Here is a 57,671-nt window from a genome sequence, read left to right as displayed (position 1 = left end):
GAGGAGCATAACATCGCCTGCCCCAGCTGCGGAAAGCATAATTTTACAGATATCCGACAGTTCAACCTGATGTTCAAGACTTTCCAGGGGGTTACCGAGGATGCCAAGAATACGGTTTACCTGCGTCCGGAGACTGCACAGGGAATATTCGTAAACTTTAAGAATGTACAGAGGACTTCCAGGAAGAAGATCCCGTTTGGCATCGGCCAGATCGGAAAATCCTTCCGTAACGAGATTACACCCGGTAACTTTACCTTCCGGACCAGGGAATTCGAACAGATGGAGCTGGAATTTTTCTGTGAGCCGGATACGGATCTGGAATGGTTCGCCTACTGGAAACAGTTCTGCATAGACTGGCTGAAAGCCCTTGGCATGAAGGAAGAAGAGATGCGGGTGCGGGATCACGACAAAGAAGAGTTGTCCTTCTACAGCAAAGCGACCACCGATATCGAGTTCTTATTCCCCTTCGGATGGGGCGAACTGTGGGGGATCGCGGACCGTACTGATTATGATCTAACCCAGCACCAGAACACCTCCGGCGAAGATATGTCCTATTTTGACGATGAAAAGAAAGCCAAATATGTACCCTATGTCATTGAACCTTCCCTGGGAGCGGACCGTGTGGTATTGGCCTTCCTGTGCGGGGCCTACGATGAAGAGGAACTGGAAGGCGGAGATATGCGTACCGTCCTGCATTTCCACCCGGCACTGGCTCCGGTCAAGATCGGCGTACTTCCTCTGTCCAAGAAACTGGGCGAGGGCGCGGAAAAGATATACCAGGAACTGAGCAAATACTATACCTGTGAATACGATGACCGTGGGAATATCGGCAAGCGTTACCGCCGTCAGGATGAGATCGGCACTCCGTTCTGCATCACCTACGATTTCGATTCCGAGACCGACGGTGCAGTAACGGTCCGTGACCGCGATACCATGGCTCAGGAACGGATCCAAATCGAAGACTTAAAACAATACTTTGAGGAAAAACTCAGATTCTAAACAAAAGGGGACATGTCCAATTCAGTTTGGGACATGTCCATTTCGGTCTGGGACATGTCCAAACCGTCTTTGTCCAAATGGTTTGGTTTTAAATCGTCTGCCGGTATCGCTCATTCAATCCTGTTACGATAGGTTTATGAAGCTGTGATTGGGAACCCGCGTGCGAAAGACGGTTTGGGTTATGTCCGTGAACGGTCTGTTTTCATATTATAATGAAATCTGTAATTAATTCATCCAATACTTAACTACCAAATCATACTTATGTTTTTCTCCCGGTAAATTTGCAGAGCAGTATATTTTAAAACTCTGACTTATAAAAGGAGATGATGCGTATGGCTCGAACCGCACGGCCTGTCAGCAGAACAGGGATTTATCATGTGATGATGCGGGGAGTTAATAAGGAAGCAGTCTTTTCAGAAGATTCTGACAAAAAAGTTTTAAGGCAGTTATTATATGCCAAAAAAAGTAAGCTGGGAGTAGTGATCTACAGCTATTGTATTTTGAATAATCATTTCCATATGCTGATACAATGCCCAATGGATGAGCTCTCGGAATTTTTCCATCTCGCAGTCGGCGCTTACGCTGTTTATTACAATAAAACAAAAGGCAGATCCGGTCATGTCTTTGATAACCGGTACAAAAGCGAGTGTGTGGAAGAGGAAAACTATTTCTGGAATTGTCTGCGTTATATCCATAATAATCCCTGCAAAGCCGGTTTGTCGGATTTCCCACATCAATATTTCTATAGCAGCTTTCAAGAATATCTGAATCAAAAGTCTTATATTATACATCCCAAAGCGATACAATTATACAGGCAGCGTTTTTTGTCTGAGAAAGAATTTGGTGAGTTTCATCATTCTAATAGTTTGGATAGTTTTTTAGATACGCAAGAAGATATGTTTCAGCAGCAGACAGAAATAGGATATATTTTATTGCGGAATGTGACGGAGGAAGAAAAGATACCTGCCGGTGAAAATATCTGGATGAACAGCAAGGTAAAAAGAATTCTTCGAGAAAGAATGATCGAAACATTAGGAATCTCGAAAGACAAAGCAAATGTATTGATGAAAAGGATTATATTCGATGAATTTTGTTAAGAATCAGAATGAATAATTAAATGTAGAACTGTCTGAATAGCACGGTTTAGGTTACTAAATTTACTTGCCGGGAATTACAGTATTACAGTATGTAATAGTTTGGATGAACGAAATAGAACCCGAAAAACCGAAATGGACATGTCCCAGACCGAAATGGACATGTCCCAAACTGAAATGGACATGTCCCCAATACGTCCTGCAAAAAATGCAGGCCTGTCCGAAAAAAGTTATTGAATTCTGAAATTATTATGTTACAATGAATATGTGCGCTTATTGAACAGGTGCATAATACTGCCAATATAGAACTTTTTTCAGTTCTATACAAATATACAATATTTTAGGAGGAATTAAGAAAATGGCAAAATGGGTTTATTTATTCAAAGAAGGTAATGCCGACATGAGAAACCTTCTTGGTGGAAAAGGTGCCAACTTAGCTGAGATGACAAATCTCGGTCTGCCGATTCCGCAGGGTTTCACTGTAACGACAGAAGCTTGTACGGAATACTATAACAGCGGCAAGAAGATTACAGACGAGATTCAGAATCAGATCTTTGAGTCCCTTGCATGGCTGGAAGAGCATCAGGGTAAGAAATTCGGTGACACGGAAGATCCGTTACTGGTTTCTGTACGTTCCGGTGCGCGTGCGTCCATGCCTGGTATGATGGATACGATCCTGAACCTGGGCTTAAATGATGTGGCGGTAGAAGGCTTCGCTAAGAAAACCGGCAATGCCAGATTTGCATACGACTCTTACAGAAGGTTTATTCAGATGTTCTCCGACGTAGTTATGGAGATTCCCAAGTCTCATTTCGAGAGAATCTTAGATCAGGAAAAAGAGAAGAAAGGTGCGAAATTCGATACCGATCTGACCGCTGATGATCTGAAAGAAATCATCAATCTGTTCAAGAATATTTACAAAGATGCCATGGGAGAGGAATTCCCTCAGGACCCCAAGGTTCAGTTGATGGAAGCTGTAAAAGCTGTGTTCCGTTCCTGGGACAACCCTCGTGCCATTGTATACAGAAGAATGAATGACATCCCTGGTGACTGGGGAACCGCTGTCAACGTACAGTGCATGGTATTCGGTAACATGGGTAACACCTCCGGTACCGGTGTTGCATTTACCCGTAACCCTTCCACCGGAGCCAGAGGTATCTACGGTGAATACCTGATCAACGCTCAGGGTGAAGACGTAGTTGCCGGTGTTCGTACTCCCCAGCCGATTACCAAGCTGGAGCAGGATATGCCTGAGTGCTACGAGCAGTTCATGGCGATCGCGAACAAACTGGAAGACCACTACAGAGATATGCAGGACATGGAATTTACCATCCAGGAAGGAAAATTATACTTCCTGCAGACCCGTAACGGTAAGAGAACCGCTCCGGCTGCTATCCAGATCGCCTGCGACCTGGTAGACGAAGGGAAAATTACCCCGGAAGAAGCAGTTATCAGAATTGAAGCAAAATCCCTGGATCAGTTGCTGCATCCGACCTTCGATAAAGACGCGTTAAAGGCTGGAAAAGTAATCGGTTCCGCTCTGCCGGCATCTCCTGGCGCTGCAGCAGGTAAAGTATACTTCACCGCTGATGAGGCAAAGGCTGCCCATGAGAAAGGGGAAAGAGTTATCCTGGTTCGTCTGGAGACCTCTCCGGAAGATATCGAGGGTATGCACGCAGCAGAAGGTATCCTGACCGTCCGCGGTGGTATGACCTCTCATGCAGCTGTTGTTGCCCGTGGTATGGGTACCGCTTGTGTATCCGGATGCGGCGAGATCAGTATCAATGAAGAAGCCAAAGTATTCGAATTAGGCGGCGAGACCATCCATGAGGGAGATTACATTTCCTTAGACGGTTCCACCGGAAATATCTACTTAGGCGATATCAAGACCGTAGAAGCTTCCGTAGGCGGAAACTTCGCCAGAATAATGGAGTGGGCTGACCAGTTCAGAACACTGAAGGTTCGTACCAACGCAGATACCCCTGCAGATACCCTGAACGCTGTAAAATTAGGTGCGGAAGGTATCGGCCTTTGCCGTACTGAGCATATGTTCTTTGAGCCGGAAAGAATTCCGAAGATCCGTAAGATGATCCTTTCCGACAGTGTAGAAGCCAGAGAAGAAGCTCTGAATGAGCTGATTCCTTTCCAGAAAGGTGACTTCAAGGCTATGTATGAAGCACTGGAAGGACGGCCGATGACCGTTCGTTACCTGGATCCTCCGCTTCATGAGTTCGTTCCCACCTCTGCCGAGGATATCGCAGCCCTGGCAGCAGATATGGGCCTGACTCCTGAGCAGGTTAAGGCAAAATGCGACGAACTGCATGAGTTCAACCCGATGATGGGCCACAGAGGCTGCCGTCTGGCTGTTACTTATCCGGAAATCGCTAAGATGCAGACCAGAGCCGTAATGGAAGCTGCCATCGAAGTGAAGGCAGAAAAAGGTTATGATATCATTCCTGAAATCATGATCCCTCTGGTAGGCGAGAAGAAAGAGTTAAAATTCGTCAAAGACGTTGTTGTAGAGACAGCAGAAGCTGTTAAGAAGGAAAAAGGTTCCGATATCGAGTACCACATCGGTACCATGATCGAGATCCCCAGAGCCGCTCTGTTAGCGGATGAGATCGCTGAGGAAGCAGAATTCTTCTCCTTCGGAACCAATGACTTAACCCAGATGACCTTCGGCTTCTCCCGTGATGACGCCGGCAAGTTCCTGGATGCTTACTACAAGGCTAAGATCTACGAATCCGATCCTTTCGCAAGACTGGACCAGTCAGGTGTCGGCAAGCTTGTGAAGATGGCGGCTGAAAAAGGACGCGCGACCCGTCCGGAACTGAAGCTGGGAATCTGCGGCGAGCACGGCGGAGATCCTTCTTCCGTAGAGTTCTGCCACAAGATTGGCCTGAACTATGTATCCTGCTCACCTTTCCGTGTACCGATCGCAAGATTGGCAGCGGCGCAGGCAGCACTGAATAATAAATAAGAATAAAAGTCAGAGATAGGGTTCCGGCTGCCAGGCCGGGGCCCTTTTTAAAGTCCGTCTCCTTAACCAAATGGTAATTACAGGAGGATAAGAGCATATCAATATGAAATACGAATACATAAATTCAGCCAAATACAGCTTGGCCACTATAAAAAAAGCATTTGAAAATGAGAGCCGGAGCGATTTTTTCCGGATATGTAAAATTTTGAAATTTACAATACATCCATATCCGGGTCCGCAGAAAAATAAGAAAAAAATAGAGGAACTGGATCGTTGGCTTCAGGATAAACTGACAGATGACGAAAGCAGGATCTGGGATCGGATTCTGCAGGAATCTGGCTATATCAACAGGTTATACAGCGATTTATACACAGATGAAGAATATGCGGAGGCGAATGCGATAGATGGGTCAAGGGAACTTTCCGCTTACCTGCTGTTTGTGGAATATTACCTGAGTTCCCTTTTGAATTCAGAGATGGGAAGAAACGACTTGAATTATCAGCTTGGGATTCAGAGTGATTTAGGAGCGATACCGGATGTTAATGAACGTCTGTTATATTATGGAGAGCTGTTTGATAATGTCTGTATTGAAATCAAAAACGCGTTAGAATATATCGCGGTCTACAAAGGCCACAACCAGATCTGTGATAAAATTGACTCGAAAGATATTCTCAGGGCAAAAGGGCATTTATTATCGGTCATGAAGAAAAAATTAATAGATCAGATCGTAGAAAGCTGGCAATTTGGCGATCCGCATTTCACCATGGTTCAGGAGGTGTTCCAATGTGAAAATGATATTTGGGGCAGGATAATCCGGACATATTGGGAGATGAGAGAGCGCAGCACTTATATTACAAGTATGCTGGCATACGAGCAATATCCGATCGGCCCCAAAAAGGAAGAGCTGTCGGAATTCGACAGGACGAATTTTATTTTACAGAGGCAGTTGTACGCGGATTTATCCGACTGCTGTTGTGAGATCGTGGGCAGAGAGGGAGAACATATAACCGTAAATATACAGGATTTGATCAGGGCCTATGCCCGTTTAAAAACGATATGCAAAAATCATTTAAAAACCAGAAAAATAGAAAATTTAAATGGGGATATGCCAAAAGTCTGTGTGCAGATAAAAAAGAGAGAGTTGATGCAGGATTTTGCAGAGCTGGGGTTAGATGACCCGGAGGGTGTGTTAAGGTTATTGACTTATGGAAAAGCAAAAGATCTGATGGATGCGCCGCTGATTGCCAGTGGTAAATATTATTACATGGTTCCCAGTCTGGTTGCCGAGTTACAGATATCGGAAGTAATCTTATCTATGGCAAATGGATTCTATTTCCGGGGAAAAGCGTTGGAACACCGGCTGTTCCGTTTGTTAAAAGAAGAAAATATCACATGCGGGAAAATAAAAAGACATGAGAGTTCGGATACATACGAATGTGACAGTGTATTTGTTCTGGAAGACTGTCTGTTCATAGTGGAAGCGAAAGCATGGGGGTTTCCGTCGAATATTACACAGTATTATCACATGAATAAGAAAATAATAGAGGCCGGCAGACAGATTAACCGTTTGTATGAATACATCCGCCTTCATTTACCGGAGGTATTGGGTGAACTGGGATTGGGAGAAGATTATCAAATTAGTCATATCTATAGAATTATTCTGAGCAATTTTCAACGAGCGGATGAACAAGAATTAGAAAACACATTTTTATGTGACTACAATAGTTTCCGGGGCATTCTAAAGGGGATTCCCAGCGGTGTTCTGATCAAAGAGCCCCGGAATAAAAAACTAATAAAGATACCAATCGATCCAAACAGAAATTCTAAAATCACGGCAGAAACGTTGGTCCATTATTTACAACGGAATGAATTATTGGAGTTGACCCAAAATATATTATACGAAAAAGAGTACTGTGAGCCGCTCCATAACCTGTGTATAAAGAAAAAATATCTGGAGCGGAAGCTTCCGTTAGCTATGGTATGGCCGCAGCCTATCTCTTCGGCCGGATCAGAATACGGAAGAGAAGATACAAGATAAGACATGCGGACAACCCGAAACCGATCCAGGACAGCCACGGGATGCCCAGAGGGGCAGGCCGTATATTGGTCAGGCACAAGACACAGGCTCCCAGGACCAGCGCAGCCACGAGAATACTAAGCGTCAGATAGCCTGTGGAATTGCGGAAGACCCTCTGCATTTCCAGGGAATCGGTGAGTTCCAGATTGATTTTCGTCTGCCCGTTTTTGGTGATATTCAGCAGATCGGACAGCTGTGCGGGAATCTCCAGGGATTTTCCCATGGACAGGTAGAGCTGCCTTGCATTGCGCCCCAGCTCTTTTTTCAGATCCAGATCCTGAAAGAGAAGGGAGGACATATGGGTTGAGAGGATCTGGAACATATTCACATCCGGGGAACAGGCGCAGAGCAGTCCTTCCATGGTAATGATACTGCGGCCCAGCAGTGTAATATCCGAGGGCATCCCGATCCTGTGGGCCTTCACCAGGTCCAGCAGGCTTTCGATCAGCCGTCCCAGATCCATACTGCCCAGATCCATGGTCAGATACCGGCTGACGATATCGTCGATATCTGTATAAAGCCTGGTGTGGTTGATCCGTTCTTTCGGCTCCCCGAGACTGAGCAGTACATTTTTCAGTTCGTAGATGTCATTTTTTAAAACAGCCAGAATCGCCCGCTTAAACAGCTGTTTATGATTTTCGGAAAGCTGTCCCATCATTCCCAGATCCAGCCATGCGATCTGCCCGCCGTCCACACGCAGATTACCCGGATGGGGGTCCGCGTGGAAAAATCCGTCTTCTAAAATCTGTTTACAATAATTTTCCGCGGTTTTTTCACCAATCTCCCGCATGTCATATCCCAGCCCGGAAAGTTCCGGTATCTGGTCGATCTGTACACCGTCGATATAGCTCATGACCAGCAGGTGCGGGGTCGTCAGCTCATGATTCACCTGCGGACAGGTCACATAGACGATCTCATTCTGGTTCTCCCGGAACCGGTCACAGTTCGAAGCCTCCTTGAGAAAGTCCATCTCTTCCTGGGAGGTTTTCCAAAGTTCATCGATCACCATCCGAAAATCGATCAAATCTCCGGTTCCGATGGTAAATTTCAGCAGGGTGACGGCTTTTCGCATCAGAGCGATATCATTTGCCATGATTTCCCGGATATGTGGACGCTGGACTTTTACCACCACCCGCTCCCCTGATTTTAAGGCGGCGGGGTGCACCTGCGCGATAGAGGCGGAACCAAGCGGCTTTGGGTCGATGGCGGTAAATACCTCCGATACCGGGCAGCCGAGCTCTGTTTCGATGATTCCCCGGATGGTCTCGTAGGGCAGGGGGCGGACCTCTGTGCGAAGCCTGGTCAGCTCCCGGCAGTAGGCTTCCGGGAGGATGTCAGAGCGCATAGACATAATCTGGCCCAGCTTCACATAGGTGGGACCCAGATCTTCTAAGATCTCCCGCAGCTTTACAGGCTGTAATCCGCGGGTGATATGATGTTTTTTTAAAACCCCCAGGATTTCCGTCAGACGGTTTCCGGAAGGCCGCTCGTGTAATGCTGCAGTATCCGACATAGGCAAACTTTTCTCCATACTTCATATCTTTAGCTTAGTATAACACACTCTTGAGAAAAGTCTGTCCGTTCTGCGCAGATTTATAAAAATTTAAGATATCTGAAGCTCAAATGTGAGATAAAGAAAAAATACAAAAACAAAACGAGGACTGGGAACAGGATTCTTGACGGGATATGCTGGAAAGTCTATAATAGAGAAAATCTGTTGCCGGCGGAATAATATTTGACACTGGCAGAGAATGAAACGGAAGAGTTTGTAGATAAGGAGGAGGGAAAATGCTTGGAGTGTATTTCAGCGGGAAAAGCGGTGCCGGGCGGTAACTGTACCATGTGTTACCGCTGTGTCAATCACTGTCCGAACCAGGCACTCACGATATTGGGTGAGGATATCATCGAGCAAAGTATTATTGATAATTATATCTGATCCATTTCATGCGGGTTGGCAGTTAGAATATCAGAAAGTGATACAACAGCCGGGGCTAAGATGCGGTCTCCCACACCTGCTCCACCTGATAGCCGGCCTGCTTCACTAATTGTATCAGAACATCATTTTCAACCGGTTCCTTTAGATAGACGGTGGCCAGATTTTCCTGAAAATTAACGGCTGCGCTGAAACTGCCCGCGCGGTCAAATGCGCATTCCAGCCGCCTTGCGCAGCTTTCGCACCGCATTCCTGAGACAAGCAGCTTTTTGCAGATTAAGGGCCCGGCTGCCGCAGGGGCCGCTTTTTTCGTTTTAATGGCAAAGAGTAAGATAAAAATATGTATGGCCCACACGCAGGTCAGAATAATTCGTCCCACAGGCACGCGGCTCATCATCAGAAATCCAAACGCCATGGTCAGGGTTACTGTGATCATAATACGGATTTTGGCCTTTACGGTCATACCCTGGCCCCGGACAAAGCTCTCCAGATTGTTCTTATAGAGTTTTGTCCCGACGAACCAGCGGTGGAGCCTGGGCGAACTTTTGGCAAAGCAGAACGCGGACAGGAGCAGAAACGGGAAGGCCGGCAGCAGCGGCAGCGCAGCGCCCAGGGCCCCCAGAACGAATCCGATACATCCCAACGTGATATAGAAAATTTTCTTCATGGCTGTCTCTCCAATCTTTTTTTCTTTTTTTTCGTTTCCAGGACATGACATAATGCCGTAAAGGGGTGTTCTGTCTCATTCCATTTTCAATATGACACATCAGCTCATCCTCCCGTTTTCCACGGAATATACTGTATCCACGATCCGCATGGTGGAACGGCGGTGGGATACCAGAACTATGGTTTTACCGGAACGCTCCTCCCCCAGCGACTTTAGAATCACCGCTTCACTTAAGCTGTCCAGATTACTGGTGGGTTCATCCAGCAGCAGAAATGGGGCATCATGAAGGAAGGCGCGGGCCAGTCCGATCCGCTGGCGTTCCCCACCGGAAAGGCTGTTACCCAGTTCTCCGACCGGGGTGTCATACCCTTTTGGAAGATTCTGGATAAACTCGTGCACGGAGGCTTTCCGGCAGGCTTCTTCCAGCTCCTGCTGTGTGGCGTTTGGTTTGGCGATGCGCAGGTTGTTGGCGATGCTGTCGTGAAACAGATGGGTTTCCTGAGTCACGAAGCTCTCCAGATCCCTCAGGTTCGGTGTGTTGATACGGTCAATTTCGCGTCCGGACAGTTTTACTGTTCCATTCTCGGCATTCCAGAAACGCATGAGCAGCTTTAAGAGAGTGGATTTGCCGCTTCCGCTTTTTCCGGTAATGCCAATGACCGAATGCTCAGGAATTTTCAGCGAGACGTCTGACAGAATGGTTTCCTCCCCGTAAGAAAAGGATACATGCTCGGCGGAAGCGCCGGAAAATGTGACTTCGGGTTCTTCGGCTACTTCTTCCACTGCCGGGGTCTCGTCGAGAATATCCAATACGCGGTCACCGGCGGCAAATGTATTCTGCAAGGTACTGCCCAGATTGGCCAGAGCGGTCACCGGGCCAAAGGAACTCATCAGGGCGATCACCGGGATCAGTACACCGTCAAAACCAGTCTGTCCCTTCTGATAGAGCAGGGCGGAGAGGAAAAGCATAGCCATGTCAAACAGCAGGATTACCGTATTCGTACAGCCCATATTCCGGCCGGCGATTCGTTTCATACGAGCTTCATCACCGGAGAGCTGGTCGGTTTTGCGGCTGATCTCATCCAGGCGGCGGTCTCCCATAGCATACTGGATCGTTTCCGGAAGTCCACGCAGGCTGTCCAGCACGAAGCTGCTCAGTTCACCAGAGCGGGTGCGGAACCGCATCCCGTCATCCCGGCTGACCTTCGAGATAAGTACCGGGATCACGGCGCCTACCGTGATATAGGCGGCTGCCGCCAGACAGCCCAGAACCCAATGGTAGCTGCCGATATAGATACACATCACAACAGACATCAAAACGGCAATCACGATAGGGGAGATCGTATGTGCATAAAATACTTCTAAAAGTTCGATGTCCGAGGTGATCACCGATATCAGGTTCCCTTTGTCCCGTCCTTCGAGCTTCGCGGGACAAAGACGCCGCAATGCCTGAAATACCTTATCCCGGATCAGTGCCAGCAGTTTAAATGCAATAAAATGATTGCAGGACTGCTCCCCGTAGCGCAGAACTCCTCGAAGTACGGCGAATATACCGGCACAGACAAATGCCATACCCATAGCAATCGGAACTTGGAATCGCAGCAGGTCCAAAACCGCGTATCCTCCCAATATCGTGATAAAGGCAGCGCAAAGATGTCCCGCAAGCCCCATCAGGACTGCCAGCAGCATAAATCCCGCCAGTGGCTTAACCAGCCCGGTCAATCGTCTGCAGATTATAAGATTACTCCGCTTTTTCATTTTCAACCTCCTGCTTCACATAATGTTCCAGTGCCTGCTGTGTCTCCCAAAGCTTTGCGTATACTCCTCCGGCCGCCAGCAGTTTTTCATGGCTTCCATGTTCCGCTACATTTCCGGCGTCCAGTACGTAGATTGTGTCAGCTCCCACCACATTTGCCAGCCGGTGGGAGATCAGCAGGACCGTTTTGGTGCCGGCCAGTGCATGGATCTGATCCATAATATGGTTTTCGCTCTCCACATCGATATTGGAAGTGGCCTCGTCAAAGATATAGACAGGACTGTCATGGAGCAGCGCTCTGGCCAGTGCCAGCCGCTGGCATTGGCCCCCGGACAGGTTCGCTCCTTTTTCCATGAGCGGTGTATCCAGTCCCTGCTCTTCCCGAAGAAAATCCGCCAGCTTCATCTGTCCGAGTACCTGCCACATTTCCTCATCCGACGCGCCGGGTTTTCCCATCAGCAGATTTTCCCGCACGGTTCCCTTAAACAGATAGCTGTTGTGGCTGATATATGTGACATTTTTCATCAGACTTTCTTCCGCGATGTCCCGCAATTCCACACCGCCCATAGTGACGGAACCGGAATATTTTTTGTTTCTGCCCATCAGGATCGAGGCGGCTGTAGACTTCCCGCAGCCGCTTTCTCCCACCAGAGCGGAAAGGCTTCCCTGTGAGAAATGGAAATCTGCTCCATGCAGAATTTCCCGTTCTTCCCCGTAAGAATAGCTTAACTCCGAACATATAATGTCACAGCGGTTGGGAAGAACAGATGTTCCCTGTTCCGGCTCCGGCAGATCCAGCAGATGGAAGATTTTATCACTGGCAGCCATCCCGTTCATGGCAATGTGAAAGAAACTACCCAACTGCCGCATGGGGATAAAGAAATCCGCGGATAACAGAATAATGGCAAGACAGCCGGCCAGCGATACGTTTCCGGCCCGGTATTGGGTGACTGCCATAATCATCCCCAGTGCAGCACCTCCATAGGCGATCAGATCCATAATCGTGATGGAATTCAATTGCATGGTAAGGACTTTCATGGTAATTTTTCGGAAATGTTCCGCTTCCCGGTTCATTTCATTGTTTTTGAATTCATCTGCCTGGTAGATTTTCAATGTGGTAAGCCCCTGCAGATTTTCCAGGAATGTGTCCCCGAGGGTGGTGTATTGGACCCAATATTTTGCCAGCAGCTTTTTCGCGAAGGTCTGGACAGCTGCGATAGAGACCGGAATCAGAGGGACACAGATTAACAGTACGGCGGCAGCCGGAAGATTCACAAAGCTCAGCACAAAAAACAGGGTCAGCGGAGCCAGCATACTGTAGAAGAACTGCGGCAGATAAGACCCAAAATAAGTCTCCAGCTGATCCACACCCTCTACAGAGACCTGCACCACCTCGGAGGTGCTGACCTGTTCCCGGTAAGAGGCGCCTAACCGGAGCAGTTTACGATAGATCAGTTCCCGGAGCGTTTTTTTAACCGCCCTGGAAGACAGATATCCCATCCTGGCGGCAGCGGCGGTGCAGACGAATCGTATCAGTACAGCGGCGGCAATGATAACGGCAACCAGCATAAAAGACTGTGGTATTACCGTATTCAGGTACAGACCCTGCAGCAGGTTTGTGATCGCGAAGATCATTACAACGTTGGCCAGCAGACTAAACCACTGCACCAGAACATTTCCGGTTATGTATTTTTGACTGTCATCGACGATTCCAATCAGCCGTTTGTTAATCATCATATTGGTTCCCTCTCTTTAAGCTGAATTTCCATAATATGGTTAGATAATGCTAACCATAAGACTTAAAAAATACGCCGTACCAGCGTCTTTTTCCGATATGAATTTTACCACAATTTCATAAAATATGATTTGAAAATTTGTAGCATAAAAGCTACAAACTCCGGGAAAAAAGGAATTATTAACATATAGATAGGAACCTGTATCCGTGCTTGTAAAAAAAGTTGCATATGTGCTACAAAAATATTATTAATTATTTGATTATAGGATCAAGCGCAGAGTCTGCATCCTCCTGTGGGAGCCTCAAATATCAAAGCTAAAGGGAGAAGCGGCAAGTGATTGCAGAATTTTAAAATAAAATTGTAAATATGGCCACGCTTTCCGGCATATGTACCGGTCCGATGGAGACGGACATTTTCAGGCAGACACTACCATGCAGGACCCGTCCCACATCATTGCCAATATTAACGAAATGCAGTACTTCTGCCGGAATATGCCAGAAATCACCGTTCCGCTCCGCATCACAATAATGCTCCCCGTCATAATATTTCAAATTGCCGATCTTCGCCGACTTTTTCAGGCCATCAGCTGCAGAGAAATGCGTAACCGTGAGCGCTTTCAGCCTGATCACCCCCATATTCTTTTGTACCGTCAGGCCGCAGGGATGTTCAAACCCTTCATTAGCCATGGAGATATTATCATGGTTTTTCACATGTTCCCGGTAAAGAATAAACGGGAGGGAATAACAGCCATCCCGCAGGCTGTGGCACAGTACGGCACCGTCAAAACTCTTACGGTTTCTAAGGACATGCTTGACCCGATAGCGTTCTTCCGTCCCCCGGATGACTTCAAAGATCTCATCCGAACAGTACAGGGATAGGACCCTGGCATCCGCCTGGGCAGCCTGGGGTGCCACGCCCTCATAGATCAGGTGGTTCATGGCGATATCCATGCGTTCCGCATATTTTTTAGCAGCAGCCGATCCGGCCGGGGTCAAGGCGGGATGCCTTACATTGCTGCGGTCCAGCAAGCCTTCTTTTTCCAAGGCGATCATGGCCCGGCTGACCGCATATTTCTCCTCCACCAGCGTCTTAGACAGATTGGTAACTGTGCAGTTCTCCTGAGACATTTCCAGGAAACAGGTCAATATTCGCAGCTTTAATACTTCAATTTGATTTGGCATAGTATTACCTTTCAAAGATAAGAAACCGTAAAAACAACGGTCCACCAACGGCAGAGAACATCCGAAACACACCGTACACCATAAAATAAAATGAAATGAAATGAAAAACCATACACCAGAAACGCCCTGCACCCAGCCGGACATACTAAGTCCGGCCGGTGCAGGGTGTTTCTGATATAAACATTACTTATCCATAGTAAACCTGGCTTAATCGAATGTTCTTTGAGCCACAGTATACCGAAAAACCAGCAAAGCGTACCGGAAAACTAAGCGTCGGCACTTTCATCATCAGAGTTTACGCTATTATCCGCTTCATTGTGGTCAGGTTCGCTGCTGGATGTCTCATCCCCGGTGTCCCCGGCACTCTCATCCTGCGTGTCTGCCGCTGCCTGTGCGGCCCGTTTTTCGGCTTCTTCCTTTTCCAAAGCGGCCAGTTTCTCCCTGAGCACGTCCCGTTCTTCCTTAGGCATGTGATCCACTGCGGACATAACATCCTTATATTCCTTGATTATATTCACAGTCACATGATCATTCATTTTTTCTTTAGCGGAGCGCTTCAATTCCTCATTCAACACGCGTCCCTGTTCTACGGTGATCTCACCTTTTTTCACCAGCGTATCCACCAGATCCTTGGCAGCATCTGCGGTTGTGGCGATGGCGCCTACTCCTGCCAAAAATACTTTCTTCAATCCTTCACTGATATCCATCTACATTCATTCCTTTCGTGAAATGTCGTGTCCGTGTATCTATTCCTAAGTATAACACACTATCCCAAAAAGTCCTCCATTTCCGCCCACTTTTATAAAAATTTAATAAACTTGCTTATGTTTTCATCTGGAATTGTGCTTCCCTATTTTAACAAAATCATAAAAACTTTCATATATCGGCGATTATCGGAGCCGATACTCACGACGATACTACATACGACGGCAATACCATACGTCTTTTTGAAACTTGGAAAGAGGCAGGAATTAAAGCAGGGAAGAGAGGGACGGGGCTTGGCCCCGCGAGATATGCCGCCCGATTCCGGAGGCCAAGCCCCGTCCCTCTCTTCCCGGACACCTTCCCGGACACCCTCCCGGACACCTTCCCGGACCACCGCCTGAATTTCCGATTGTAAACAAACCCATTTTTAGGTATAATGATTAAAGTGTGGGATGGAGTGTCCATAATAATTACGAGTAGGAGATGAGTTGTGTGACAAAGCTAAAGGAGCTTTTTCGTAAAATAGATTACGAATTCTATCTGTTTGCTTTTCTTATGCTGGATCTGGTGGCCAGATGCCCGCTGGAAGTGAATCCCTGGATGACACCGAATTACATTTTAAATTTTGATCAGGGGTTCAGCACCCGGCTGTTGATTGGTTCGGTGGTAAAATTCTTTTTTCCTGATTTTGTGACGGGAAAACAATTGTTCCAGTTCGTGTTCGTCGCGTTGACACTGCTGAATCTGCTGGTGGCCGTTCTGTGCGGCAGGGTGCTTCGGCTGTACCGGAACGAGACCCGGGGCGTGATTTATGTCTTGATGGCTTATCTGGCTTCACCGGCGGCGCTTACTTATCTGGTTACACAGGAAAATATGGGTAGGCTTGAGATCTATCTGCTGATCCTGACATTGGTGCAGATCGTGGCTCTGCTGCGGATTAAGAACGTCTATGTTAAATATGCGCTGGTTCTTTTGCTGTCTGCAGCCTGCTGTATGATTCATCAGATCTATATCTTTATGTTTTTCCCTCTTGTGTTTGTCTGCGGCGTCTACAATGTGTTTGAGGCCAAAAATAAGAAGAAGGAAATTATTGTGGGCGGGCTGGTATTTGTGCTGATCGGGGGATTTTTCCTCTATCTGCAGCTGTTTTCGTCGATTAACCTGAATAGTATCAGCGCAGTAAAGGCCTATATTGAGACCAGAACCGACTATGCGTATCTGGATGATAATATTTATTATGAATATTTTGCCCATTTACAGGAACACTGGACTAATTTCTGGATCAGGGATCTGACTTATAATCTGCGGCACACGGTTGTGACTCTTATTTTCCTGCTTCCGATGTTTGGTTTTTTGGTGTCAATATGGAAAAAAGCATACCGCTGCTGCAAGGAAAAAAGGATCAAATGGATGTTCACGCTGATGCAGCTGTCGAATCTGGCTATGCTGCCGGTTTGGCTGATCATGGTGGACTGGGAACGGTATATCGCGGTTCATATCATTCTGGAGTTCGGTATGATTCTGATTCTGCTGTATAAGAGAAATTCTTATATGATCACTGCCGTGAAGCAGACAGCGGCCGGCGTGGAGAAGCATATGTTACTCTATCTGCTGTTCCTGTTGTTTTTATTTACACTGGATAAGCTGGATGCCAGGTGTTATCAGCCTTATATTGTGGATTATCTGGCTAATATTGTGAAAATGTTTTTACCGGGCTGATGGCAGGCGCGGATTACAGCCCGCTTTGTCTGGGAAAGACGAAGCGGGTATATTTTATTTGACAGGAGCACAGGCGGGGATCGCACTACGGCGGAAAGGAAGATGCCGCTTACGCGGCCCGCCGCAGGCGGAGAGCTTCGCAAGCGAGACTCTATTTAAAAGTAGATAAAGGAGGAGCTGAAATGAAGAAAATAGCATTCATTGGTCTGGGTATTATGGGGAAATCCATGGCGAGGAACCTGATGAAAAATGGTTTTGAATTACATATTTATGCCCGGAACAAAGAAAAGGTCGGGGATGTCATAGCGGAAGGGATGCAGTATCATGATTCGATCGCCCAATGTGTGAAAGAATGCGGCGCGGTGATTACCATCGTGGGTTATCCAAGCGATGTGGAGGAGGTCTATTTCGCGGATGGGGGAATCCTGAATTCAGCGGCGCCGGGTACTTATCTGATCGATATGACGACTTCCAGCCCGAAGCTTGCCAAGAGGATCGCCCTGGCGGCGGAAAAACGAGGCATGCATGCCCTGGATGCGCCGGTAACAGGAGGAGACGTGGGCGCGAAGAATGGAACCTTATCGATACTGGTTGGTGGGGAAAAGGCCGGTTATGAAGCCTGTCTTCCGATATTTCAGGCGATGGGAACCAATATCAATTATGAGGGGGAAGCCGGGTTCGGACAGCATACGAAGATGGCGAACCAGATCATGATCGCCGGGACGATATCCGGTGTCAGCGAGGCGCTTAGTTATGCCCGGGCGAAGGGGCTTAATATACAGACTCTGTTAAAATCCGTGGCTACCGGTGCGGCCGGCAGCAGGCAGCTGGATCTGATGGGACTTAAGATGGTAAATGAGGACTACGCGCCGGGCTTTTATATCAAACACTTTATCAAAGATATGAAGCTGGCGGATGAGGAGGCAAAGGACAGCTCTCTGCATCTGGAAATACTGAAACAAGCACTGGCTAATTATGAGGAACTGGAGGCAGAAGGGTTTGGTGATCTGGGGACACAGGCACTGATCCGGCATTATGAAGACCGGAAGGAATGAACATAAAAGAAGTTCATCAGGGATTTACATATGGATAAGTGCGGGATTGCGCATGAATGGAGGACGAAATGAAGCTTGTGATGTTGGGAACCGGTCATGCGGCAGTGACTGAGATCTATAATACCTGTTTCGGGATTACCGATGAGCGTTTGGATGCGGGTCCGTATTTTCTGGTGGACTGCGGCGGCGGAAATGGGATACTGACCCAGTGTAAGCATGCGGGTATCGGTCTCGGACAGATACACGATATCTTTATCACTCATGAACATGCAGACCATCTTCTGGGGGTGGTCTGGATGATCCGGATGATCGGGACGATGATAGAAAAGAATGTATATAAAGGGGATCTGCGGATCTACAGCCACAGCGGCCTGGTACCGGCCATCCGGACCATGGCGGAGCTGACGGTATCTGCTGGCGTCTGCCGGAATATAGGCGGCAGGATCAAACTGGTCCCTTTAGAATCCGGAGATCAGCATCAGATCCTGGGCTGCCCCGTGACTTTTTTTGATATTGAGTCCACCAAAGCGAGGCAATTTGGATTCATGATGGAATTGCCGGATGGACAGAAATTGTCCTGTGCCGGCGATGAGCCTTACAATGAGAAAAATTACGATTATGTGAAAGAAAGCAGCTGGCTGATGCATGAGGCCTTCTGCCTCTACAGCGAGGCGGACAAATATAAGCCCTATGAGAAACATCACAGCACGGTCAGGGAAGCCTGCGAAGTGGCAGAGCGGCTTAAGATCCCCAATCTGATTCTGTACCATACGGAAGAAGATCACGGCGCAAAGCGGAAAAACTGCTATCGCGCGGAGGGAAAGCAGTATTATAAAGGAAATCTGTATGTTCCGGATGATCTGGATGTAATAGAGCTGTAGAAGAGGACTCCTTTTTGATTGAACCGTTATCGGCGATAGACGGTTGAGTCAAAAAGGAGTTTTACATTTGGTAGGTAACGATAGTCCAGAGCTGGTTCTGCTTCATCATAAAACAGTTTACTTTTTTGCGATGTTGATAGCAGAAGAGAAAAAGTCGCTGAATAACCGGATAGTCCAGCAGATAACTATATTTGTGATGAATAACCATAGTTCGATCCTCCTGATTCCATATGTATACGTTACAGCATCCCTTCATGCATGCCCTTCATGCATGCCCTTCGGGCGGGGGCGCAGCATAGCTGCTCCATAAGGTATATTAATATATATGCTTGTACAAGAAAATTATTCCGGTTTTCTGAGAAATATGAAAAAATATGCAAATGAACCGGTCAGATACGATATATCATCCTATTTTATAAAAAACGGTTGACAAAATGGTCTATAAGATATAGACTAAATATAGGACGATAACTTATAGACCAATTGTCCCCAGACACAGGAACAGTATGACAAATCAAAGGATAATGAATAGGGAGGAAAGCAGGAATGAGATGTTATCGTATGACGGACAGTGAGCTTAGATTCGCCCAGCTTGTCTGGAAGGAAGAACCGGTAGCTTCCGGAGACCTGGTTAAATTGTGCGGCCAGAGCTTTGATTGGAAAAAATCTACAACCTATACGGTATTAAAGAAATTATGTGAACAGAAAATTCTGAAGAATGAGCAGGCGGTAGTTACCTCGTTAATCAAAGAGGAACAATACCATCAGCTGCAGGGCCAGGAATTCATCAATGATAATTATGGGGGGTCCCTGCCTAGGTTCCTGGCCGCATTTATGAATCAGAAGAAATTATCGAGGAAACAGGTAGAAGAAATCCGTAAAATGATCGATGAATATGAGGAGGAATAGAAGATGGAAGGGGTATTTCTTTCGGTTTTTCATATGAGTCTTGTTTCCAGTTATATTATAGCCGTGGTTATCGTCATCCGCCTGCTTCTGCGAAAGACACCGAAGCTGTTTTCCTATCTTTTGTGGGGAATCGTTTTTATAAGGCTGATCTGCCCTCTGTCTTTCGAGAGTGTCATAAGTCTGATTCCCGCACGGGTCAATGAGGTGCGGTTTGAACAATTGGTGCAGCAGGAATCCGGGGCTTTTGCGGAGAATACCCAGGTGCATACGGAATCAAAGGAAAATATTTACAATCCCATCTATGACGCAGTGACGGATCAAAGTCCGCACCTTTCGATCAACGGAATACTGTCGGTCCTGTGGATAGGCACAGCCGCAGGGCTGGTGCTGTATAATCTTATTTCCCTGAGAAAGCTTCGCCGCAAGCTGACAGATGCGGATCTGATCGGCAGCAATATCTACATATCCGGGCATATACGCACCCCCTTCGTGATCGGGCTGTTTTGTCCGGCGATCTATCTGCCTGCCGGGCTTACGGATGATGAGGAAGAATATGTCATCCGGCATGAGCAGGTTCATATAAGCAGGAGAGACTATCTGGTAAAGGCCGCCGCATTTTTTATCACCTGTGTCCATTGGTTTAATCCTCTGGTATGGATTGCTTTTATCCTGATGAACCGGGATATGGAAATGGCTTGTGATGAACGTGTCCTGCGTGAGATGGGAAATGGTATTAAAAAAGATTACTCCAGTTCCCTGCTGTCCATGGCGATTCATGAAAATGGGGTTTTGAGCGCTCCGCTGGCCTTTGGGGAAAATGCTGTGAAGAGCAGGGTGAAAAATGTGCTGCGCTACAAAAAGCCGGCGTTAGGGCTGATTCTGTTTGTGGCGGTGATCTGTACAGTCTGTGCCTGCGGTTTGCTGACAGATCCGAAGGGGAATACAAAGACTCCGGATACGCAGGAACTTACAGATATTCAGGATTCACAGTCTATATCTTTGAACCAGCAGTCTGCTGCAGCGATACCGAATACTCCTGAGGCATTGGCTGAAGCATGGGCCAAAGCTTTTACTGACAGGGACGGGGAGCGGATCTCGCAGCTGCTGGCGGACCAACAGCAGTTTGAAGAGCTGGGGGGCGAGATACTGGATGATGGAAGTTATTTCTTCGGTTGGTCCAGCCCATGGCCGTGGGAAGACGACTATCAGATCGTGATGGGCCCGGAGAATTCCATGGTAATTTATTATAATGCGATTGTTTCGGATCCCCATATCACTGTCTGGAGAAATGATATCACATATGAGGAGCGTGACGGAGGATATCTGGTGTCAGATGTCCGGTTTACCCAGTATGACAAAATCAGCTCTGCAGCAGAATTTGATGAAGCCTATTTCAGGCAGGGAGAATATGTGATTCCGGATTATAAGGCAAAAGGGTTTACCGGGGCGTTACAGGATCACTATGATACGAAAATGAATGTCGATTATTATACCCCGCTGACACAGCCGGATTACGCCGCGCAGTGGCAGTTAGACCTGACGGGCGGCACACCGGAAATTATAAGTGAGGGCGATGGGGAAGCGGTAGTGAGCTATCGCTGGACAGATGGAGCCGTTAGGATACAGATGTATCAGCCCGAAAGCCAGGGGAAGGATGGAATCTGGATTGTAGGGAGTGTAGGGAAAGAGTAACGATAGAAATTTTGAACATATAAACCACTGGGATATTACGTAATCGGGAATCCCAGTGTGTTTTTTATTTCATAGGAAAGTGCTCCTATGAAATAAAAAACGCTCCGCGGGGATCGCACTACGGCGGAAAGGAAGATGCCGCTTACGCGGCCCGCCGTAGGCGGAGAGTTTCGCAAGCGAAACTCTTTTTCATTTCATAGAAAAAGTGAGGAAGCGGTGAGGAGATTATTTATGAAAATAATACTGGAGAGCTTTAACGATATAATCGGCAGCACCTTCCCCGTATTTGGTGTCAGTGACTGCTTTGGAAATGTCATTGCGGTAGCTTTGTATGATGATATCCCAGTATCCATCCCCGACGCTTGAGGTCAGCAGCGATTCCTCGGTAAAGGTTACGATTTCATGTACGATATTCTGAATTTCTTCGGAAGCGGCATCCTGATCCATATCGGAAGTCAGGGAAGCGTACAGATCCTGATTCTTCTGTAACAGTTCTTTATTAACTCCGGTAAGAGCCTGCTGCTGTTCTATGATTTCAGAGAAATGTTCCATATTGTACTTCATGGCCTCTGTGTATTTCTCAACACTGCCATACTGTTTTATGGCCAGTTGGGCTATATTAGATTCATCCTCCTTCGCTTTTCGGATAAACAGATCAAAATTATCGATGCTTCCCCAATGCTTGATGATTTCTTCCGTGTTACTGTTTTTGAAGCACTCCAGCGCTTCGATATATCCGGACAGGTCAAATTCTTTGAAACTCATACATGCTTCTCCTTTCTCCAACCGACTAAGGAGCTCAACGAGTCTGTCGATTCGATTGCGTTTTAATAAGAGCAGTTCCTTTTGCTTTTTAAAAGACTTAATCCTGTCAAATTCGGGTTTGCGCAGAATTTCTTTGATTTCCTTCAGTTTGAACCCGAGCTCCTTGAAAAACAGGATCTGCTGCAGCTCCTGCAGGGCATCGTCATTATATAAACGATACCCGGATGCAGTTAATGCGCTGGGCTTTAACAGATTGATTTCATCATAGTATTGCAAAGTCCGTGTGCTGATACCTGTTAATTCTGAAACCTGACTTGTAGTTAACATGCTTTCCTCCCTGCATCGTTTTTAATGCTGATATCATGGTACTATGGGGTATTAGCTGTCTTATTCATTAGGAAAGCAAATCAGAAATTGCCGGCTTATATACTTATTTGTTTCCCTTAGTACAGAATACACTATCACGTAACGTGTAAGTCAATCGTTTTTTTGGATTTCCACCTAAAATGTAATAGTAAATTCTTGATTTACCGTGAAGTCTGCGGATGTTATAATAACTTATAAAAACAATAAAGGAGATTCCTATGAAAACAGCATATGTAAAAGCACCGTTCCAGTTTAAATTTGAGGATATTCCGGTTCCGAAGTGCGGCAGGAATGAGGCATTGATTAAGGTAATGGCCTGCGGAGTCTGTGGTTCGGACATGAATGCAGCCAGAATCGAGGCGGAGGATTGGCAGAGTTTTGGCCATGAGATCACCGGCGTGGTCATGGAAACAGGAGAAAATGTGGATCATGTAAAGGTGGGAGACAGCGTGCTGGTGGAAAGCGGTTCCTACTGCGGGACCTGTGCCCAGTGCAGAAACGGCCGGCCGGATCTGTGTACATCCGGGACAGGCTTGTTCCAATGGAAGATCTGTGGATTTACAGAATATATGACTCTGGACAAGCAGTGCCTGATTCCTTTTGACCCGGAAAAGATCGGTTACGCCCAGGGAACGGTGATCGAACCCATGGGGGTGGCCCTGGATCTGTTCTATACGGCAGATATTAAGTTCCAGGATGATGTGGCGGTAGTGGGTCTGGGCCCGATCGGCCTGATGGCTCTGCGCCTGGCAAAGGCTGCAGGGGCCAGAAATGTATACGGTGTTGTCCGGAATCGCAAAAATACAGCCAGAATTCAACTGGCTAAAGAATTCGGGGCAACGGATATTATCTATACGGATGAGACTTTGCTGGAGGAATATCCTTTCCCAAACGGCGGGGTGGACAAGATCATGGTGACTGCCCCTCCGAACATCATCGCGTCCACGTTCCGGGCAGCCAATCTGGGAGCTGTGATCGCTTATATCGGGATTGATTATGGGGAGAGAGGGACCATAAGTTTTGACGCCAATTATTTTCACTATAAAAAGCTCCAGCTTCGGGCTTCCTATGCGGTTCCGGCCTTATATTTCCCGCGCTGCATGGAGTTGATCCAGGCGGGAGTGATCGATGTGGATAAAATGGTGACCAGCACATTCCCGCTGGAGGACCTGGAGAAAGCAATGTGTACTCTGAGGGATGATAAAGAGAAAGAAATCAAGATGGTGATGGTTCGTCCGGAGCTTCTGGATGAAAAAAGCAGAAATTAAAAAAGGAAGAACCACCGGCCGTGTGACTTCTTTGTGCCGAAAGTCAACGGTAGGAATTGAATTATGGATGTTCCCCCATACCTTATTATCTGAGAGGGATACAAGGAAAAGGAGGCAGCAATGAAGAGCCAGAAAAAACAGCATCCTGCCCGAATGCCGGAAGCTGCAGAACCGCAAAAAAGAAAGCTCCGTACCGACCTGCTGTTCATCGCCGGAGCGGCCCTGTTTTTTATGATCTGGGCCTGGCAGTGGAACCGCTTCGATCTGGGACTGGACGGCCCGGATGAGTGGATGCGGTTTGATATCATCCGCTATCTGACAGAACATTGGGAGCTTCCGCGGGGAGATAATCCTGCGATCATTAATCCGATCTGGGGATTCAGCTATGCATTCCATCCCTATATCCCGCATATCATCAGCGCCCTTTTTATCCGGCTTGTGCGCTTTTTTACCGAAGATATCCATATCCTTGTCTTTACGGCCCGGCTGGCCAGCGTTCTTTTTGGCGCCGGAACCGTATGGATGTCCATAAAAATCGCCGGAAAGCTCTTAAAGGACAGAGCGGACCAATGGATTTTCGTGTTCTTTATTACCTTCCTGCCCCAGATGGTATATCTGAACGCTTATGTAAATTGTGAGTCTATGGCCATATTCTCCACTGCGGTGCTGATCTACGCCTGGCTGCGCGGTATGGAGAGCCGGTGGGACCTGAAAGCCTGCGTGATTTTAGGAACAGGGCTGGCCCTGTGCGCGCTTTCCTATGTGACCGCATATGGTTTCCTGGTATGCAGTTTTCTGTTTTTCTGTTTATCCATCTTGTTGTGTCAGGATAGAAAATGGGACTTTAAAACATTGTTCCAAAAGGGCGGTGTCGTACTGCTTGTCTTTCTGCTGCTGGCAGGCTGGTGGTTTATCCGCAATGCGGTGCTGTATCAGGGGGATTTCCTGGGCATCCGGTCCAGAGACCTGTGCGGGGAGATTCATGCCCAGGATTTCTTTAAACCTTCTCTTCACCCTACCTATAAGAAGGACGGGCTGAGCTTCCTGCAGGGAGTGCGTGCGATGTGCGCCGGACTTGGCTGGCACAGGGATACGTTTAAAAGTTTCATCGGAGCGTTTTATGATACTTCCGTGCGGCTGCCCCAGTTCCTGTACAACGTTTATAAAATATTGTTTGCAGCGGGAATCCTGGGCTGTCTGCTATCCTTCCGCGAGCTTTTTTCAGTGCGAAAAGACGGCAGATGGAGGGAAAGGGGAATCTTTCACTGGACGCTTGTGCTGGCGGTTATCATTCCAAATTTCCTGAACCTGTACGCATCCTACGCGGTTGATTATCAGCCGCAGGGAAGATACAGCATGCCGATGCTGCTTCCCTTTCTGTATTTTATGACGTTCGGAATCACACAGATCATTGACCGGCTGATCAAATATCAAAGGGCCAGGAATATAATAAAAGGAGCCTTGTGTTTCGGACTCCTTTCTATTGCTGTATTCGCCCTGAGATATTACAGCCTTTGGATTCAGTCGCAATAGCATCAGTCAGAAAGCAAAATTTTAAAAGGCTTCCAGATGGTAAGCGATGGGAAGAGTCAGGGTGAGCTGGTAGGAATCGCCGTCCAGATGGGCGTTCAGGGAGCCGTGATGCAGCTCCAGGATCTCCTGGCAGGTGCGGATGCCTACTCCGTAGCTCTCAGGATCGGGATGCTCAGAGACCATGTTTATCCCCTTTATGACCAATTTCGTATCGCACAGGCAGGCCTGATACTGGATCGGGACGGTATTGTCTGCATATTTTAGAAGGTTGCCCTCCAGGTTGTTAAAGACACGAATGATCTGGATCGCATCTACCTTCAGGAAGAATTCATCCTGGATGTCGATGGAGATCTCGACTTCGTAACCCTGGTCGCGCAGAACTTCTTTTAGATTGTTGAGAAGGTAAAGGAGGTAGTCATTCCCGGTGATCCATTCGTAATGAAGCTCATATTCCGTGCTTTTGTTGACGAAATGAGTGAAGAGGTTGTCAGTCAGGTCACGGATCAGAGAGGATTTCTCCCTGATTTTTTCCAGGTACCGGGTCTGGTCTTTGGCAGGAATCGGATTGGGGGAGAGCATCAGGTCCACATAACTGATGATGGAGGTCAATGGGGTACGTATGTCGTGGGAGATGGAGGTCACCAGACTGTAATTTTTCTGCTGCATCAGTTCCTCGCTGCGGCGCTTGGTGTCCAGCTCCTGGCTCATGCGGTTGATGCTGCCGACCAGGTCGGCCAGCTCGTCGTCCCGGTGGATGTCGATCTGATAGGTGAGATCGCCGCTCTCCAGGATGTGAATGCCTTTTTCGATGCGCAGTACGGCTTTTACCAGTTTACCAAATTCACGGAAAATGTAAGAGGAAAAGAGCAGGATGCACAGGACCGCGATCGCGAACTCCAGGCGGTCTTCGATCCGTTTCCGGTACAGGATATTGACGGAGAGGTAAGCGGGACCGTCTGTGAACCGGATAGTGACCGGCGTGTAACCGATGTTGGATATGGATTTGGTGAACAGGTTTTTTGGAAGATTCTGGGACAGGTAGCTCAGGGAATCGTAGATGATCTGGTTATCTTTGATCAGCCAGATATGAATTAATTTTTGACGCCGGTCCCACTGGTAGATCAGGTCAGAGTCCTGGCTGCTCAGCTCATGCTCGGTTACGTAGGCCTGAAAATCTACCGTCGTCTCATCGATGACGGACTGATAGAGTTCCCGGTCGATATCCATGCGGTTCACATAGTAGTCCGCGGCCTCCACTAACAGGACATAGAGGGCGATGCTGAACAGGGCGGCGGCCGCTGCTTTCAGAAAAAAATGAAGGCCCAGTTTAGAGGGCCTGTATCCTTTGTTCCACATAATAGCCTTTCCCCCACATACTCTTGATGTACTCCGGCGTTTTTGGATCTGCTTCTATTTTTTTCCTGAGATTGCTGATATGGACGACGATCGTATTATTTTCCACATAACTGTAGGGCTCATTCCAGACGGATTCGTACAGCTCCTGGGCGCTGAATACTTTGCCGGAGTATTGGATCATCAGTTCCAGGATTCCGTATTCGGTAGGCGTCAACAGAATAGGCTCTTGATTCAGGGAGACGGTCTTGGTGTTGGTGTTAAGGGTCAGGCGGCCCAGTTCATAGACCCCCACCTGGGAACCGCGTCCGGGATGGCGGTAAATATAGCAGCGGCGCAGCAGGGCGTTGACCCGCAGGAGCAATTCCGCGTTGGAAAATGGTTTCGCCAGATAGTCGTCCGCGCCGGCCGAAAAACCGGCGGTTTTATCTGCCTCCTGAGTCTTGGCTGTGAGAAATAAGATGGGGGCCATGGATTTGCTGCGGATCTCCCGGCAGGCGAAAAACCCATCCTTAACCGGCATGGCGATATCCAGAATAAACAAATCGATGTCAGGGGAAGCAAAACGGATCGCTTCCTCTCCGTTTTTGGCAAGTACGACCTGATAACCTTCCCGCTTAAGGACGATATCCAGGATTTCCAGAATATCCGGATCATCGTCGGCCGCTAATATTTTAATCTGCTCCTTATGCATAAGTCAAATCCTTCTTTCTCCTTCGTCCGAACATTCTCAGATGTATCGTAAAACAGATAATAAAGCTGATCAATAAAAACAGGTAAAAACTGATCCCGCGGCTGATGATCATAGCGGTAGCCAGCACAGACTGGGGAAACAATAATCCAAAAGCCCACAAAAAGCCTCCTTCCGCCGCACCTACGGCACCAGGCAGAGGGACCGCGGATACGGAAATGGTCAGTATGGACTGGCAGGTCAGAAAATCCAGAAAGCTGTGACCGGAAAAGCCCAGACCACAGTAGACGAACCAGGGAACCAGATTGAGGGCAGTCATTTGTATCATCGTAACAAATAGTACTTTAAAAAACAAGGATGGATTTTTTTTCACATATCCTGTTTTTTCATGATAGGTCCGGATCGATTCGTGAAGGCGGGTCCGCGCCGCCCCGGGGTCCCGGATCAGATGGAGCCTGCTTCCGATCCGGACCGCCAAATTCACCAGGAACGGGACGGTCCGCCTGGAATACATCAGCAGCAGGATGCCAGCCACCGCGGCAGCGTTCATGATCACTCCGTAGACCAGCAGCAGTCCCAGCTTCCCGGCCATCTGCCCGGCCAGTTCCGGCCGGATCAGATACATCAGCCCTCCCAGCAAAAGCATAGCGATCTGATAGATCAGTACGATAAAGAAGATGGCGACTGAGGAATAGGTGACGGGAATGCGGTCTTTATTCATATAGTACATCTGCATCGGCTGTCCTCCGCTGGAGGACGGCGTGATGGAGCTGAAATAAAAGCCGATAAACGCGTAGCCGGCACAGCGCCGGAAAGGTACCCGCAGGGAAAGTTCATGGAAGATCAGTTTCATGTTCACCGCTTCACAGCAGACGAACAGGAACATCATACCAAGGCCTGCCAGCAGATAGAGCGGATTCGCTTTTCCAAGGGCCTCTAACAGCTGCTGCGGGGAATAGTCCTTTAAGAAAATCCAGACGGTAAGCCCAGTTAACGCCAGCAAAAGCAGTATCCCTCCAACCTGTTTTTTCGGTTTTGAAGTTTCATTCATATGGCTTAAGCTCCTCTACTGTTTTAAAAACGTATTCCCGCTTTAACTCGGGCAGGACCATGCGAAGCGCCTCGATGGTGCGAAGGGGTGCCCCGCAGGAGCCCCCGGTCTTTTCACCGGCGTCATGCAGGCACAGGACGGCGCCGTCAAACACCCGTGCCAGAATCCGCTCACTGGTACGCTGGGCCGTGGCTTTTGCCTGCCAGTCCTGTACCATGACATCCCAGAGCACCAGCCGCAGGCCGTATTGTTTCAGGAAATATCCGGTAAATGGATTGCGGGCCCCCCAGGGCGGGCGATAAGTATCCGGATGGCAGCCAAGACTTCTCAAGATATCATAACTGTATTGAAAATCCTTTTTCATATAGGGATAAGAACTAAACCATGCATGGCGGTGGCTGTAAGAGTGCATTGCCACCTGGTGGTGTTCCTCCAGCATCCGCCGGATCAGATCGGGATTGTTTTTCGCATTGGAGGCCACCACGAAAAAGGTGGCCGGTATATGATGTTCCTTTAACAGATCCAGCAAAGGCCCGGTGTAACGCGGGTCCGGTCCGTCGTCAAAGGTTATAGCCAACTGCTTCATGAAGATAATCCCCCTTCCTGAATGGGTAGAGATCCTGCCAGGATGCGTGATCCAGAGCCTTTTTGGCCACGTCCAGTATGGAATTCTGAGCGTAGTAGGCTTTTAAAGCGTGCATATTTTTACGCAGAGTCTGCATCTTCCGGTCGTCAGACAGAAATGCACAGACGTTTTGGATTCCTTCCACCGTGTTATCATGGATGACAGCGCCGATGTGCATCACCTCCAGAAAATCCCCGTTATAGACCTCCTGGCGCAGTCCGGGATTCCAGGCAAAAATGGGGGTTTCACTGTGAATCGCCTCAAAGGTAGTGATCCCGCCCGGTTTTGTGACTATGGCGTCGGCTTCCTTCATATATGCCGGAATGTCATTTACATAACCCATAACCCTGAGTGAGGGGTAGGCGGCTCGTAAACGGTGCATGAGGCTTTGGTTCCTGCCGGTGATAATCGTGGTTTCCAGGCTGTCCGCCTGGGATTCCAGATATTGATAGAAGCCCGGGGCCGTGGGCAGCATGCCGAGTCCGCCGCCCATGATCAACAGTTTCTTTTTAGGAGTTCCCGTGAAGGAGGAAGCGGTCATATCTTCGGGGGCGAAGAAAGACTCCCTGGGCTCATCAAACCTGGGATTGACCGGGATGCCGGTGACCGTGATCCTGCCGGAAGGAACCCCCTTTTTGATCAGCCCTTGCTTCACAAGCTCAGAGCCCACCATATAGGCGTCGGTTTCCTGGTGGATCCATTCGGAATGGGCGGTGATATCCGTCACGCAGGTAATGAGAGGGACCCGGCTGCCGGTCTTTTCCCGATAATAACATACAGTCTGTGAACATAAGGGGAGTGTGGCGATGATCAGATCCGGCTGTTTTTCCCGCAGGAGATGGCGGAAGCGCCAGAACATCAGGGCCGGAACCTGTGGTTTGAACTCCGTCCGTTTATTTTCCAGGCGGCAGTATCTCTCATTGTAGAAGTTTTGCGCGTGTTGAACCATCCAGCCAAATAACCGGTATCCGGGCAGCGAAAGATGCGGGAATACATATTGGAACCAGTCAATGACCTCGATCGTGGCGTTTGGCCGCGCAAGCTTTAAGTGGTCGGCGATGGCGCTGGCCGCCATATAGTGCCCCATACCGAATTTACCAGTCAGAATTACGATTTTCATGTGCAGATCCCCCTTCTTTTTGGACATGTGATCAGAGGTCCTATGAGGCTATATAGGAAATTCTATCGAACAATTCTTCAGATCTCCTGAATAAATTTATAAAGAAAAAAGAAGGAAAATCTAAAAGATTCTTTACGAATACGACAGAAAAGTCTAAACTGAAGATAATAGAAAAAGGGATAGGGGAGGATGTGCTATGAAAAAGAAGCGGGTATTATTAAAAAGTATCCTGGCGGTTCTGGGGGTATTCATACTAATCGTATTGGGGTATGTGATCTATGTATTTGCCAGTTACCACAGGATAGAGGACCGGCTCGCCGTTGAGCCTGAGAATAATGCGGAAGCTGTGGTACAGACGCTGACTCCCTACAAGATCACCACATTTAACATCGGCTTCGGAGCCTATTCCACGGATTACAGCTTCTTTATGGACGGGGGGACCGAGTCCCGGGCGTTCAGCAAAGAGGCAGTGATTGAGAATACGGACGGGGCCGCAGGATTGATCAGCGATCTGGAACCGGATTTTGCGTTTTTTCAGGAAGTGGACCTGGACGCCACCAGAAGCTATCATGTGAACCAGTATGACATGCTGAAAGGATGGTTTCCGGATCTGGCCGTGGATTTTGCCCTGAATTTTGATTCCGCTTATCTGTTTTATCCGATTCTGGAACCTCATGGAAAATCAATAGCCGGCCTGGCCACATTTTCCAGATACCGGATAGAGAGCGCCATGAGAAGAAGCCTGCCGATCGATACCAGCCCCATGAAATTCGTGGATCTGGACCGGTGTTATGTGGTGAGCAGAATTCCGGTGGAGAACGGCCGGGAATTATGCCTGTATAACATTCACCTGTCTGCTTATACGAAGGACGGAAGTATCCGGGAAGAACAGATCGAGATGCTGTCGGGAGATATGCAGCAGGAATACGAGAAGGGAAATTACGTCGTCTGCGCGGGGGATTTTAACCAGGATCTCTATGGAAACTCGGCCGAGATCTTCCATTCCAGGCAGGAGACTCCCGGTTGGGCGGAGGCCTTTCCCAAAGAAATGCTGGGGGAGGGGTTGCGCCTGCAGCTGCCGGAGGTGGATGAGAATCTGGTCCCCACTTGCCGGAATGCGGACCGTCCCTATGTAAAAGGGGAAAATTTTGTTACGGTACTGGATGGGTTTATATTGTCCGAAAATGTGGAGTGTACGGCGGTGGAGAATATCGACGCCGGATTCCGGTATTCGGATCATAATCCGGTGCTGCTGACTTTTCAGCTGGAGGAATGATTCTCTTTGCTAAGGGCCGGAGCGTGCCGGGAGGGGCCTTTTTTCTGACTTCCTATAGATCGTTGTAAACCTGGGGATACACCGTTTTTGCTATTTCATGCAGGGCCTCGATGATATGCTGATTCGGAAAAAGACAGCGTGTCCGATCGACCGCGTAGACCTCCAGATTCTGAACCGCGGTAGTATTTTCCCAGCCGGAACGGTTCAGGATCTCTGCCACGGCATCGGTATCCCTGCCCGCAGCAGCGGTGAGGATCACATCGGGATCAGCCTCAAGGGCTTGTTCTTCGTCAAGGGTTACCCAGCCGATCTCCCCGGCCAGTGCGTTTTCAGCGCCGATCAGTTCCAGCATTTCATTGAGATAAACACCGGTTCCAAAGCTTTGGATCGAAGGAAGCCCGGAAAACTCCAGCATCACGGTTTTGGGGTCGGAGATGGTCCTGCCGGTGGATGCTATCTTCTGAAGATCAATTTCCATCTCCGCCACAATGGTTTCGCCCTCCATCGTTTTACCGACACAGTCGCAGACAAACTGGATATCATCTTCTATATTGCCGATCGTATGGGAAGGCGGTATCTCCGCTACGCAGATACCGGCTTCCTCAGCGGACTTATATAGACTTGCTCCGGCGGAATCGAGCCGGGTGCCGGTAAAGATGATATCCGGTGAGAGGGTGAAAAGCTTTGGAATGTCAGGTTCCAGCGGATTACAAACGGCAGTATCCGCACTTAAGTCAGCTATGTATTCCAGGGAATCCGGGTCCACACAGATGATCTGGCCGGAAAGGCCCAGATCACAGAGCAGTTCGGTGACCCCTGGGGACAGAGATACGATTTTATGGATTTCTTTGGGTATGGCGATCTCATTTCCGGCCCGGTCAATACCGGGAAGCGTATTGGCCAGGGTCTCCGCCTCTGATTCAAGCGAAGATTTGCCTTCCGACTCCTGGGAACCGGCAGAGGGATTGGCGGGCAGGGGGGTATCCGCCGGATTGTTGGAGGCAGGCGTACTGCCGCAGGCTGCCAGAGCGGACAGCAGACATACCGTGAGAAAGAGAACGAGGAGTTTCTTCATGGTTTAAAGCGCCTCCCAGTCTCCGGATTTGATAATTTCCTTATAATATTGAAGCTCATCGGCGATCAGCTCATCGATCACCTTCATACCCAGAAGCTCCACGGGAGCCTTGTCATCGGTCAGGATCCGGTTCCCGCCCTTTACCGGTGTAAGTCTGCCGCTCACCTGGTCCATCATAGCGGCGAGATCCGGATCGGAGATAGAAGCCCGGCCCTGATCAAAGGCGGCCAGCATATCCGGATTCATAGATGCGAAAAGTTCGATATTGGTGCCCCGCTCCAGAACGGCCGTGTATACCTGGGGAAATACCGAGGCGATGGTATCACAGAGATATTCGTTGATGGAACCCTCCTTCGAGGAGTGCATATTCATATTTACCACCATCACACCCTGCTCATTCAAATGCTCCTTCACCATGGTAAAGAACTCCACGGTAGACATCTGAAACGGAATCGTAATATCCTGATAGGCGTCTACCATAATGACATCATATTTTTTGTCTGTGGACAGATAAGCCCGGCCATCGGTAACGCTGACATCGACGCTTTCGGGCAGATCAAAATAAGTATCCGCCAGTTTGACAATTTTCTCATCGATCTCCACACCTTCAATATTTACATCAGGCAGGTATTGGGTACACATGGAAGCATACGTGCCGGTTCCAAGCCCCAGAATCAGGATATCCGCACCCGGCTGGTTTCCGGTTCCGGCCATATAGGGGGCGGCCATGGCATAATCATAATACATGCCGGTCAGATCCGCATTCTTCATCTTGATGGACTGTACACCGGCCAGAACATTGGTGGAAAGGATGATACTGGAGTCATCCTCCTTCACCTGGAGATAGTTATAGATCGATTCCCCTTCGTAGCTTAAGTCCTTCTCCCAGAATGCGAAGCTGTAGTGTATGGAAGAGAGGCTGAAGATCCCGATCAGCAGGACACTGACCACGCATTTGACCAGCTTCTTTTTCACTGTGAGGAAATAAAGGATGCCCAGCAGCGCCAGAACAGATGAAAATATAATGAAAGTGGCGGCGGTTCCCACGGCGGGTATGGTCACAAAGGTAGGCAAGAAGGTACCGATGATACTCCCGATCGTATTTAAAGCGCCTAATTTTCCAACAATCACGCCGTTATTATCCAGATCCTCCATGGTGTATTTTACCAGAGACGGGGTGACGGTTCCCAGAAGCATCAGCGGAAACACAAAGATCACCAGACAGCAGATCAGGGAAGCCCAGACCAGGAAGTTCTTTTCCACCACCATGGCTACTGCCAGGGAAATTCCGGCGATCACATATTTACCGGCAAAAGGGATCGCGGCGATCCAGATCGCGGCAATTAACAGCCGTCCGAACAGCCGTCCCGGGTCCGGATTCTTATCCGCCATCCGGCCTCCCCAGATATTCCCCAGGGCCATGGCAATCATAATCGTACCGATGATCACGGTCCAGACGATCTGCGAGGAACTGAAATAGGGTGCCAGCAGGCGGCTGGCACCCAACTCAATCGCCATAACCGACATACCGGCGAAAAATTCGGTTGCATACAGAAAATATCTGCTTCTCAATAAATTTCTCTTGTCCATATAATACTCCTTTATCCTGTTGTTAAATTAACATCTTACAGAGTATTATAAAAAATCTTGTGGGCTTTTACAACTAAAAGCTGGACAATGGAGAATTATTTTTGGGACCGGGAAGCCTGAAATCCCATCCAAACCACCCAGACATAGGCGATCGTCTTGGGAATCATGAGGGCTCCAACGGGCGGGATGGTATCGGCGAACAGTACCACAGGAATATACATCAAAAAGCTGATGGTGATAGCCAGCCACATGAAACGGAATTCTTTGTCCTGGTGCCTGCGGGCTTCCTGGTAAAAAAGAACGATGATAATAAGGCCGATCAGTGCGAAGGGGATGTTCCGCCAGATACCCCAGGAGAGGGGAGGAGCGGCTTCAAGCCAGCCATTCTGCGGGAACAAACACAGGAGGACGCGGAGGGCGGCCAGAATGTAGATGACTGAGGTCAGCGCGGTGCGTCCGGTGATCTCGTAGCGTTTCCTCCAGACGTGATAGAGGAGGACGTAGAAGATGGTCATGGTGATGGAGGTGATGAGTTTTCCGATGCCCAGGGCGGCAGCATGGGCGGCCAGACCATCGGTGCAGAGCGCGTAGGCCCGGGGAATCAGATGGAAGGCGTCGCCGCATCCCAGTACCACGGCCATGATACCGAACAGTTTGGTTTGGGTGTTGGAACCGGCACGCCGGATCATCAGGATTCCCAGAGTGATGACGGTGGTTAAATATACGATATCGAATAAAGTTTCCATAATAGCCTGCATAGTTGACATCCTTTCTTTTGGCTTTGCCAGGATCATTGTTTATAAAGTGATGAGTTGAGTGGTAAATGATAGTTTGGCTATGAAAAAACCTGCCAATGTGAACAAAGTTCAATTTAAAACCCAAAAATAAAACTTCTGCTTTCAGGCGTGAGGCTCCTATCCTAAAACATTTCTGTTAACGCTTGGGCTGTATAGGATCAGTCATAAAGCAGCCGGTTCAGCAGTTCAATAAAAAAGGAGCATTCCGTCTGGTCGTTCCGCAGCATACACATCATGTTGGCAAACAGGAAGAGGGAGAATTTCTCCTTTGTGAAAGTTTCATCCCAGATGTCTTCCCGGATCTGTGAATCCCGTTCCAGCAGAGCCAGGAAGCCTTTTTGAATGTGCTGGAAGGTTTCGGCCTCGGCTTTTCGGCCGGCTTCTTTCTCCGCGACCGAGAGAGAGGCGATCTGCTGCAGAAAATTTTGACGGAACTCCTGGAGATATGTATAAAATTTGTGATAGATATCTTCGAAGCTTTCCGTAAACCGTATTTTATCGGACCAGGTACAGATATCCCGGTGAAACAGACCGCACCAGAAGTTTTCGATGACAGCTATGATCAGGGCCGATTTGGTGGGATAGTAGTTATAGATGGAACCAATGGCTATATTGCACCGCTCGGCTACCTTGCGGATACTGATGTTCGCAAGCCCCTCGCTCTTCGCTATTTCCTGTGTAACGGACAGGATATGTTCTTTGGAAGTTACATTTTTGTTCATACGGCATTCATCTCCTCAACTTCAACTTGAACACTGTTCATGATACTCCCCCGGGAAGAAACTGTCAAGAGGGATATACAGTTTTATGAAGTCTTTTATGGAGGGGCGTATTAGGTAAGAAATGAAGGGAAATTGGCACCTCATCCGGGAAGGGAATCTAAAAATGCACGGATATTATAGATAGTAGCCTCATTAATATAATGCTCGATCAATTCCACGGTTTCCAATTCATTATCGGAGTGGTTGATCAGGCAGAACAGCTGGTGAAGGATATTATGGCGTTCAAGGAGGAACCGGCCTTTTCGGACGCCTTTTTCCGTTAACTGGATATAGCCGTAGGGCTGAAAGGACACGTAGCCCATGTCTTTGAGTTTGTTGACCATTTTTGAGGCGGAAGGAGGAGTGACGTGCAGCAGGGAGGCCAGCACGTTAATGCGCATAATGTTCCCTTCCTGAATATGACGGCAGATCATTTCCAGATAGTCTTCCATAGCCGGAGACAGTTCACCCGGGTTTCTAGTCTCATAGCCTTTGCTGGTATAAAATTGGTCATCCTGCATGGGTTCACTTCCTGTTCTGTATGTGATATTGGATTTTCCTTTTTAAGTTTATGTACCTGCATGACAGGATATGCCCCGGAAGCCGGCAAGGACTTTTCAGTGCTGTATGATAAGGCTAAAAGAGAGGACATGCGGCACATTCCCAAAAGTGTACATGAAAAATCAGGAAAAAACCGGCCTGATCGCTGTAACACTTGAAAGGGGGCTGAATATCATATAGCAAGAAACAAAGTTTCCCTGAACTAAATTTTAGAAAAAGGGAAATGTGAATGTTAACAGGAGTTGGTCGTATGGCAAGAGGAAAATCATTGTGTGACCTGAAAGAGGGACAGTCGGCCATAGTTGCCGGAATTATCAATAAGGGAGCAATGCGCCGCAGGCTGTTTGACCTGGGTGTGGTCGCCGGTACGAAAATATTATGCAGACAGAAAAGCCCCAGCGGGGACCCGGCAGCCTATGAGATCCGGGGAGCCGTGATTGCGCTGCGAACGGAGGATTCCTCCGGTATTCTGGTCTGGGAATGCGCAAAGGAGTAGCCTATGGAAGAGAAAAAGGAAGAACGAAATATCGCTTTGGCAGGAAATCCCAATGTAGGAAAAAGTACGGTATTCAACGCACTGACCGGTATGAACCAGCATACCGGAAACTGGCCGGGGAAAACGGTGGCGGTGGCTTATGGCCACTGTACATATGAAGGGGAAACATACAGAATCGTGGATCTGCCCGGTACTTATTCTTTGTCACCCCATTCGGCGGAGGAAGAGCTGGCCGGGGAATACATCTGCTCCGGCGAGGCGGAGGCGGTGATCGTGGTCTGCGATGCCACCTGTCTGGAGCGGAATCTGATTCTGGTATTGCAGACACTTTCCTTTACTGAAAAAGTCGTAGTCTGCGTGAATCTGCTGGATGAGGCCAGAAAGAAAAAGATCAGACTGAACTTACGGCTGCTGGAACAAAGGCTGGGCGTTCCTGTGGTAGGAACCAGCGCCAGAAGCAAAGAGGGACTGACCGAACTGCTTAAGAGTGTGCAGACACTGCCGGAATATCTGACCGGGCACGACCCGTTCCGTCCGAAAATCAATCGGGAAGACCTGCTTCAGAATGACGCGGAGGAGGAGATGACACATTTGGTACAGACAGCGGAACAGCTGTGCCGGGATGTGGTATTGATCGAAAATGTAAAATACAGGGAGCGGGAACGCAGGCTCGATAAAATTCTAACCAGCCGGCTGACCGGAATACCGATTATGCTGTTACTTCTATGCGCCGTGTTCTGGATCACCATCGTGGGGGCCAATGTTCCTTCCGGCCTGCTGGCGGATCTTTTGTTCCGGATACAGGATCAGCTGCTGGCATTTTGTGTATGGGTCCATATGCCGGCGTGGCTGTATGAACCGCTGATCTTTGGCGTGTACCGGGTTCTGGCCTGGGTGGTCTCGGTCATGCTGCCTCCCATGGCGATCTTTTTTCCGCTGTTTACGCTGCTGGAGGATTTCGGATACCTTCCCAGAGTGGCTTTTAATCTGGATCATTGCTTTCACAGGGCCTGCGCCTGCGGAAAACAGGCGCTTACCATGTGTATGGGATTCGGCTGTAATGCGGCCGGTATAACAGGATGCCGTATTATCGATTCTCCCAGGGAACGCCTGATCGCCATCCTGACCAATAATTTTGTTCCCTGTAACGGCAGATTTCCCACGCTGATCGCTATCATCAGCATGTTTTTGATCGGAACCTGGTCCGGCGCTATGACTTCAGCGGCCTCCGCCATCCTGCTGACTTTGGTGATCCTGTTTGGAGTCCTGATGACATTTTTGGTATCTTCCCTGCTGTCCAGGACGGTTTTAAAAGGAGTACCCTCTTCCTTTGCACTGGAACTTCCGCCTTACCGGAAACCGCAGATCGGTAAAGTGATCGTGAGATCGATCTTCGACAGGACCTTATTCGTACTGGGGAGAGCGGTGCTGGTAGCTGCGCCTGCCGGGCTGGTTATCTGGATTATGGCAAATGTTCAGGTGGATGGGAGAAGCCTGCTGGCTTGCACATCCGGATTTCTGGACCCTTTTGCCCGGCTTCTGGGTCTGGACGGGGTGATCCTTCTGGCTTTTATCCTGGGGTTCCCGGCCAATGAAATCGTTGTTCCGATTATAATTATGTCCTATATGGCGACCGGCAGCCTTCTGGAATTAAATGATCTGGGAGAACTGAGAAGATTACTGGTACAGAACGGCTGGACCTGGGTGACTGCCGTATGTACGATGCTGTTCTGTCTGATGCATTGGCCCTGTTCAACAGCCTGCCTGACGATACACAAGGAGACCGGCAGCCTGAAATGGACGGCCGCCGCTTTTCTGATTCCCACGGTATTTGGAATGCTGTTTTGTTTCCTGTTCGCTGCCATTGCCCGAATGGCCGGAGCCGCGTAATCGTATGGGCATATGTATTACCTGCGCCCGACTGTACAAAGCGCAGGCAGGGCATTGGATTCCTGGCGTTCCCTTTCTGGTTTGTGAAAGATTTAATTATAATGTTAAAGTTTTAATCATAATGTTAAGATTTTAATTAAATTGACAGTATTTACCATCCATGATAGCATTATATTGTTAAAACAGTAATAATTCCTATTATTAAATTTTTAACAATCTTTTCAGGTGATGGGAGATCAGAAAGGAAGGGAACGTATGGGTATTTATGTAATTACGGGAGGCACTACCGGAATTGGTGCGGCGACCAGGAAGAAGTTACAGGATCAGGGGCATGAGGTGTACAACATTGACTACAAAGGCGGCGACTATCTGGCGGATTTGACTACAAAGGGAGGCAGGCAGGATGCCATTGAAGCTGTTATACTAAAATATCCGGATGGAATTGACGGATTAATCTGCAATGCGGGGGTAGGTCCCACGGTACCGCCAAAGTCGATTTTTTCGTTGAATTTTTACGCCAGTGTTCAGATCGCGGAGGGCCTGCGGCCGCTCCTCAGAAAAAAGAACGGCTGCTGTGTGGTGACTTCTTCCAACTCAATCACAAATATGACTGTGAGAAGAGACTGGGTCGATATGCTGACGGATGTAATGGATGAAGACCGGACGATGGAATACATTGGTGAGATTCCGGACTCATTGACTCCATCCTGCTACAGTTCCTCCAAACATGCGCTGGCCCGATGGGTACGGCGGGTATCTCCGTCCTGGGCGGTAGACGGACTTCGGATTAACGCAGTAGCGCCTGGGAATACGACTACACCGCTGACTCAGAACATGACGGAAGCCCAGATGGATGCGGCACTTTTGATTCCGATTCCAACCAGATACGGCAGAAGGGAATTCCTGGACGCGGAAGAGATCGCCAACGGTATCGTATTCCTGGCCTCCCCGGAAGCCAGCGGAATTAATGGAGTAATTCTCTTTGTGGACGGTGGAATTGACGCGCTGCTGCGTTCCGAACAGATATAAGAAGGAGGGGTCCGAATGAAAATTTTAGAGCAATATATTGATTGTATGAAAAAAGGAGACTGTGTAGCGCTGGCGGATCTGTTCAATGAACACGGTGTTCTCCATGATTCTTCGGTTAACAAGGCTGGGATGGATACCCTGCATCTGGAAGGGAAAATGGCTATAGAAATGATGTTTCATCATAAATTTGGGCTCAATAAAGGCCCGTTTACGATCCGCAGCGTACGGTACAAGGGAAATGATATCGTCTGGTACTTTATCATTTACCAGGAGCACGTGGTACCGGTTATGGCCTACATATCAGAAGTCGATCAGGAAGGGAAGATTAAGAGACTGAATATCTATCCGCTGTAGCTTTCGATAGCTGCAGCGATACACTACACCGGAGGGAAGATACTTACAATGTCCGTACATGTAATCGATGAAGCAAGACGATGCCTCAACTGCAAGAACCCGGGCTGCATGAAAGGCTGTCCGATACATACGCCTGTCCCTGAGATGATCCGCTGCATCCTGGAAGAAGAGGATGGGCTTACGAAAGCCGGCCGTCTTGTACTGGAAAATAATCCGCTGGCGTTTGTCTGTGCTCTGGTCTGCGGCCAGGAAGCCCGGTGCGAGGAGCACTGCATCTGGAATGACAGGGGCAATCCGATTCAGATCAGCAATATAGAAGAATACATCGCGGATACCATTCTGGATAAATATCAGTTCCAGCAGAGACCATCCAACGGGAAGATGGCGGCAGTGATCGGCAGCGGACCGGCCGGGATCACCATCGCCATCCTGCTGGCCCAATGGGGGTACGAGGTGACCATTTTTGAGTCCAGAGATAAAATCGGCGGCGTTTTAAGATATGGAATTCCCGATTTCCGGCTGCCGAAAACGGTGCTGGACCGGTATGAGAAGAAGCTCGTTAAGCTGGGGATACAGATCAGGCCAAACACCACAATCGGCGGAGGCGCTCTCACTTTAGAAGATCTGTTCCGGGACGGCTACTGTTCCGTATATACGGGCGCGGGAGTCTGGTGGCCTAAAACACTGGGAATTCGCGGGGAAAGCCTTGGGAACGTGCACTATGGCATTGACTATCTGGCCAATCCGGATGTATTCGCGCTGGGGGAGCGCGTAGCGATCATCGGCGCGGGCAACGCGGCGGTGGATGTCGCCAGGACCGCCCTGCGCCACGGAGCCAGAGAAGTGACGCTCTACGAGCTGAAACCGGCGGCGGCCGCTACTGAGACCGAACAGTGCTATGCCAGAATGGACGGAGCCCGTTTCGAGTTCGGAAAGAAGATTGTGGAAATCACAAGAGAAGGCCCTGTTTTTCATAATGTCCGATATGATAATGCGGGGCAGGTCCTGGAAGAGTCAGAAGCTTGTGAGCAGATACCGGCGGATTCTACGATCATAGCGATCAGTCAGACTCCGATCAGCCGGATTACTCCGGCGATGGAAGGGGTGTTCGCATCTGGAGATTCGGTGCAGACTCACCGGACGATCGTGGAAGCGGTGGAGCATTCTAAGCGGGTGGCGGTTGCTATGGATGAGTTTATGAGAGGAAAATGAAGGAGCGCGAGGGACGGAGCGTGCAGGGGCGGCTTCCGGGTGAGGGAAGGTGGCGGTGCGGTTTGGCACGGTCCCCCTCACCCGGAAGCCGCCCCTGCACGCTCCTGCGTTGGTTCTGCGTTGGTCTCTGGCGTTCCTTGTGTTAATCCAGATAGGTGCCGACGTCGTAGGTGTTTAGTTGTTTTTTGATTTTTATGAGGATGGAGCCGTCGCTCTGGGTGTTTTCTTCCAGGATTTTGTATTTGGTGTGGCTGCGCTCCAGCTGTCTTTTGTAATTTTCATATTCGCCTTTTACATGGTTTACTGCGGCGGCATGACCGATATTGTCTTTTAGCTGAAAGTGGATGGTCTGATTTAAGCAGGCCGATTGGATACGTTTCATTTGATTCACCTTTTCTTTTTTTAGATAGTTCGTTTGCTTATTAAGTTTTTAAGCACTTTCTAAGGGCTAATCCATATAATCGCCTACTGGATAGTCATTGTAGGTCCGGATTAGTTTTAGGGATACGGAATGTCCGGGCAGTTCTTGTGTTTCTACTATTTTGTATTTGATGTGTTTCCGGTTTAGGCTGGTTAGGTAGGCTTGATATTCTTCCGGTGATTCGAATTTTTGAGTCTGCTCCAGGCATGCGCTTATGATTCGTTTCATATGTTCACCTCCTTTTGGCTGGTGTCTGCGTCTTGGATCTGCTCCAGGATAAAGGGAAGTACCTGGTTCGGTTTTATGTGGAGTACCAGTGCGATCTCATCAAAGAGCAGTTTTTCAGCTTCCCGGAAAAAACGTTCATCGGTATTGTGAAGTTTCTTTCCTTTGGAAACCTGTTCCTGCTGGTGCAGATACAGGGTACGCAGCATTTTCAGGAGTTCTGTCCGGTTTCCTTCGTCCAGTAGTTCCCGGTATCTTGTCTTGCGCAGATTTTCATTTTCAATCCAATCTTCCTGATGATAGGGCATATCTTGGATCATTTTCCGGATTTCCTGGACGGACAGGATTCTGCGCATTTTACCGGTTAATTTTTCATTATGGACCGGGACGTAGAGCGTGGAGCTTTCGTTGTACACCGGTTTCAGAATATAGTATTCTATGGATTTGCCGGTTAGGTTTTTTTCTCCGATTTCCGCGATTTGGCATACGCCGTGTGTTCCGTAAGAAACTGTGTCATTAACCTGATACATTTGATCAACACCTTTCATTTAATTCCCTGCTGTATCGGAGGGAGTTATAAAAATTAGAATAAAAAATAGTAGCGCTCGAAAAAGCCTCGCTGACTATTTTTCATGCATCGCACGTAAGCGGCTAAAAAACAGCCGCTAAGTGCTTATAGCAATAAAAAATAGTAGCGCTCGAAAAAACCTCGCTGACTATTTTTTATGCATCGCACGTAAGCGGTTATAAGCAATGCCGCCAAGTGCTCTTAGCGATAAAAAAACGTGTGGAATGCCGCAACTGGACTTACGTTGTGCTGAGCAAACTACACGTTGGTTATAATTGGATTATAACATGAATTTTGGAGAAAAACCATAGATGGAAACGCCGCTGTTTTTAAGTTTGTGAAAACTATACGATAGAGAGGGCCGGTATTTTTGGTTACTTTTCACGAGCGGATGGGATTGTGTTTTCGGTTAGTTTTTTGGAATTTCTGAAAAAACTGCGCTGGGAAAGACAGAAAGAATCTGTCTTTTTTTGAATTAAAAAATGGCTTTAAAAAAGCGATTCAATTGTGGCGTAAAAAAGCGATTCAATTAGTTCACAAAGTCCATTCGTATTGTGTTATAATATAATATCGGGGCGGGAGAGGCAGAAAAGGCATATATGAGAATATAGCCTGCATATCTGTTTTCTCTGATAGTCAAATAAATAATTATGAATAATGGGAATGGACATCCTGGCAGCGGTTTTTTGAGTGCTTTATGATTGAGAATAATTACTATATAATACAAAATTAAAATACAAAACAGAAAAGGAGAAGGCATATGGCAAAGTATAAGTGTAGGGTATGTGGGTATATTTACGATGAGGAAGCAATGGGAATTCCTTTTTCTGATTTTAAGCTGTGTCCGGTCTGCCACAGACCGGCATCCACATTCATACAAGTGGAAGAAACACAGGAAATGCAGCCGCAGGAACCGGAAAATCCCCTGTCTTATCCGTCGGAATATGTCAGAATGGATGAAACGGCCCGTCATATGGACGATATCCATGAGATGGCTGTCACCGGCCGGTCTATCATAGAAGCGATGGGAACGAGAAGGCCGATGCCTTCCTGGGATGAGATCCTGATCATGGGAGCCCAGTTGAATCCGTTCCCGTTAGATGAACATGCGCCGGTAACTACCACCACTATCATCGGAAAACACGCGAAAAAACCGATGGTGTTAGAAAGCCCGATTTACATATCCCACATGTCCTTCGGGGCCCTGTCAGCGGAGACCAAAGTCGCGCTGGCCCGTGGCTCCGCTATGGCAAAGACAGCTATGTGCAGCGGTGAGGGCGGTGTCCTTCCGGCGGAGAAAGCATCGGCTTACAAATATATATTCGAATACGTGCCCAACATGTACAGTGTGACCACAGAGAACTTAAGAACCTCCGACGCCATAGAGATTAAGATCGGACAGGGGACGAAACCTGGCATGGGCGGCCATCTGCCCGGAGACAAGGTGACGCAGGAGATCGCCGACATCCGCAATAAACCATTGGGCCAGGACGTAATCAGTCCTTCCAGGTTCGAAATGATCCAGTCAAAAGAAGATCTGAAAAAGCTGGTTGACCAGTTAAGAGAGACTTCAGACGGCCGGCCCATCGGAATCAAGATAGCAGCTGGCCGGATCGAGAAGGATCTGGCATACATCGCATATGCGCAGCCTGATTTCATCACCATCGACGGCAGGGGAGGTGCCACAGGGGCCAGCCCCAAGCTGGTGCGGGACGCTACCAGCGTGCCTACCGTCTATGCGCTGCACCGGGCCAAAAAATACCTGATGGAACACGACCTGGAGATCGATCTGGTGATCACCGGCGGCCTTCGGGTATCCGCCGACGCCGCCAAGGCGCTGGCAATGGGCGCGGACGCGGTAGCTATGGCTTCCGCCGGGCTCATAGCGGCTGCCTGCCAGCAATACCGGATCTGTGGGACCGGAAAATGTCCGGTTGGTGTGGCCACCCAGGACCCGGAACTCCGTTCCAGATTAAAAATCGACGCAGCCGCCCAGCGAGTGGCGAATTTCCTGAATGTCTCCACTGCGGAGCTAAAGACCTTCGCACGTATTACCGGCCACGAAAATGTGCATGATCTAAATATCGAAGATCTGTGTACCATAAGCGACGAGATCGCCAAATATACAAATATTTCCCATGCCTAAACAAAGGAAAGGAAGAAAGAATAGTGACTGAGGAAAAAAGATTTGCCGTTTTGATCGATTCGGACAATGTATCGTCCAAATATATCAAATACATCATGGATGAGATTTCAAACTACGGAATAGTAACCTATAAGCGAATATACGGAGACTGGACGAGCACATCCTCGTCCAGCTGGAAGAATGTATTACTGGAAAATTCTATCACTCCCATACAGCAATACAGCTACACCGTTGGAAAAAACGCGACCGATTCCGCGATGATCATTGACGCGATGGACATTCTGTATTCCTCAAAGGTAGAAGGCTTCTGTATCGTATCCAGTGACAGTGACTTCACCCGTCTGGCGGTCCGCCTGCGGGAATCCGGTATGATGGTGATCGGAATGGGGGAAAAGAAAACCCCCCAGCCCTTCCGGGTCGCCTGCAACATCTTCAAATATCTGGATATCCTGACTGAGGACGCAGAGACTGAAGAGGAAGAAATCACCCTGAATCCCTCGAAATCCAAATCCACCGAGGCAGTCCCTGCGGACAACCGCAGCCAGAAAGACGTAGCCGACATGACTGACCTGGAAACCATAAAACAGGCCATGATCAATATTATCAACGAGAACGGCGATGAGGCCCGGGGCATCGACATGGGAGAGCTGGGCAACCGAATCCTAAAGCGGCACCCCGATTTTGACGTCCGCAACTACGGTTACACCAAATTATCCAAATTCCTAACCACCTTCGACTGCTTCGAGCAATCGGAGATCAAGAAATCCATCTATGTATACTTAAAAGACAACAAAGCCAATATAGACCACGTCCGCAAAGAACTCCTCAAATATATGCAGGAGAAAGGGGAGCCCGAAGTAAACATGAGCCAGCTGAACCAATGGCTGGTCAGCCGATTCCCCCAGTTCAGCGTCAAAAACTACGGCTACAAAAATTTCTCCAAATTCATCGGAGACATAGACGGCCTTAAAATCAAAAGCAGCGGGGCCAACGGGTGCGTGAAAAAAGTTCTTCTGCTTAAGTGATCAGTTACGAGTCAGTTACGAGGTCAGATATGGAGTCAGATATCAGAGCAGCCATAGGGTCAGCATAAGGCCAGATATAGAGTCTCCTACAGGGCCAGCTATAAGACCGGCGCAGGCATAATTGGGAAAGCCGGAAAGTCCGCGTGACTTGTGCCCCCCGCTTGTGCCTGCCCCTTCTCTTTATCTGGCCCATCAGCAGCAGTAACATATTCTTACCAGGGCAGGGGAAAAAGGATCGGGTGGCCGGAGGCCGGGAAAGCGCGGAGGCGCACGGGGCTTGACCAGTTGGGGCCGGGGAAATTCTTACCTGGGGGAAGGCATTGGCCAATCATATTAGTTGCACTTACGCAGAAAGAGAAAAAGCCCCGTTTTCTGTCACACTGTTTGAGCCGTTTTTTGGCGAGTTTGTGACAGAAAATGTAATGGGGGCTTTTTCTCTTTCGGAGTTAGTGCAACTTATATGATTGGCCACAGCCTTCCCCCAGGTAAGAATTTCCCCGGCCCCAACTGGTCAAGCCCCGTGCGCCTCCGCGCTTTCCCGGCCTCCGGCCACCCGATCCTTTTTCCCCGGAACTCCCCCGGAACTATCCCAGACACCAGTACAACCACGGTTCAAGCGCCTCCGCCACGGTCTAAGCAGAGTGAAAAAGAGGAGAAAGCCCAGGAGAGAGCAGATGAGGCCGGGAAGCTTAAAGGGTGCTTGGTAGGTGATGGTTATTTTGTGGAAGCCTTTGGTCAGGGGAAGGCCAACAAAGGCAGTGTTTACTTTTTCGTAGGGCTGCGGGCGGCCGTCGACGGTGACGGTATAGCCGCGGTCATAGGGAAGGGTGGTGGCCAGGTAACTATCGGCGGGCAGATCTATGGTTCCCTGAAGGATGGGTGGGGTACCGGCGGAAGCGTCCGGTGAGGCTGCGGGGGAGCCGGACCGGGTGATATCCGGGATCAGAGGGATAACGGAAGTTACTGCGGCCTGGAAGGCGGCGGTGTCCACGGTGTAGGCCTGGATGGAGGAGAGCGCATAGGTACCGGGACTGAAGGAGAGGTCCAGCTGGGTTATGGGAGTGTCGGAGGAGATGACGTAACGGAACTGATAGTTATGGTTCGGGTAGGAAGCGGTCTTTTTGGAAAGCTTGTTCTGGATATTGTTGACGGTGACGGAGGTATCCAGGGTGGGAGAATTAAGGGTGTCATCGACCTGGAATTCCAGGATAAGTATCTGATCGGTGAGGGGAGTGTCAAGCGGGAGGACGGCGGTGGCATTGCCGGCGGCTTCTATTTTGAGGCTTCCGGAGGATTGGGTGATGCAAAGATTATGGAGCTTTGTGATGGATGGAAGGGTCAGGGGAGTAAGCCAGGATTCGGTGATGGGGGGGACATCCTGGGAAGCATGTTGGGTGATGATTCCTTCGAACAGAGGCTGGAGTGTGTAAGGGAAGCGCAGGTCCTCGTAGCTGCTTTCAGAGTAGAGGCAGCTGGCGGCGTAGGCCAGGGGGCGGGCGTTCTCATTTTCGTACAGCGTGGTGGAGCCTTCCGTATGAAGAGGAAGACAGCCGGCAGGAGCCTGAGTCCCGCAGAGCAGATAGCGGACCCCCAGCAGGGACTGGAGAAAAATGTTGGATGTGGAGGCGCTGATCAGGCTGGTTCTGGAGGGTTTTGCATTTCCCAGACATTCGGATAGGAAGCGGAAGTAATCTTTGTTGGAAGTGGAAGAGTAAATGGAAGTCCGGCGGGCTTTCAGGCCAAAGGTCTGGTTCATGGTCAGGGCGTTATCATCCAGGTCGTCAGTGCGGCAGGGAACTGAGACAGGGAGGGAGGAGAGGAGCTTTTCCTTTTCCGTCAGGCGCAGGGACTCCGTAACGGATTGGCTGGCCCAGGTCTCAGTATGATTTGCGATGAGGGAAGTGATGCAGGAAGTCAGGATCAGGAGATAACACAGGGCGGACGGCCGGCGCAGTCTGCCTTTTAAATACTGCAGCAGATGGAGAGCGGGCAAAAGATAGAGGGGAAGAAAGGGTATCAGGGCTTTTGCGCGCAGGTATAAGGTCCCGTTTAACAGGTATACGAAGAGGGGAATGATCTGCAAAAATATCAGCAGTACGGCGAGAAGACGGAGCGGACGATTTTTGCTGAGGCAGGCGGCAAGCAGCGCTGCCAGGGAAAAACAGGTAAGCCCTGTGCCATATGCACTGTACAGCAGCCAGTCTGCAGAGATTTTCGGGCAAAGAAGGCTTAGGAGGGAGAGAGAACCGGAACCGCTCCGTCCGTTCAGGATTACATAGGCGACCGGCAGCAGAAGAACACCTGCCATCAGGACAGCAGTCAGGATCGCAGGCAGAAGATGGAAGAGGGGGCAAAGTGTCTCTTTGCTGAACTGGCGGGGATTCTGCCCATAGCTTAGGTAGAGGGAATAGATCAGGACAGCGCCGATACAGCCTACGCTGAAAAAATAGCTGATCATGATGCAGAAAAAGACACTGATACAGACCAGAGCCCGTTTCCCGGTTCTGAAGAAACGGTCGGTTCCAATCAAAGCCAGGATCAGAAACGGCATATAGTCCATGAACATAATGTGGCGGTGGGAATGGAACAGCAGCGGTGAAGCGCATAAAAACAGTACGGATACAGTCAGACGGGGCAGCATGGTACCTGCATGACTTCTCAGCCAATAATAAAAGAGACAGACGCTGGCGATTACACAAAGGATCGCCATGGCAGCGATATAGTCCGTCATGGGGACAGAAGGCATGAGGTAGGACGGCAGGAGCAGGGGATTGAGCAGCCCGTAGTAGGCAAAGTAGTAGATATTCTGGCCGCCGCCCAGCTCCGGAGCAAAATCTGGGAATAGATTGCCGGTCTGGTAAAACAATTGTCTGAAATATTCCGGAAAAACGCTGTGCTGGCTTAACCAATCCATTTTAGAGCCATAGTTACTGCGGGCGGGCCAGATGAAAAGGACCAGCGCAAGAGCCAGGACTGTCAGCAGAAGATAAGGGGTCAGTTGTTTTATTCTTGATTTTGTCATGGGATAATCCTCATTACGTTATTAGTTCGGTCATGAAGGTGTTAGCATGCTAGAGCATGTTTGAAAATTCATTCCCGCCATCTGCACGCCCCACTTTGCGGTATATTTGGCCCCAATTCAGTCAGCGCAGCCCACTGCGCCTCCTTCATCGGGGCCAAATCTCCCACAAAGTGTGACGCACAGCTGGCAGAAAGCAATTTTCAAACACGCTCTAGTGCTCCATCCGGCCAGAAACCATAGTATCAGTACTGCCTATTTTGTCAGCTGCCGCGTTGGCGTCAGCCAGCCGGATGGAGCACCAGTAAATCTAGGAAAATTATAGTATTTAATTCTAAAGAATTTTCTTAGAATTTCAGACAGATATTCTAAAGATATTTCTTAGAAATTCAATCAGATATTCTAAAGAGAAAAGAAAGAATAATTACGTAAAAGGCCGGGTCAGAGCCTACATATCGATTGACATGGCGGGAACGAACAGATATAGTTTTATTATACAGATATGGCGGGAACCATATCAAAAGTGAAGGAGGGATATGTGATGAAACAAGAGAAAAACTATTCAACCCCCTATGACCTGGACGGAAAGCTTCCGCTTAAAACGGCGATTCCGCTGGGACTCCAGCATGTGCTGGCGATGTTTGCGGGGAATTTAACGCCGATTCTGCTGATAACGGGAGCCTGCGGCATTGCGGCGGGATCGCCTGACCAGGTGGCGATTCTGCAGAACGCTATGCTGGTGGCAGGGCTGGTTACCCTGGTGCAGTTATTTGCCATCGGACCGGTGGGAGGGAAACTGCCGATTGTTATGGGTACCAGCTCGGGGTTCATTGGCGTATGCCAGAGTGTGGCACAGGTCATGGGCGGCGGCGTGATCGCTTATGGGGCGATTCTTGGGGCCTCTTTGTTAGGCGGCCTGTTTGAGACGGTATTAGGATTCTTTTTAAAACCCCTTCGGAAATTCTTCCCGTCGGTGGTAACCGGTACGGTGGTGCTGGCGATCGGGCTTTCCTTAATCGGTGTGGGAATCGGATCGTTCGGCGGCGGCAGCAGTGCAAAGGATTACGGCTCTTTGGAAAATCTGTTCCTGGGTGCGGTAGTTCTGATCAGCATCGTGATCCTGAAGCATTATGTAAAAGGATTCGCCAGTGTTTCATCGATCCTGATCGGGATAATTATCGGTTATATCGTGGCCGTCATTATGGGATTCGTTCTTCCGAACACTTTTACATATCTGGACCCCGCTACCCAAGAGAGCACGACGCTTGTGAAATCCTGGGTGCTGAACTGGGATAAGGTCAGAGACGCGGCATGGATCGCCGTGCCGAAACTGCTGCCGGTGAAGCTGGTATTTGATGTGCGGGCGATCATTCCGATCGGAATTATGTTTATCGTAACAGCAGTGGAGACAGTGGGCGATATCTCTGGGATCACTGTCGGCGGTATGGGCAGGGAAGCGTCGGACCGTGAGCTCTCCGGCGGTGTGATGTGTGATGGCCTGGGATCTTCTTTCGCCGCGGTATTCGGGGTACTGCCGAATACTTCCTTCAGCCAGAATGTCGGCCTGGTGGGAATGACAAAAATCGTAAACCGCTTCGCTATTGCTACCGGCGGTATCTTCCTGGTAGCCTGCGGGCTGTTTCCAAAACTGGCGGCGGTGGTCTCCATTATGCCCCAGAGTGTGCTGGGAGGCGCGGCGGTTATGATGTTCGCGTCTATCGTGGTCAGCGGTATACAGCTGATTACCAAGGAGGAAGTCACAGCCAGGAGTATTACCATAGTTTCCGTAGCGCTGGGGCTTGGCTATGGCCTGGGCGCCAATGCGGGTGTATTGACTTATCTGCCGGAACCGATCAGACTTATCTTCGGCGGCTCTGGGATTGTCCCTGCGGCCCTGGTTGCTATTTTACTCAATGTTCTGCTGCCCAAAGAGCAGAAAGCTTAACCGAATAAAGATGCATAAAATTACGGCGGTCCCGTAGCTGTGTCTGTCAGGACACAAGCCGGGACCGCCGTTTATTTTTCATAGGAAAGTGCTCCAATGAAATAAAAATTTATATGTTAATCTTCCTGGTGATGCCGCTCATAAACATACCGTGCGGCAAACATAGCCGAGATGCTCAGGCAGCAGAAACTGACCATCATCCGCGACCCAACAGATGTGATAGAACCATTTGCCGCAAACCGGTCTGTGCCGGACAGAATCGAGATGAGCGGGGGAAAGAATCCGATTATTCCGCTCAGGCCCAATACCATAATCATTGCCCCGTAAGAGCGCCGGACTCCGATATAGGCGTCCTTACATATCAGTTCGATGGAACCAACCGTAACCGGCAGCATGATCAGAAGCAAAGCCTGATAAAGCTCGTCGGCCCAGATCACGCCGTTCATGCGTAAGAATGCATTTACCAAAATGAGAAGAGCCATCACAATCAGGGTGTGAAGATACACCGCTCCCCGTATTTTTAATTGACGTTCATCAAAATCTTTGTTTAATATTTTTTTCATTTTTACCTCCAATCATGCGTTTTCCCGCACATAACATATAGGGATGGGTGAACACCTGTTTGTCCGGCCTCCCCTGCATATATGCATGTTCTCACTCATCCCAGAACAATTCGTCTAAAGTTTTGCCAAGAATTTTGCAGATGCGGATACAAAGGTTGATAGTCGGATTATAGTCACCTTTTTCAATGGCATTGATCGTCTGCCTGGTGACACCTACGGCCTCGGCCAGATCCTTCTGAGACAGATCAAGAGCGGCTCTTGCCGATTTAATACGCAGGTTTTTGGGCATGGCATCACATCCTTATTTCTATAATTTCCGAATGGTATCAGCTGATCTTCCGGCCTCACCATTCGGGCCTCACCGTTCGGCATAATCATTCCATACAATGAGGGTAACATATAAATGATTAAATGTCAAATATATTATACATTTATCCAATCCCATTTTATGCTATACTTAAGTATACATAGGAAAGAAAAACAAGGGAGGTAAGCACTATGCAGATCAGCCGGCTGTTTGAAATGGTATATCTGCTTCTGGAAAGGAAGAATATGACAGCCTCAGAGCTGGCCCGGCGTTTCGAGGTCTCCACCAGGACGATATACCGGGATGTGGACACGCTGGCCCAGGCTGGGATTCCCATCTATACCAGCAAGGGCAAAAATGGCGGAATCCGTCTGATGGAAGATTTTGTCCTGAATAAATCGGTGCTGTCCGAGGAGGAACAGAAGCATATCCTCACATCCCTTCAAAGTATGAACGCAATCCAGATCGAGGGTGTACAGCCGGTACTTTCGAGACTGGCCGCTTTGTTTGGAAAAGAACACACCGACTGGGTTCAGATTGATTTTTCCTGGTGGAATCCGGAAAATTCCGTGAGCAGCCGGTTTGAGCAGTTAAAGCAGGCTATATTTTCCGGGCAGGTGGCGGAGTTTGACTATTCAGGTATGAACGGGGAATATGAACGGCGGAACGTGGAGCCTGTGAAGCTGGTCTTTAAGGGAACGGACTGGTACCTTCAGGCCTTTTGCCGTCTGAGACAGGATTTCCGTTTTTTCAAACTGTCACGAATGGAACATTTAGATATCCGAAGCGAAACATTTATCCCGAAGACTCCGCCGGATGTTGGGGAATCCCGGCAGAGGGAAGCTTATGGGGAACGCATTCCGGTGGAGGTGAGAATCGCCCCGGAGATGGCTTACCGGGTTTATGATGAATTCAGCAGTACCCAGCGGAAACGTATGGAGGACGGAAGCTTCCTGGTTTCCTTTGAGATGGTGGAAAATGAATGGATGTATGGATATTTTATGGCCTACGGACCGTATCTGGAGGTATTAACACCCGAGGATGTGCGGCAGGAGTTCTGCCTCAGGCTGAAAAAAATGCTGCGGATTTATAATATATGACAACCAGGTGTCATATTAACCATGCTATACTGGCCTCATAAAAAGAAAGAGAGGAAAGAAAGACATGGAATATGAGATCGTTGTTCTGGAAGAGAAAAAAGTAATCGGATTAGAAGGAAGGACTTCGAATCAGGACCCGCGGATGCAGGAAGTGATCGGAGGACTCTGGCAGCAGCTCTATGGGCAGGGATGTTATGGACAGATTCAGGATAAGAGCAATGACCGGTCCATCGGCCTGTATTCAGACTATGAAAACCAAGCGGCGGGAGCATATTCGATTACGGTCGGCTGTGAGGTAAAGGCGGTTCCGGAGTTGATCACAGAACCGTTTGTATTAAAAACCATCCCGGCGGGCCGGTACGCCAGATTTGAAATATACGGAGACGAAGTGGAAGCGGTCGGGCAGCTCTGGGGTGAGATATGGCAGCTGCCGCTGGAGCGCACCTATACCGGAGATTTTGAAGAATACTATCCGGTAGAAGAAGGTAAGGAACCGAAGATCTGCGTGTATGTAGCGGTCCGGTGACGGGCTGTCGGGCGGATTGAACAGACAGGAGTGAGCGTATGAGTTTCCCTTTACCGGAAGAGATACCGGCCAAGTCGATTTTACAGAGGGCGGCCCCGAAGAATTATGGATGGTTTGGTATCGACTATAACATGAATCTGTATAAAGGATGCTGTCATGGCTGCATCTACTGTGACAGCCGCAGTAGCTGTTACCGGATAGAAGATTTTGACCGGGTCAGAAGGAAGGCGAAGGCTCTTGAAATCCTGGAGATGGAGCTAAAAAGTAAGAGAAAGAAAGGGGTAATCGGGATCGGAGCCATGTCCGACACCTATAACCCTTTCGAGAAGGAGTGCTGTCTCACGAGGGGAGCACTCGAGCTGATCCGGGATTATGGGTTCGGGGTGTCCCTGGATACCAAGAGCAGCCTGGCAGTACGGGACCTGGAACTGTTTGCCCGGATCAGCAGGGAACAGCCGGTCATCGTTAAATTTACCATAACGGCTGCGGATGATGCGGTGGCGGCTGAAATCGAACCGGGCGTCTGCGTCAGTTCAAGCCGGTTTGCGGCGATGGAACAGCTTAGCCGGGCGGGAATCTTTACGGGTGTCTTGATGACACCCTTATTGCCGTTTTTGACAGATACACCGGAAAATGTCAAAAATATAGTGAGACTGGCCGCGGAACATCAGGCCCGGTTTGTGTATGGGATGTTCGGTGTTACCCTGCGGGAAAATCAAAGAGAGTATTACTTCCGGCAGCTGGACCGTCTGTATCCGGGGCTGACTAAAAGATACAGGCAGATATACGCTGACCAATACTTGTGTGAGAGCCAAAACAGCAAAGCCCTGGCGGGAATTTTCAGACAGGAGTGTGAGAAATACGGCTTGCTGTACCGCATGAAGGATATTATTGAAGCGTATCGTAAGATCCCTTCCTATGAACAGATGAAATTGATGTTTTGAGTTCTGCCATATTATGTTATAATATCGATAGACATTATAACTGAGCCGGAGCGCTTACCTTGACGCGGAGTGTGCATATCCCCGGAGGGGTCATGATTGCGTGCGATCATGATATAATGGACAAAAAAGGAAAAGGGACCGGACGGAGAAGGTTCACGGATCTGAAGACAGAAGGGATAACTAAGATGGCGGAAAAAGAAAATCAAACAGTTGGAAATTTCTCAAAATTATTAACGGTTTCCAATCAGGTAGAGGCGGGGATGGTTGAAGAACTGCTGAAAAACGAACAAATCGCCTGTTACCGCAGAGATCGGGAACTGGGGAGTTTTTTACGTGTCTCCATGGGCTATTCCGTATATGGGGAAGATATTTTTGTATCAAAGGATCAGCTGGAGAATGCAAGAGAAGTGTTAAAGGATTCTTTCCTGGCTGTTCAGGAGGACCAGGATGGTCAGGATGAGGAATACGCGGACGGGAAAGAGTCCGATGTGACAGAAAGCTATGATCGCAGGCGTCGTCTGGCCGCCAGAATCGTGGTAATCGTTCTGGCTGCAATTATGATGCTTGTCCTGCTGCTGAGCCTGATCCATTAATGCAGGACCAAGAACAACACAGGAGGGGAACAGACAGGAAAATGGCGACAATTTTTGATGTGGCAAAGGAAGCCGGAGTGTCAAAATCCACGGTTTCCAGGGTAATCAATAAGGACCCCAAAGTAAAAGCACAGACGAGGATCGCGGTGGAACAGGCGATCCGGAAGCTGAACTATTCGCCCAGCTATTTTGCAAAGGGGATACGGACCGGACGGACGAAGACGATCGCCATGCTGGTTCCGGAATACACCAACGTCTTTTATGGGGAAATGTTCCGGGGCGTGGAGGATGTGGCGTTAAAGTACGGATATGTAGTGCTGGTGTGCAATACGGAGCGCCATACCACCACAGAATCCGAATATATAGAAGAGCTGCTGAAACGGAATGTGGACGGTATCATTTACAATACTTATGACATGAATCCGAAGATGGTAGACTATCTGAAAAATGTATCTGAAGAACGCCCGGTAGTATTCATGGACGAGACCGCCCGTGATATTCCGGGTATTTCCTATGTCTTTACGGATGGATTCGCCAGTACGAGAAATGCGGTACACTATCTGTATGAGCTGGGAAAGAAAAAGATCGGCTATGTGCGAAACGCAGTCAGTATCAGTGTCACAGAGTCCAGATACCAGGGGTATCTGCAGGGATTAAGAGACTGCGGCCTGCCATTTTACGAGGAATATGCTTACCGCACCCAGACGGAAGCGGAACAGGATTACATAAAAGCGGGAGCGAAGGCGGCCCACTATTATGCCGGCTTAAAGGATCGGCCGGACAGCGTCATGACGGCCATCGATCTGCTGGGGATCGGCTGTCTGAAGGAATTCAGAAAGCTTAACATACAGGTGCCCCGGGATATTAACATTATAGGATATGATAATATTTCCCTGAGTGAACTGATGGAGCCGTCCATGACCACCATCGCGCAGCCTACGAGGCTGCTTGGACAGCGGGCGGCAGAAATCCTGATCAGGAAACTGGACCAGAGCCCGGTCGAAGACAGGGTGGTTTTCGAGGGGACTTTGATCATAAGAGAGACGACGGATCAACAGGGGGGAGTACGGTAAGATGAAAGCAGTTGTCTATAAAGGGGGCGGCCGGGTGGCGCTGGAACAGCGGCCTTTACCCGTAATACAGAGCGAAAGGGATGCGATCATCAGGGTTACCCTGACGACCATCTGTTCCAGTGATATCCATATTCAGCATGGAGCGGTTCCGAGAGCGGTGGAAAATACCATCCTGGGTCATGAGTTTGTCGGAGAGGTGGTTCAGACAGGGAAGCTGGTCAGAAGGTTTCGGCCGGGAGACCGGGTGGCGGTAAATGTGGAAACCTTCTGCGGGGAGTGCTTTTACTGTAAGCGCGGATATGTGAATAACTGCACGGACCCTGACGGAGGCTGGGCACTGGGCTGCCGGATCGACGGCGGACAGGCGGAATATGTGCGCGTCCCCCATGCGGATCATGGCCTGACCATGATTCCGGAGGGCGTAAGTGATGAACAGGCATTATTTACCGGTGATATCCTCTCGACCGGATACTGGGGCGCTAAACTGGCAGAGATCAGACCGGCCGATACGGTAGCGGTTATCGGTGCCGGGCCTACAGGCCTGTGTACGTTAATGTGTGCCGGATTATACGGACCGTCTGCGGTTATATCCATCGATGTGGATGACAGCCGGCTTGAGCTGGTGCGGCGGGAGGGACTGGCGGACGTGACCCTGAATCCCAGGTATACGGATGTAAGGCAGAGGGTCCTCGAACTGACGGAGGGAAGAGGTGCGGATGCCGTGCTGGAGGCTGCGGGTTCGGAAGAAAGTTTTCAGACAGCCTGGCAGATCGCGCGGCCCAACGCGGTAGTCTGTGTGATCGCCATGTACGAGCAGGCCCAGACACTGCCGCTTCCGGACATGTACGGGAAAAATCTGGTCTTTAAAACAGGAGGAGTGGATGCTTCCGACTGTGAAGAAATTATGCGTCTGATCGCATGCGGGAAGCTGGATACCAGGTGCCTGATTACCCATCGGACGACTCTGGACAATGCAATGGAGGCTTACCGGATATTTGAAAAGAAAGAGGATTCGGTGATAAAATGGGCAATCACGCCCTGAGTTATACTATAAAGAACGATACAAAACCTAAAAAGGAGTTTAGACGATGAAAAAGACGATTCAAATCATGACCGCGTTTCTGTTAATCATGACCATAGTAAGTGGCTGCGGAGCAAAAAAGCAGGAAGAACCGCTTCCGGATACAGTCCGTTGGATGAACGCGACCTACGCCATATTGACGAAGGCGAATAACGGGAATCTAAATGCGATCGGCGGCATGAATAAAGTGGAGGGCAGTAAGAAGCTGCTGCTGGCCTCTCTGGAAGAATGGTGGGATATCACCGACCGGGCGTCTGCGGATGAACAGCTGGACTGGCTGATCGGAGAGGGGCATCGGGCCCAGTTCGCGTCAGATATCGCCTATCTTCAGGAAAACGGCGTGATGGATCTAAGTGAGGAGGAGCAGAAAGCGCTGATCCAAGACAGCTTTGAGGAAGCGGATCAGGCGTATGTGTATTCCATTCTGGAAGCGTACGATACATATGGGGATCACGCAATCGACGCCTGGGATTATTGCAGGGCGAATCAACTGCTGGGACAGTTTTATATCGTAGATTTCTATACGAAAGAAGAAGCTCTGGATAAATCACTGGAAATATCTGAAATCCTCCAGGGCACCTATGATTCCTGGGAGGACATGGCAAAGAGCTACCTGTATGGCTATCAGTACTGGCAGGAGGACGATATGGACGAAGAAGGATCTGCCAGCTACGAGAGGCGCATGGTATACGAAAAACTTCTGGAACAAAAAGATAACCCTTATCAGATTGACTGGAATCTGAAGCTGGAAAAATCCTGGTGAGGCAGGATGATGAAAGTGGATTTAAGATACTGAGGTCCGGGCGGAAGGGAAGCGGCGTGTCTTGGGGAGCCGGGCAGCAAATCTCGCGGGGCCAAATCACTTCGGCCGGACCTAAGAATGGCTAACTCCGAAGACGGGAGAACCTCTTATTGGCAGGGCCCGGAACAAACTCGCC

Annotated in this window: 53 protein-coding genes (1 of these 53 running past the window's edge); 29 read left to right on the top strand and 24 right to left on the bottom strand. The window is 49.0% G+C overall.

Going from position 1 to position 57,671, the window contains the following annotated elements; translation table 11 throughout:
* The 4 genes from ABC831_RS19525 to ABC831_RS19510 form a co-directional block, all read left to right on the top strand.
* Positions 1–999, top strand: partial view of a glycine--tRNA ligase gene (locus ABC831_RS19525; protein ID WP_343249745.1) — the 3' portion only. The gene continues 390 nt to the left of window position 1, outside the view; the window shows 999 of its 1,389 coding nt (coding positions 391–1,389); the start codon falls outside the window, past its left edge; its stop codon occupies positions 997–999.
* Between the two features lie 332 nt (positions 1,000–1,331).
* Positions 1,332–2,096, top strand: a complete 765-nt coding sequence (locus ABC831_RS19520; RefSeq protein ID WP_343249744.1) for a transposase — start codon at positions 1,332–1,334, stop codon at positions 2,094–2,096.
* 355 nt (positions 2,097–2,451) lie between these two features.
* Positions 2,452–5,073 (top strand): pyruvate, phosphate dikinase, encoded by a 2,622-nt coding sequence (gene ppdK, locus ABC831_RS19515; protein WP_343249743.1) that lies wholly within the window; start codon positions 2,452–2,454, stop codon positions 5,071–5,073.
* Positions 5,074–5,278: 205 nt separating this feature from the next.
* Positions 5,279–7,111: a hypothetical protein gene (locus ABC831_RS19510; RefSeq protein WP_343249742.1), complete on the top strand. Its 1,833-nt coding sequence runs from the start codon at positions 5,279–5,281 to the stop codon at positions 7,109–7,111.
* On the opposite strand, the gene ABC831_RS19505 is transcribed toward ABC831_RS19510, so the two are convergent.
* Positions 7,065–8,663 (bottom strand): ABC1 kinase family protein, encoded by a 1,599-nt coding sequence (locus ABC831_RS19505; protein ID WP_343249741.1) that lies wholly within the window; start codon positions 8,661–8,663, stop codon positions 7,065–7,067. The genes ABC831_RS19510 and ABC831_RS19505 overlap by 47 nt on opposite strands.
* 279 nt (positions 8,664–8,942) lie before the next feature.
* On the opposite strand from ABC831_RS19505, the gene ABC831_RS19500 reads away from it, so the two are divergent.
* Complete coding sequence (locus ABC831_RS19500; protein ID WP_343249740.1) at positions 8,943–9,086, top strand: 4Fe-4S binding protein; 144 nt, start codon at positions 8,943–8,945, stop codon at positions 9,084–9,086.
* Between the two features lie 55 nt (positions 9,087–9,141).
* Here the strand turns inward: ABC831_RS19500 and ABC831_RS19495 are convergent, their stop codons facing one another.
* From ABC831_RS19495 to ABC831_RS19475, 5 genes are all read right to left on the bottom strand, one after another.
* A complete protein-coding gene (locus ABC831_RS19495) occupies positions 9,142–9,750 on the bottom strand; it encodes a DUF454 family protein (protein ID WP_343249739.1) in 609 nt (202 codons plus the stop codon).
* Between the two features lie 99 nt (positions 9,751–9,849).
* On the bottom strand, positions 9,850–11,508 hold the full coding sequence (locus ABC831_RS19490) for an amino acid ABC transporter ATP-binding/permease protein (protein WP_343249738.1): 1,659 nt from the start codon (positions 11,506–11,508) through the stop codon (positions 9,850–9,852).
* Positions 11,492–13,240 carry an ABC transporter ATP-binding protein/permease gene (locus ABC831_RS19485; protein ID WP_343249765.1) on the bottom strand — a complete coding sequence of 583 codons (1,749 nt, stop codon included), beginning with the start codon at positions 13,238–13,240 and terminating at the stop codon, positions 11,492–11,494. The genes ABC831_RS19490 and ABC831_RS19485 overlap by 17 nt, the downstream gene beginning before the upstream one ends.
* 349 nt (positions 13,241–13,589) lie before the next feature.
* The gene (locus tag ABC831_RS19480; protein ID WP_343249737.1) at positions 13,590–14,423 is read right to left on the bottom strand and encodes a hypothetical protein; all 834 of its coding nucleotides are present in this window, start codon (positions 14,421–14,423) and stop codon (positions 13,590–13,592) included.
* A gap of 266 nt (positions 14,424–14,689) precedes the next feature.
* On the bottom strand, positions 14,690–15,130 hold the full coding sequence (locus tag ABC831_RS19475; RefSeq protein ID WP_343249735.1) for a phasin family protein: 441 nt from the start codon (positions 15,128–15,130) through the stop codon (positions 14,690–14,692).
* Positions 15,131–15,620: 490 nt separating this feature from the next.
* Here ABC831_RS19475 and ABC831_RS19470 point away from each other — a divergent pair, with 490 nt between their 5' ends.
* From ABC831_RS19470 to ABC831_RS19460, 3 genes are all read left to right on the top strand, one after another.
* Complete coding sequence (locus ABC831_RS19470; RefSeq protein ID WP_343249734.1) at positions 15,621–16,847, top strand: hypothetical protein; 1,227 nt, start codon at positions 15,621–15,623, stop codon at positions 16,845–16,847.
* A gap of 182 nt (positions 16,848–17,029) precedes the next feature.
* Entirely contained in the window at positions 17,030–17,902 is an 873-nt protein-coding gene (locus ABC831_RS19465) for an NAD(P)-dependent oxidoreductase (protein ID WP_343249733.1), read from the top strand.
* Between the two features lie 68 nt (positions 17,903–17,970).
* Complete coding sequence (locus tag ABC831_RS19460; protein WP_343249732.1) at positions 17,971–18,783, top strand: MBL fold metallo-hydrolase; 813 nt, start codon at positions 17,971–17,973, stop codon at positions 18,781–18,783.
* A gap of 61 nt (positions 18,784–18,844) precedes the next feature.
* Here ABC831_RS19460 and ABC831_RS19455 read toward each other — a convergent pair whose 3' ends face one another.
* Positions 18,845–18,991, bottom strand: a complete 147-nt coding sequence (locus ABC831_RS19455; RefSeq protein WP_343249731.1) for a hypothetical protein — start codon at positions 18,989–18,991, stop codon at positions 18,845–18,847.
* Positions 18,992–19,329: 338 nt separating this feature from the next.
* On the opposite strand from ABC831_RS19455, the gene ABC831_RS19450 reads away from it, so the two are divergent.
* Positions 19,330–19,692, top strand: coding sequence for a BlaI/MecI/CopY family transcriptional regulator (locus tag ABC831_RS19450; protein WP_343249730.1), 363 nt, complete (start codon positions 19,330–19,332; stop codon positions 19,690–19,692).
* Positions 19,693–19,695: 3 nt separating this feature from the next.
* A complete protein-coding gene (locus tag ABC831_RS19445; RefSeq protein ID WP_343249729.1) occupies positions 19,696–21,384 on the top strand; it encodes a M56 family metallopeptidase in 1,689 nt (562 codons plus the stop codon).
* Positions 21,385–21,609: 225 nt separating this feature from the next.
* On the opposite strand, the gene ABC831_RS19440 is transcribed toward ABC831_RS19445, so the two are convergent.
* The gene (locus ABC831_RS19440; RefSeq protein ID WP_343249728.1) at positions 21,610–22,476 is read right to left on the bottom strand and encodes a MerR family transcriptional regulator; all 867 of its coding nucleotides are present in this window, start codon (positions 22,474–22,476) and stop codon (positions 21,610–21,612) included.
* A gap of 257 nt (positions 22,477–22,733) precedes the next feature.
* On the opposite strand from ABC831_RS19440, the gene ABC831_RS19435 reads away from it, so the two are divergent.
* A complete protein-coding gene (locus tag ABC831_RS19435; RefSeq protein ID WP_343249727.1) occupies positions 22,734–23,783 on the top strand; it encodes a zinc-dependent alcohol dehydrogenase in 1,050 nt (349 codons plus the stop codon).
* Positions 23,784–23,903: 120 nt separating this feature from the next.
* Positions 23,904–25,316, top strand: coding sequence for a hypothetical protein (locus tag ABC831_RS19430; protein WP_343249726.1), 1,413 nt, complete (start codon positions 23,904–23,906; stop codon positions 25,314–25,316).
* A gap of 21 nt (positions 25,317–25,337) precedes the next feature.
* On the opposite strand, the gene ABC831_RS19425 is transcribed toward ABC831_RS19430, so the two are convergent.
* The 5 genes from ABC831_RS19425 to ABC831_RS19405 are packed head-to-tail and all read right to left on the bottom strand — an operon-like array spanning position 25,338 to position 30,156.
* Positions 25,338–26,672, bottom strand: coding sequence for a HAMP domain-containing sensor histidine kinase (locus tag ABC831_RS19425; protein ID WP_343249725.1), 1,335 nt, complete (start codon positions 26,670–26,672; stop codon positions 25,338–25,340).
* Complete coding sequence (locus tag ABC831_RS19420) at positions 26,644–27,363, bottom strand: response regulator transcription factor (RefSeq protein ID WP_343249724.1); 720 nt, start codon at positions 27,361–27,363, stop codon at positions 26,644–26,646. Before ABC831_RS19420 ends, ABC831_RS19425 begins: the two co-directional genes overlap by 29 nt.
* Positions 27,356–28,411: a lysylphosphatidylglycerol synthase transmembrane domain-containing protein gene (locus tag ABC831_RS19415; protein WP_343249723.1), complete on the bottom strand. Its 1,056-nt coding sequence runs from the start codon at positions 28,409–28,411 to the stop codon at positions 27,356–27,358. Before ABC831_RS19415 ends, ABC831_RS19420 begins: the two co-directional genes overlap by 8 nt.
* Positions 28,404–28,997, bottom strand: a complete 594-nt coding sequence (locus ABC831_RS19410) for a polysaccharide deacetylase family protein (RefSeq protein ID WP_343249722.1) — start codon at positions 28,995–28,997, stop codon at positions 28,404–28,406. Before ABC831_RS19410 ends, ABC831_RS19415 begins: the two co-directional genes overlap by 8 nt.
* Positions 28,972–30,156: an MGDG synthase family glycosyltransferase gene (locus ABC831_RS19405; protein WP_343249721.1), complete on the bottom strand. Its 1,185-nt coding sequence runs from the start codon at positions 30,154–30,156 to the stop codon at positions 28,972–28,974. The genes ABC831_RS19410 and ABC831_RS19405 overlap by 26 nt, the downstream gene beginning before the upstream one ends.
* Before the next feature lie 196 nt (positions 30,157–30,352).
* Here ABC831_RS19405 and ABC831_RS19400 point away from each other — a divergent pair, with 196 nt between their 5' ends.
* Positions 30,353–31,432, top strand: a complete 1,080-nt coding sequence (locus ABC831_RS19400; protein ID WP_343249720.1) for an endonuclease/exonuclease/phosphatase family protein — start codon at positions 30,353–30,355, stop codon at positions 31,430–31,432.
* A 52-nt stretch (positions 31,433–31,484) separates the two neighbouring features.
* Here the strand turns inward: ABC831_RS19400 and ABC831_RS19395 are convergent, their stop codons facing one another.
* The 5 genes from ABC831_RS19395 to ABC831_RS19375 form a co-directional block, all read right to left on the bottom strand.
* Positions 31,485–32,507, bottom strand: coding sequence for an ABC transporter substrate-binding protein (locus tag ABC831_RS19395; protein ID WP_343249719.1), 1,023 nt, complete (start codon positions 32,505–32,507; stop codon positions 31,485–31,487).
* Between the two features lie 3 nt (positions 32,508–32,510).
* Positions 32,511–34,097, bottom strand: coding sequence for a spermidine synthase (locus ABC831_RS19390; protein ID WP_343249718.1), 1,587 nt, complete (start codon positions 34,095–34,097; stop codon positions 32,511–32,513).
* A 95-nt stretch (positions 34,098–34,192) separates the two neighbouring features.
* Positions 34,193–34,855: a hypothetical protein gene (locus tag ABC831_RS19385; RefSeq protein ID WP_343249717.1), complete on the bottom strand. Its 663-nt coding sequence runs from the start codon at positions 34,853–34,855 to the stop codon at positions 34,193–34,195.
* A 197-nt stretch (positions 34,856–35,052) separates the two neighbouring features.
* Complete coding sequence (locus ABC831_RS19380) at positions 35,053–35,616, bottom strand: TetR/AcrR family transcriptional regulator (protein WP_343249716.1); 564 nt, start codon at positions 35,614–35,616, stop codon at positions 35,053–35,055.
* A 140-nt stretch (positions 35,617–35,756) separates the two neighbouring features.
* Positions 35,757–36,176, bottom strand: a complete 420-nt coding sequence (locus ABC831_RS19375) for a metal-dependent transcriptional regulator (protein ID WP_343249715.1) — start codon at positions 36,174–36,176, stop codon at positions 35,757–35,759.
* 290 nt (positions 36,177–36,466) lie between these two features.
* Between ABC831_RS19375 and ABC831_RS19370 the strand changes: the two genes are divergently transcribed.
* The 5 genes from ABC831_RS19370 (at position 36,467) to ABC831_RS19350 (ending at position 41,197) form a co-directional block, all read left to right on the top strand.
* On the top strand, positions 36,467–36,712 hold the full coding sequence (locus ABC831_RS19370; protein ID WP_158352193.1) for a FeoA family protein: 246 nt from the start codon (positions 36,467–36,469) through the stop codon (positions 36,710–36,712).
* Between the two features lie 3 nt (positions 36,713–36,715).
* Positions 36,716–38,602, top strand: a complete 1,887-nt coding sequence (gene feoB, locus ABC831_RS19365) for a ferrous iron transporter B (protein WP_343249714.1) — start codon at positions 36,716–36,718, stop codon at positions 38,600–38,602.
* A 255-nt stretch (positions 38,603–38,857) separates the two neighbouring features.
* Entirely contained in the window at positions 38,858–39,631 is a 774-nt protein-coding gene (locus ABC831_RS19360) for an SDR family oxidoreductase (RefSeq protein ID WP_343249713.1), read from the top strand.
* A gap of 15 nt (positions 39,632–39,646) precedes the next feature.
* A complete protein-coding gene (locus ABC831_RS19355) occupies positions 39,647–39,985 on the top strand; it encodes a hypothetical protein (RefSeq protein ID WP_343249712.1) in 339 nt (112 codons plus the stop codon).
* 48 nt (positions 39,986–40,033) lie between these two features.
* Positions 40,034–41,197 (top strand): FAD-dependent oxidoreductase, encoded by a 1,164-nt coding sequence (locus ABC831_RS19350; RefSeq protein WP_343249711.1) that lies wholly within the window; start codon positions 40,034–40,036, stop codon positions 41,195–41,197.
* Between the two features lie 142 nt (positions 41,198–41,339).
* On the opposite strand, the gene ABC831_RS19345 is transcribed toward ABC831_RS19350, so the two are convergent.
* From ABC831_RS19345 to ABC831_RS19335, 3 genes are all read right to left on the bottom strand, one after another.
* Positions 41,340–41,579, bottom strand: a complete 240-nt coding sequence (locus tag ABC831_RS19345) for a hypothetical protein (RefSeq protein WP_343249710.1) — start codon at positions 41,577–41,579, stop codon at positions 41,340–41,342.
* Between the two features lie 66 nt (positions 41,580–41,645).
* Positions 41,646–41,846: a hypothetical protein gene (locus ABC831_RS19340; RefSeq protein ID WP_343249709.1), complete on the bottom strand. Its 201-nt coding sequence runs from the start codon at positions 41,844–41,846 to the stop codon at positions 41,646–41,648.
* Complete coding sequence (locus tag ABC831_RS19335) at positions 41,843–42,391, bottom strand: CarD family transcriptional regulator (RefSeq protein WP_343249708.1); 549 nt, start codon at positions 42,389–42,391, stop codon at positions 41,843–41,845. The genes ABC831_RS19340 and ABC831_RS19335 overlap by 4 nt, the downstream gene beginning before the upstream one ends.
* A 780-nt stretch (positions 42,392–43,171) precedes the next feature.
* Here ABC831_RS19335 and ABC831_RS19330 point away from each other — a divergent pair.
* Positions 43,172–44,557, top strand: coding sequence for a glutamate synthase-related protein (locus ABC831_RS19330; protein ID WP_343249707.1), 1,386 nt, complete (start codon positions 43,172–43,174; stop codon positions 44,555–44,557).
* A gap of 23 nt (positions 44,558–44,580) precedes the next feature.
* Positions 44,581–45,582 carry an NYN domain-containing protein gene (locus ABC831_RS19325; protein WP_343249706.1) on the top strand — a complete coding sequence of 334 codons (1,002 nt, stop codon included), beginning with the start codon at positions 44,581–44,583 and terminating at the stop codon, positions 45,580–45,582.
* Between the two features lie 511 nt (positions 45,583–46,093).
* Here ABC831_RS19325 and ABC831_RS19320 read toward each other — a convergent pair.
* On the bottom strand, positions 46,094–48,604 hold the full coding sequence (locus ABC831_RS19320) for a YfhO family protein (RefSeq protein WP_343249705.1): 2,511 nt from the start codon (positions 48,602–48,604) through the stop codon (positions 46,094–46,096).
* Between the two features lie 60 nt (positions 48,605–48,664).
* Here ABC831_RS19320 and ABC831_RS19310 point away from each other — a divergent pair, with 60 nt between their 5' ends.
* Positions 48,665–48,844 (top strand): DUF6783 domain-containing protein, encoded by a 180-nt coding sequence (locus tag ABC831_RS19310; RefSeq protein WP_425524608.1) that lies wholly within the window; start codon positions 48,665–48,667, stop codon positions 48,842–48,844.
* A gap of 298 nt (positions 48,845–49,142) precedes the next feature.
* The gene (locus ABC831_RS19305; protein WP_343249704.1) at positions 49,143–50,546 is read left to right on the top strand and encodes a uracil-xanthine permease family protein; all 1,404 of its coding nucleotides are present in this window, start codon (positions 49,143–49,145) and stop codon (positions 50,544–50,546) included.
* Positions 50,547–50,662: 116 nt separating this feature from the next.
* Here the strand turns inward: ABC831_RS19305 and ABC831_RS19300 are convergent, their stop codons facing one another.
* Together ABC831_RS19300 and ABC831_RS19295 are read right to left on the bottom strand one after the other, a co-directional pair.
* Positions 50,663–51,109, bottom strand: a complete 447-nt coding sequence (locus tag ABC831_RS19300; protein WP_343249703.1) for a hypothetical protein — start codon at positions 51,107–51,109, stop codon at positions 50,663–50,665.
* 91 nt (positions 51,110–51,200) lie between these two features.
* On the bottom strand, positions 51,201–51,398 hold the full coding sequence (locus ABC831_RS19295; RefSeq protein WP_343249702.1) for a helix-turn-helix transcriptional regulator: 198 nt from the start codon (positions 51,396–51,398) through the stop codon (positions 51,201–51,203).
* 209 nt (positions 51,399–51,607) lie between these two features.
* On the opposite strand from ABC831_RS19295, the gene ABC831_RS19290 reads away from it, so the two are divergent.
* The 7 genes from ABC831_RS19290 (at position 51,608) to ABC831_RS19260 (ending at position 57,496) form a co-directional block, all read left to right on the top strand.
* Positions 51,608–52,516, top strand: a complete 909-nt coding sequence (locus ABC831_RS19290) for a helix-turn-helix transcriptional regulator (protein ID WP_343249701.1) — start codon at positions 51,608–51,610, stop codon at positions 52,514–52,516.
* A gap of 64 nt (positions 52,517–52,580) precedes the next feature.
* Positions 52,581–53,042: a GyrI-like domain-containing protein gene (locus ABC831_RS19285; protein ID WP_343249700.1), complete on the top strand. Its 462-nt coding sequence runs from the start codon at positions 52,581–52,583 to the stop codon at positions 53,040–53,042.
* Between the two features lie 38 nt (positions 53,043–53,080).
* Positions 53,081–53,986 (top strand): SPL family radical SAM protein, encoded by a 906-nt coding sequence (locus ABC831_RS19280; protein ID WP_343249699.1) that lies wholly within the window; start codon positions 53,081–53,083, stop codon positions 53,984–53,986.
* 116 nt (positions 53,987–54,102) lie between these two features.
* Positions 54,103–54,579 (top strand): putative signal transducing protein, encoded by a 477-nt coding sequence (locus ABC831_RS19275; protein WP_343249698.1) that lies wholly within the window; start codon positions 54,103–54,105, stop codon positions 54,577–54,579.
* Between the two features lie 41 nt (positions 54,580–54,620).
* On the top strand, positions 54,621–55,652 hold the full coding sequence (locus ABC831_RS19270; RefSeq protein WP_343249697.1) for a LacI family DNA-binding transcriptional regulator: 1,032 nt from the start codon (positions 54,621–54,623) through the stop codon (positions 55,650–55,652).
* Position 55,653: 1 nt separating this feature from the next.
* Positions 55,654–56,694, top strand: a complete 1,041-nt coding sequence (locus ABC831_RS19265; RefSeq protein ID WP_343249696.1) for an alcohol dehydrogenase — start codon at positions 55,654–55,656, stop codon at positions 56,692–56,694.
* 46 nt (positions 56,695–56,740) lie between these two features.
* Positions 56,741–57,496: a DUF1266 domain-containing protein gene (locus tag ABC831_RS19260; RefSeq protein ID WP_343249695.1), complete on the top strand. Its 756-nt coding sequence runs from the start codon at positions 56,741–56,743 to the stop codon at positions 57,494–57,496.
* The last annotated feature ends 175 nt before the right edge of the window (positions 57,497–57,671 follow it).

Source organism: Diplocloster hominis (assembly GCF_032380655.1).
Taxonomy (GTDB): Bacteria; Bacillota; Clostridia; order Lachnospirales; family Lachnospiraceae; genus Diplocloster; species Diplocloster hominis.
The sequence above is the reverse complement of the archived record's forward strand: the minus strand, read 5'-3'. Positions and strand labels throughout refer to the sequence as shown.

Excerpts from the sequence above, each read along its gene's own strand:
- ABC831_RS19520 (WP_343249744.1), top strand. The coding sequence starts at position 1,332 with ATGGCTCGAACCGCACGGCCTGTCAGCAGAACAGGGATTTATCATGTG.
- ppdK (WP_343249743.1), top strand. The coding sequence starts at position 2,452 with ATGGCAAAATGGGTTTATTTATTCAAAGAAGGTAATGCCGACATGAGA.
- ABC831_RS19505 (WP_343249741.1), bottom strand. The coding sequence starts at position 8,663 with ATGTCGGATACTGCAGCATTACACGAGCGGCCTTCCGGAAACCGTCTG.
- ABC831_RS19495 (WP_343249739.1), bottom strand. The coding sequence starts at position 9,750 with ATGAAGAAAATTTTCTATATCACGTTGGGATGTATCGGATTCGTTCTG.
- ABC831_RS19490 (WP_343249738.1), bottom strand. The coding sequence starts at position 11,508 with ATGAAAAAGCGGAGTAATCTTATAATCTGCAGACGATTGACCGGGCTG.
- ABC831_RS19485 (WP_343249765.1), bottom strand. The coding sequence starts at position 13,240 with ATGATTAACAAACGGCTGATTGGAATCGTCGATGACAGTCAAAAATAC.
- ABC831_RS19480 (WP_343249737.1), bottom strand. The coding sequence starts at position 14,423 with ATGCCAAATCAAATTGAAGTATTAAAGCTGCGAATATTGACCTGTTTC.
- ABC831_RS19475 (WP_343249735.1), bottom strand. The coding sequence starts at position 15,130 with ATGGATATCAGTGAAGGATTGAAGAAAGTATTTTTGGCAGGAGTAGGC.
- ABC831_RS19465 (WP_343249733.1), top strand. The coding sequence starts at position 17,030 with ATGAAGAAAATAGCATTCATTGGTCTGGGTATTATGGGGAAATCCATG.
- ABC831_RS19460 (WP_343249732.1), top strand. The coding sequence starts at position 17,971 with ATGAAGCTTGTGATGTTGGGAACCGGTCATGCGGCAGTGACTGAGATC.
- ABC831_RS19455 (WP_343249731.1), bottom strand. The coding sequence starts at position 18,991 with ATGGTTATTCATCACAAATATAGTTATCTGCTGGACTATCCGGTTATT.
- ABC831_RS19450 (WP_343249730.1), top strand. The coding sequence starts at position 19,330 with ATGAGATGTTATCGTATGACGGACAGTGAGCTTAGATTCGCCCAGCTT.
- ABC831_RS19445 (WP_343249729.1), top strand. The coding sequence starts at position 19,696 with ATGGAAGGGGTATTTCTTTCGGTTTTTCATATGAGTCTTGTTTCCAGT.
- ABC831_RS19440 (WP_343249728.1), bottom strand. The coding sequence starts at position 22,476 with ATGTTAACTACAAGTCAGGTTTCAGAATTAACAGGTATCAGCACACGG.
- ABC831_RS19435 (WP_343249727.1), top strand. The coding sequence starts at position 22,734 with ATGAAAACAGCATATGTAAAAGCACCGTTCCAGTTTAAATTTGAGGAT.
- ABC831_RS19430 (WP_343249726.1), top strand. The coding sequence starts at position 23,904 with ATGAAGAGCCAGAAAAAACAGCATCCTGCCCGAATGCCGGAAGCTGCA.
- ABC831_RS19425 (WP_343249725.1), bottom strand. The coding sequence starts at position 26,672 with ATGTGGAACAAAGGATACAGGCCCTCTAAACTGGGCCTTCATTTTTTT.
- ABC831_RS19420 (WP_343249724.1), bottom strand. The coding sequence starts at position 27,363 with ATGCATAAGGAGCAGATTAAAATATTAGCGGCCGACGATGATCCGGAT.
- ABC831_RS19415 (WP_343249723.1), bottom strand. The coding sequence starts at position 28,411 with ATGAATGAAACTTCAAAACCGAAAAAACAGGTTGGAGGGATACTGCTT.
- ABC831_RS19410 (WP_343249722.1), bottom strand. The coding sequence starts at position 28,997 with ATGAAGCAGTTGGCTATAACCTTTGACGACGGACCGGACCCGCGTTAC.
- ABC831_RS19405 (WP_343249721.1), bottom strand. The coding sequence starts at position 30,156 with ATGAAAATCGTAATTCTGACTGGTAAATTCGGTATGGGGCACTATATG.
- ABC831_RS19400 (WP_343249720.1), top strand. The coding sequence starts at position 30,353 with ATGAAAAAGAAGCGGGTATTATTAAAAAGTATCCTGGCGGTTCTGGGG.
- ABC831_RS19395 (WP_343249719.1), bottom strand. The coding sequence starts at position 32,507 with ATGAAGAAACTCCTCGTTCTCTTTCTCACGGTATGTCTGCTGTCCGCT.
- ABC831_RS19390 (WP_343249718.1), bottom strand. The coding sequence starts at position 34,097 with ATGGACAAGAGAAATTTATTGAGAAGCAGATATTTTCTGTATGCAACC.
- ABC831_RS19385 (WP_343249717.1), bottom strand. The coding sequence starts at position 34,855 with ATGCAGGCTATTATGGAAACTTTATTCGATATCGTATATTTAACCACC.
- ABC831_RS19380 (WP_343249716.1), bottom strand. The coding sequence starts at position 35,616 with ATGAACAAAAATGTAACTTCCAAAGAACATATCCTGTCCGTTACACAG.
- ABC831_RS19375 (WP_343249715.1), bottom strand. The coding sequence starts at position 36,176 with ATGCAGGATGACCAATTTTATACCAGCAAAGGCTATGAGACTAGAAAC.
- ABC831_RS19370 (WP_158352193.1), top strand. The coding sequence starts at position 36,467 with ATGGCAAGAGGAAAATCATTGTGTGACCTGAAAGAGGGACAGTCGGCC.
- feoB (WP_343249714.1), top strand. The coding sequence starts at position 36,716 with ATGGAAGAGAAAAAGGAAGAACGAAATATCGCTTTGGCAGGAAATCCC.
- ABC831_RS19360 (WP_343249713.1), top strand. The coding sequence starts at position 38,858 with ATGGGTATTTATGTAATTACGGGAGGCACTACCGGAATTGGTGCGGCG.
- ABC831_RS19355 (WP_343249712.1), top strand. The coding sequence starts at position 39,647 with ATGAAAATTTTAGAGCAATATATTGATTGTATGAAAAAAGGAGACTGT.
- ABC831_RS19350 (WP_343249711.1), top strand. The coding sequence starts at position 40,034 with ATGTCCGTACATGTAATCGATGAAGCAAGACGATGCCTCAACTGCAAG.
- ABC831_RS19345 (WP_343249710.1), bottom strand. The coding sequence starts at position 41,579 with ATGAAACGTATCCAATCGGCCTGCTTAAATCAGACCATCCACTTTCAG.
- ABC831_RS19340 (WP_343249709.1), bottom strand. The coding sequence starts at position 41,846 with ATGAAACGAATCATAAGCGCATGCCTGGAGCAGACTCAAAAATTCGAA.
- ABC831_RS19335 (WP_343249708.1), bottom strand. The coding sequence starts at position 42,391 with ATGAAAGGTGTTGATCAAATGTATCAGGTTAATGACACAGTTTCTTAC.
- ABC831_RS19330 (WP_343249707.1), top strand. The coding sequence starts at position 43,172 with ATGGCAAAGTATAAGTGTAGGGTATGTGGGTATATTTACGATGAGGAA.
- ABC831_RS19320 (WP_343249705.1), bottom strand. The coding sequence starts at position 48,604 with ATGACAAAATCAAGAATAAAACAACTGACCCCTTATCTTCTGCTGACA.
- ABC831_RS19305 (WP_343249704.1), top strand. The coding sequence starts at position 49,143 with ATGAAACAAGAGAAAAACTATTCAACCCCCTATGACCTGGACGGAAAG.
- ABC831_RS19300 (WP_343249703.1), bottom strand. The coding sequence starts at position 51,109 with ATGAAAAAAATATTAAACAAAGATTTTGATGAACGTCAATTAAAAATA.
- ABC831_RS19295 (WP_343249702.1), bottom strand. The coding sequence starts at position 51,398 with ATGCCCAAAAACCTGCGTATTAAATCGGCAAGAGCCGCTCTTGATCTG.
- ABC831_RS19290 (WP_343249701.1), top strand. The coding sequence starts at position 51,608 with ATGCAGATCAGCCGGCTGTTTGAAATGGTATATCTGCTTCTGGAAAGG.
- ABC831_RS19285 (WP_343249700.1), top strand. The coding sequence starts at position 52,581 with ATGGAATATGAGATCGTTGTTCTGGAAGAGAAAAAAGTAATCGGATTA.
- ABC831_RS19280 (WP_343249699.1), top strand. The coding sequence starts at position 53,081 with ATGAGTTTCCCTTTACCGGAAGAGATACCGGCCAAGTCGATTTTACAG.
- ABC831_RS19275 (WP_343249698.1), top strand. The coding sequence starts at position 54,103 with ATGGACAAAAAAGGAAAAGGGACCGGACGGAGAAGGTTCACGGATCTG.
- ABC831_RS19270 (WP_343249697.1), top strand. The coding sequence starts at position 54,621 with ATGGCGACAATTTTTGATGTGGCAAAGGAAGCCGGAGTGTCAAAATCC.
- ABC831_RS19265 (WP_343249696.1), top strand. The coding sequence starts at position 55,654 with ATGAAAGCAGTTGTCTATAAAGGGGGCGGCCGGGTGGCGCTGGAACAG.
- ABC831_RS19260 (WP_343249695.1), top strand. The coding sequence starts at position 56,741 with ATGAAAAAGACGATTCAAATCATGACCGCGTTTCTGTTAATCATGACC.